We start from the raw sequence: 57,671 nt of genomic DNA on the forward strand, positions 1-57,671 counted from the left end.
GTGATAGTTACATCTTTTATCGGCGCTCCTTTTTCATCCAGCAGCCGAACACAAAAATCACTGAGCCCGGGCCCATTGATCACTGCTCCGCGTATGATATTTTTCCCTTTATTTAGTGTCAGCCGGGCCGAAACACAATCATCCATTACCATGCGCCTGTCCCCATCAAGTATCACTGCTTCTTTTCCATTTAGCCACCACATTGATCCTCCGTTTGACCCTGCCGCCAATCTTACATTTTTTATCTCCCGCGGGCTGTTTACTATAGTTACTGCCCAAAATAATACGGCATAGGTCTGTTTCTTTAACCCATAGGCAAGACGAAATAATTTGACGTTGAAATTGGGGCTTTCCAATGCATGCCATAACAATTCCTGTTCGCCGACTTTTACTTTTTCATCATTCTTTGGAATAACCGTAAACTGGTTTGGGAAATAATCGGTTTCAAATTGCGTTTTCAGGTAGTTAACGGTAAAAACAAGATTACTCCGTATGGATTTGTTAATGGGTTCTAATAGTGACCAACGCTGAATAAACCCTTCACTATTCGGGGCTTTTTTTGATACGGTAGCCGGGGTAAAGAATGGCGCGATACTTCGTACGGTATCATTTGCGGTTATAACATCTATCTTGCCTGGAGTTGCAGACTGTCCTTGTGATCTTAATCCTGACAGAATTACAAAGCCCGCCGCCAACAATAGTGCACTGCGTTTAATATTCATGGTAGATTCTTTAACTTAAATCAATTTTGGAAAATAATAAATTGTCGAAATACAAATGAGCTTTCGGCCTGTTGATGCGTTGCATAGAAACCATTTGCATGGTACATCAATAGCCTGATACCCTCACATCTCATTGATGATACTTGGGGTTAACATTAAAATGTTTCTTCAATTTTTAAAAATGGCTTATAAATTATTGTCCCAAAACTATACCTTCAGAAAAGGACATCATCACACTATTCAGCAATAAAAGTCAACTTTTGTCAATAACCGGGCATGAAATATAGGTTATGATCGGTTTTCTATCATTTATTCGGGCATGGCCTTGGTGCCTTTACCTTCTTTTAAGCAAGAAAGCCGGTTAAAATTTTCAGTCTTCATTAACCGGCTCAAATCCGTTTCCGATTAGTGCTTTTTTTACCTGGGCATTATGTTCGGCAAACAGTTGCATCAAATAATAATGGAGATGATCAAAATGATAACGACTTAGAGTCTGGAGTTTAAAGAGCATTCAAAACAAACTGTCTGGTACTGAAATAGGGTTACAGCAATATCGGGTACCCTTTACAATTCTGTTTGACGAAACACTAAAGCCTCAATACCCGAAACTGCGGCTATGTGAAGCCTGACATCATATACAGGCAAATCAACCATTTGTGTAAAAATCAACGGGGGGCTTTATTAGAAGTTACCCACCGGCAAAACCTATAACTTGCCGCCACCAATTATTAAAAGTGTGTAGTCTGCCATGCATCTTGGCAGGATGGCGTCGCCCTTTTATTAAACCTGATAATTACCCATGGGATATTTAAACAAGAAATGGAGCAAGCCGTTTTTATTGATACTGATTTGCAGCATCTGCGGCAGCGCATCCTATGACTCAAAAGCGCAAAGCAATTCGCTACCGTTTCAAAATCCAAAGCTTGGCGCTGAAGCAAGGGCGCTTGACCTGGTAAAAAGGCTCACCCTCGAAGAAAAGGTTTTGCAGATGCTCAATAAAGCGCCCGCTATTACCAGGTTAAAAATACCGGCATACGACTGGTGGAACGAGAGCCTGCATGGCGTTGCGCGCACAGAGTATAATGTTACCGTTTACCCACAGGCAATTGGCATGGCTGCCGGCTGGGACCCAGCTGCTTTTAAGCTGATGGGTACTTACATTGCCCGGGAAGGGCGCGCTATTTACAATCTATCCATTGCAAATGGCAGTACGGGCATTTACCACGGTCTTACGTATTGGACACCCAACATCAATATTTTCCGCGACCCGCGATGGGGACGGGGGCAGGAAACTTACGGCGAGGACCCCTTCCTGACCGGCCGGCTTGGAAAAGGATTTGTAACCGGCCTGCAGGGCACCAACCTGCATTACCTCACGGCTGCGGCATGTGCCAAACATTTTGCGGTACACAGCGGCCCCGAATCATCCAGGCATACGTTTAATACTACAGTTAGCAACTACGACCTTTGGGACACCTACCTGCCCGCTTTTAAAGAACTCATCGTAAATGCAAAAGTTGCAGGCGTAATGTGTGCCTACAATGCGCTTGGAGGACAGCCTTGCTGCGGAAACGATTTACTGATGACGGACATCCTCCGCAACCAATGGAAATTTAAAGGCTATGTTACCTCAGATTGCTGGGCCATTGACGATTTCTTTAAAAACCATAAAACTCATACAGGCGCTGCAAGCGCAGCCGCGGATGCCGTATTCCATGGTACCGACCTGGAATGCGGCACGGATGCTTATAAGGCCCTGGTGCAGGGAGTTAAAGATAAACTGATAGATGAAGAGCAGATAAATGTTTCGGTAAGGCGGTTATTTACTATTCGTTTCCGTTTGGGCCTGTTTGATAAGGATTGCAAATACAACCTGATAGGCAAAGAAGTATTGGAGGCAAAACCACACCAGCAGCTGGCCCTTAAAATGGCCCGGCAGTCCGTCGTATTGTTGAAAAATGAGGGGCAATTGCTTCCCCTAAAAAAAATGTATAAAAAAATTGCGGTGATTGGGCCCAATGCCGATAATGAAATTTCGGTGCTGGGTAATTACAATGGATTCCCTTCGGCAATATCCACTCCGCTTAAGGCAATAAAAGCCAAAGTTGGGGCGGGGACTAAAGTTTACTACGAAAAAGCCACCGGTTATACCGATAACCGCGTAGCGTATCCTATTAACAATGCAGCAGTGCTTAACATTGACGGACATACGGGTTTCAAGGCCGAATATTTTAAAAGCACCAATCTAAGCGGCAAGCCGGTGTACACCAGTTATGAGGAAAGCATAGCGCACAGATGGCCTGAAGGCGGCGATGTGGCTGGCGGCGTTAAAGCTAATGGCTTTTCGGCCCGGTGGTCTACGGTTTTCGTTCCGGATAGCACGGGGCTATACAGTTTTAAAATCACCGGGAGAGATGGTTATCGCTTGTTGGTTGATGGCGTACAAAAGGCTGCCGACTGGGGGCAGCACGGATCTACAACTATAGATTTTGTGCAGCAGTACACTGGCGGCAAGCAATATCAAATCGTGCTTGAATTTTACCAGAGCAGTGCCCCCGGCAGGATTGCTGCCATAAAAATGATACCCGGAAGAGTAAAAGAAAATAAGCCCGAAGATATTGCTGCGAGAGTAAGCGATGCTGATATTATTGTGTTTGTAGGCGGCATATCACCGGAACTGGAAGGAGAAGAAATGCCTGTTAGCCAACCCGGTTTTTCGGGTGGAGATCGTACATCAATTGCGCTCCCGGCTATCCAAACCGAAACATTAAAGGCCTTGTATGCTACAGGAAAACCGGTGGTGCTTGTGCTGATGACCGGAAGTGCAATTGCCATGGATTGGGAAAATAAACACGTACCGGCAATTGTGAACGGCTGGTATGGCGGACAGGCCGCAGGTACCGCAATTGCAGATGTGCTTTTTGGTGATTACAATCCATCCGGCAGGCTGCCGGTAACCTTTTATAAAAGCGACAGCGACTTGCCGCCATTTGAAAATTACGCCATGGCCGGCCGCACCTACCGGTATTTTAAAGGCGAGGTAGCTTACCCCTTTGGGTTCGGGCTTAGCTACAGCAAATTTGGCTATAGGTTTGGAAAGCAAAAAATGAAAGTTAGCGCAGGAAAAATAACAGGCATTGTTAATGTTGAAAACCAGGGGGCGAAGGCCGGTGACGAAGTTGTGCAGGTTTATATACAATATCCGGATGGGTTTAATGAAATGTTGCCACTAAAAGAATTAAGGCAATTTAACAGGATCAGCCTCGGCCCGGGTACTTCCAAAAACATCGCAGTGTCTGTACCGATTAACAGCCTCAAAAAATGGAACGAACAGGCCGGGAAATTAACCCTACGCCCCGGGAGATATAGAATATTGATTGGCCCAAATTCAAAAGACAGCTGGCTGCAGGCACAAGTTTACCTGAACTAAGTTAGTTTAACAGCTGGCCGCGCTTTACACCGCAGATGGAGGCCCCCAATCCCATTACTGGCTGTACCGCTGTTGCAGATCGGAGATAATGTCAAATTCATCTGCCACTTTTGTTATCAGGCTTTCAAACACCTTGAAGTATTGCGCGTACACCTGGTGGTTTTCTGCTTTCGGATAGTAGGTTCGATGCATGGTAACCGTTTTAGAGGCTTCTTCCAGCGAAGGATAAATACCCATCTCGGTAGCACTTAACAGGAAGGCTCCTCTGCCTATGCTGTCGCCATGGCTTAGCGTGCTTACGGGCTTGTTAAATATATCTGCAATAATTTGTGTACAAAGTGGTATCGAAGCGAAGTTGCCGTTAATGGAGAGGCCTTCAATATGACGGTGCTTTTCCAGCGTGCGGCCAATACTATACATTTCGAACAAAATCCCCTCAATCGTAGCCCTGATGAAGTGCTTGCGCTCGTGCCGTATATTTACGCCAAAATAGCAGCCCCGTGCGTTGGGGTTCCAAATAGGGGCCCGTTCGCCATGCAAAAAGGGGAGAAAAATCAATCCGCCGGAGCCAACTTCAACCGTTGCCGCTTCCTCTATCAGCGTTTCCATCGATTGGTCAATGTCAAATGCTTTCTGAAAATCGCCGAATTGTTTGGTAAACCAATTGAATATCACGCCGCCGTTGCTGGTTGGTCCACCGGTAATGATGTGCTTTTCGGTGAGCAGGTAGTTGAATATTTGTTGTTTGGGGTCTTCAATTATCCGGTCGCCAATGATGCGGAACGCCCCGCTATCTTCGATGGTTATTGTAGCCATGCCATTGCCCCAAACGCCTGCACCCAGGGTGGCAAGGCAGCCATCGCTTGATCCGATGAGGATTTTCACCGTAGGCAGCAGCTTTAAAACCCTTTGATATTCTTTTTTTAGCGCTACGCCCGAGTAGAAAACAGGGTGCAAAGCGGGTAACTCCTCCGGCGTTATGCCCGCAAAATCCAATGCTGCCACGTCCCAGGCCAAATTGTGGATATTCATCAGCCCTGTGGCAGAAGCGATGCTGTAGTCTATTACGCATGCGCCGGTAAGTTGCTGTATAATATAGCTTTTTATCGGCATGAATTTTTTTGCCTGACCAAATTTCACAGGATCATTGTTTTTCATCCAGGCAATTTTTATCAAAGACGACATAGGGTGTATCGGAGTCCCGGTGGCTTTATAAATCTCTTCGCCAAGTGGGCTGGCTTTTAATTCCGCGGCTTCTTTTTTGCCCCTGTTATCTGCCCATGTAATAGCGTTGCCTAAGGGTATGCCATCTTTATCTACCGCCAGCAGGCTATGCATCGATGAGCCGAAGCAGATACAGCTTACGGTATATTTTTTGGGGTATATTTTCTCTATAAGCAGGTTTTTTAAAATATATAACATCGTAATGAACATCTGCTCCGGGTCTTGTTCGCTATGGTCATTTTGTTCATGAAAAGTGGGGTAATGCCCCTTCGAAGAACTTATTAGATTTCCCGAAAGGTCGAAGGCAAAAACCTTAACTGCGGCTGTGCCCATTTCTATGATGATGATACAGTTCATGATGTATATTATTGATCTGTTGTTTTGTTTTTCCTGAATTCCGTTGGCGTATAGCCGGTTAGTTTCTTAAATGTTGTAGAAAAATGCTGCGATGAATAAAAACCTGTGTTGAGCGCTATATCGGTAACATTTACTTGGTTCCGCTTCAGCAGTTTGGTGGCTTCGGCTATCCTGATGTTGATCAAATAGTTCAGCGGCGAAAACCCGGAATAATTTTTTACTTTCTCGGTAAAAGCGGTGGTTCCCATACCAATCAGTGCGGCCATTTCTTCAACTGTCCATTGATGGGCAAGGTTCTGCCTTAAAGTTTGTTCAAGTTTCAGGAAGTTTTGCGGGAAGTCGCGCCTGGAATTATTTTGCCTGATGAACTGCCTGCTTATTAAAACAAAAAGCTCGTCGAGCAGCTGGTTTGCACGGGTATAAAAACCCACCTCTTCGTTTTGCAGCTCGGCCTGCAGGTTTTGCATTAACGCATGTGCCTCTTTCAATTTTAAAACATGCTGCTCTTTATTGATCAGCAAGATCTGGTTGACGGATATTTTTTCTTTTTTCGTTAAGCCGCTCCATTTACCCAGCAACAACCTGCCGTTATCTTCGGTAGATATTTTTATCCAGAACAGCGCTCCAATGTTCATTATGCTGCTTTGGCCACCAATGCGCTGGCCAGGCAATACCATGGCAAAATCTCCTGGATACAAAATGTGTTCCAGCGAATCAATTATCCAGGTGAACTTTCCTTCCAGTATATAATACAGGCAAATACAATCGGCAACATTGCTGCTAAACGAGTTGAGTTGGATGGTATTGTTCTTTTTGTGGACAAATTCAAGTATATGCGGAAAGTTCGCAAGCACCTTGGATAAGCCCTGCTGAAGTATCAGTTGATTCATTCAGGATAAATATTTGGTATGCTACTGCGGTTATCATAAACCCCGGCAAATATTGGGGTGCCGTAAACCGGCATCCGTATAAAGCAAGTTTACGCATTATCAAACCAACATTTGTATAAAAACCATCGCTGTTTTTTAATGGTATTTTACGTGTTTTATATTGCCATTCTTTGTATGTAATTATAACCAATCCCCAATTAAACCAGGCTGCTGATATGCGGGTTTGCCCCGCATATCAGTGTGCGCATCAAATTATATTATGAAAAAATGGCGTTTCCTTCTCGGCATTTTAGGCGGTGCGTTATTGCATTGCTGCGCCTGCCTCCAAACAGCATTTGCCCAACAGATTACCAGGGACGAGTTGATATTCCTTACTCCGGAATGGAAAGGCGAGCGTTTTGCTGATGGCCGCCCCAAAGTGCCTGACGCTATTTTGGCTAGGATAAAAAAAGTGAGCATCGAAGAAGCCTGGGCCGTATTGAAGAATGCCGGTTATGCCTACCAGATAGCCGAGAATTGGTTAGTGATAAACCCCGACAGCGTTTTGGTAGGGCGCGCCGTAACGGCAACATTTATGCCCGCGCGGCCCGATGTGTGGAAAGCAATTGATGACCGCGGTAAAGCGCAGGGCAAAAAAGGCCAGAATACATGGCCGGTAGACCTTTTGATTAAAGGCGACGTATATGTGGCCGACCAGTTTGGTGCGCATAAAAACGGGCCAACCATTGGCGATAACGTGGGCAACGCCATATATGCCAAAACAGGGAATGGCATTGTTTACAATGGTGCTGTAAGAGATATCCGCGGATTAAAAGAGATTGGCAGCTTTACGTCATTTGTAGAAAGCTATGACCCATCTTACCATAACCCGCCGGGCGACCTCAATACCATGATTATTGGGATAAACCAGCCCACCCGCATCAAACAGGTTACTGTAATGCCCGGGGATGTGGTACTTGGCGAAAACGGTGTGGTGATATTTATACCGCCCCACCTGGCCGGGAAAGTGGCGACGACATCTGAGATAGTGAGGCTGAGGGACATGTTTGGCCACCTGCGCTTAAAAGAAGGAAAATACACCGCCGGGCAAATAGATGCCCGCTGGAGCGATGATATCGAAAAAGATTTTTCGGCCTGGCTTAACGCCCATATCAACGAACTGCCCGTGCCAAAGGAGCAAATACAGAACATCTTAAAAAACCGTACCTGGTAAAACAACCTATCGTTAGCAATAAAAATTTATGTCAAAAAACCAAAACAGGCGTAGCTTTCTTACCAAGGCTTCGTTATTCGGTGCGGCTGCGCTGGCAGCACCGCTGAGTAAAACATTCGGGCAGGGATTAATAGATGCCCGGGAGCGTACCCCGCAAGCATCGTCTCCCTCAGACCTGAAGATAACCGAAATGAAATGCGCCTATGCCGGAGGCGGGCTATTTGTAAAGATATACACCAACCAGGGCATATGGGGCTCGGGCGAAGGGGTTGATGCCATTGCAGGCACCTATTACCTGGTTAAACGCCTGGAGTTTTTTCTGAAAGGGCGCAGCCCCTTAAACCCCAACAGGATAGCCGAAGAAATACGCAAGGCAAATTTTTTTGGCGGGGCACAGTCGGGGATGTTCGTAGCGGTATTAACGGCTATTGAAGCCGCGCTTTGGGATCTTACAGGCAAGGCTTTGGGTGTACCGGTTTACCAGCTGCTGGGCGGTAAATACCGGGATAAATGCAGGGTTTATTGCGATACCGAATTATACACAGCCACACATCCGGTGCCCCAGGATTATGCCAAAGCTGCCAGTGGTGCAATAAACCGTGGTTACACCGCCGTAAAATTTGACATTGACGACGCACGCGACCCCAATAAGTTCGACCGCTATAACTGGACGGCGAGCAACGCCGAACTGGACAGGATGTTCAATGCCATTGCTGCGGTACGGACAGAAGTTGGCCCGAATATCGATATCTGCGTAGACATGCATGGCCGCTATGACGCCACTACGGGCCGAAGGGTTGCCAAGATGATGGAACCCCTTAATTTGATGTGGCTGGAGGAGCCGGTACCCGCAGATAATATTGATGTGTATAAAACAGTAACCCAGGAAACAACCACGCCTATTTGTGCAGGAGAGAACTTTTACCTGGCGTATGGCTACACCAGGCTGCTCTCAGAAGGAGGAATAGATATCGTAATGCCCGATCTACAGAAGTGCGGCGGCCTTGGCGAGGGGCAGCGCATAGCCAACCTGGCCAATTTGTACTACGTGCCCTTTTCGCCGCATATGGTTGGCTCGTTCCTGGGGGCTATGGCCACCGCGCATGTTTGCGCATCGGTGCCCAATTTTCATATCATGGAGTGGCAAACACTTAGCGATACTGAACCTAAATGGAAGGAGATAGTAACATACGATAAGCCCTTTATTGAAAAAGGCTTCCTGGTTTTATCTGATAAACCTGGCGTAGGGGTAGAGATAAATGAAGAAGGCCTTAAAAAATACGCCGTGCCCGGTGTGCCTTTCTTTGCCTGATGGTTTGGGGTATGGGTACTTTCTACAAAGCAATCCTGGCATTAACTGTAGCCATATTTGCCACGGTTGTACTAACAGTAGTTTGCAGAGGGCCGGCCTATGCCGGCCCATATGTGCTTACATTCTTTTTACTGCTGGCCATTGGTTGCAGGGCCTTTACAAAAACCAAAAGTTTTACTTACACCATTGTAATTTTTGGCGCCGCAACCATGGCCCTTTATTACCCTGGGCCATTTATAAGCTATGGCAGCTTTAAGTATGCCAGGTTAATTATCCCGCTAATCCAGCTCATCATGTTTGGTATGGGCACCTCTATGCACTACAAAGACTTCATAGGCGTATTAAGTGCCCCAAGGGGTATATTGATAGGCGTGGCAAGCCATTTTATAATCATGCCGTTACTGGGCTTTAGCATAGCTACCCTTAGCATAAAGTTTGCTGCTATGCCCCCCCGAGGTAGCTGCGGGCATCATACTCATTGGTTGCTGCCCCAACGGTATGGCATCAAACGTAGTATCGTACCTGGCAAAGGCAAACCTGGCGCTTTCTGTTACAATTACCAGCATCTCCACGCTGCTTTCGCCAATCGTAACCCCTTTTTTGATGGATATGCTGGCAGGGCCACTCATCAAAATAAATCCCTTGCTAATGGTTGCGGACATCTTTAAAATGGTAATGATACCTATTGCCCTGGGTTTGCTTTTTTCGGCAATAGCCAAAGGGCGGGTAAACTGGCTTAAAAAGCTGATGCCTTCGGTATCAATGGGCGGTATCATCGGCATTATTATAATAATAACGGCCGCCGGCCGCGATAGCTTGCTTAAAGTTGGCCTGCTGCTTGCCGTGCTGGTATTGGTGCACAATATCAGCGGCTACTTGCTTGGCTTCTGGTCGGCAAAATTATTGGGGATGGAAGAACGCGACTGTCGCACCATTGCCATTGAAGTAGGCATGCAGAACGGCGGCATGGCGGCGGGCCTGGCAAAAGGTTTAGGCAAAATAGGCACGCTTGGCCTGGCACCTGTTATTTTCTCTACCCTAATGAATATTACAGGCTCATTATTGGCCTCTTACTGGCATAAAAAACCAACTAAAAGACATGTTGAAGATGTTGATTTAATGAAAGTTAATAATTAGCGTGAAGCTTGCCACCCAAAAGGTTTTTTGTGTAAAATTCATCGCTGTGGTTTTTTAGAAGACAGAACCATTTCAATTAGCATTCTTTGTAACGTAACCAACTGTAACCAAAACGAACGCATTTTTTATTGACCGTAATAATTAATACCGCAGGCAAAGCGGCATAATATAACAGCTATGCATATTTTTAAATCGAACGATAAAGTAATTGTTAAATATCTCGACCAGCTTTACAGTTCGACAGCGTGGACCTGGGACGGTTTTATAAACCGGGAGGGATTGCACGGGAAAGTATTACAGGACATCCTGAATCTGCCCATCCGGCCGGAGCTCTCCACCGATGTTGAACACCCCGGTGCTCCCATTGGCAGCCAGGAGATATGGGCATCGGGCGTAACTTACCTGCGTAGCATGGATGCCCGTATGGAAGAAGCCAAAAACGCAGGTGGCGGCGATTTTTACTCAAGGGTTTACAGTGCCGAGCGCCCCGAGATATTTTTTAAATCTCCCTCCTACCGTGCAGTTGGCACGCAAGGTACCGTGCGCATCCGCAAAGACTCCAAATGGAACGTTCCCGAGCCGGAACTGGTGCTCTTTATTTGCAGTATAGGTACTATCGAGGGATATATGATTGGTAACGATATGTCGTCGAGGGATATTGAGGGCGAAAACCCGCTATACCTGCCCCAGGCAAAATCATACAACGGCGCGGCAGCTGTTGGACCGTGCCTGTATGTACCGGCCGAACCTATTTCCTCCGATACCAAAATCCAAATAGAAATTTTGAGAGGCGGCGTACAAATTTTTGCTGATGAAGTGCTCATCAGCAGGATGAAACGCACACACCAGGAACTTGCCAATTACCTTTTTATGGAAATCTCGTTCCCTGTAGGTGCGTACCTCATGACCGGTACCGGCATCGTACCTCCCGATTCTTTTACGCTTAAATACCGCGATGTGGTTAATATCAGCATCAGTAATATTGGCACGCTCTCAAATATTGTGGGGGAGTAATGATGATGAACATTGAAGGCAGGCAGCTGATTGACGGGCAAAGCGTTACCACGGGAACTGATTTTTTTTATGCAGTGGACCGGGCTACAGGCAACAACCTGAACTTCCGCTTTTTTAATGCCACCGAGGGCGATATTGAAATGGCAGTGGCGGCAGCACAGCGGGCGTTTGTAATAACGCGCAAAAAAACAGGCATTGAAAAAGCGTTTTTTTTAGAGGCCATTGCGCTGGAACTGGAGAAAGCCGGCCCGCAAATAGTTGAAATGGCTTGCCTGGAAACGGCACTCACCGCCATACGCATACAGGGCGAATTGCTTCGTACTATCAACCAGGCGCGGCTTTTCGCTAAACTATTAAGGGAAGGCAACTGGGCAGATGCTAAAATAAATACCGGCGATTTGCAGCGCAAGCCTACTCCAAGGCCCGACATACGGTCGATGCAGCGGCCGATTGGCCCTGTCGCGGTATTTGGTGCAAGTAATTTCCCACTTGCTTTTTCGGCAGCTGGTGGCGACACCGTGAGCGCTATAGCTGCAGGCTGCCCTGTTATATTCAAAGCGCACCCCGGCCACCCCGCCACCTGCGAAATAGTGGCCAAGGCTATACTTGCGGCAAGTTTTGCAAACGGCATGCCCACAGGATATTTTTCGCTGCTACAAGGCGATAAGCCGGAGGTAGGCGTAGCGTTAACAAACAGCGCAGGCATTAAAGCAATAGCTTTCACCGGCTCCAGCCGGGTTGGTAGGCTAATATGCGATGCAGCAGCAACCCGCCCCGAGCCCATACCCGTTTTTGCCGAAATGGGGAGCAGTAACCCGGTGTTTATATTGCCGCAAGCTTTGGCAGAGCGACATGAGGCTATCGCCGCCGGTTATGTAAATGCGCTAACCCTTGGCGTGGGTCAGTTTTGTACCAATCCAGGGTTGCTGATACATGCATCGACCGCCGGCGAAGATGTTTTCTATCAAAGTTTAATAAATAATATAAACTCCACGCCTGATGGCGTAATGTTGACGCCTGCAATAACCGAAGCCTATCAAAAGGGCGTAGCTGGCAGGCGGCAAATAAAGAGTTGGAGTTGCTGGCCGAAGGCAATTTGCCAAACGATGCACGGCGCCAGGTGCCTGCCATTTTTAAAACAAGCCTGAAAGTATTTCAGGAGCAGCCCCAACTGGAAGAGGAACTATTCGGCCCTTCTGCTATCATCATCACCGCAACCTCTCAGGCCGAAATGGTAAGCCTTGCAGAAGATTTATCCGGTCACCTGACAGCTACTGTGCATGGCACCGAAGATGAATTACCGGTATATAAAACTCTGCTTGACGTGCTGGAAACTAAAGTTGGCCGGCTTATTATAAACGGCTACCCAACCGGCGTAGAAGTTGTAGAGGCTATGGTGCATGGTGGCCCATACCCCGCCACGTCAGATGCCCGCAGCACCTCTGTTGGTACGGGGGCAATTTACCGTTTTACCCGGCCGGTGTGTTATCAGGGAATGCCGCAGGCCTTACTGCCCGATGAATTAAAGGACAGCAATCCGCTGGCCATTTGGCGCTCTGTAAATGGTCATTTTAGCAATGCTTCAATCATAAATATATAAAACAATTAAATAATGTCACAATTCAGAAGTTCGGATTGGTTTGGTAAGTCGGGTAAAATGGGTTTCTTATACCGTAGCTGGATGAAAAACCAGGGGATGCCTTCCGACCTTTTCGACGGGAGGCCGGTAATTGGCATATGCAACACCTGGTCTGAACTTACCCCTTGCAACGCCCACCTGCGCGATTTGGCCGAGTCTGTTAAGCGTGGGGTTTACGAAGCAGGCGGTTTTCCGGTAGAATTCCCCATTATGTCATTAGGCGAAACTTTGTTGAAACCAACTGCTATGCTGTTCAGGAACCTGGCCAGTATGGATGCCGAGGAATCGATACGTGGTAACCCTATCGATGGTGTTGTACTGCTTACCGGTTGCGACAAAACCACCCCATCAACCATGATGGGCGCTGCCAGCGTAGGCTTGCCTACTATCGTGGTGCCCGGCGGGCCGATGCTTAACGGAAAGTTCCGCGGTACCGACATAGGATCGGGCACGGCAGTTTGGAAACTGACCGACGACCTTAAAACCGGCAAAATCACCAACGACGATTACCTGGCGGCAGAAAGTTGCATGTCGCGCAGCGCGGGGCACTGCATGACTATGGGGACGGCTTCTACCATGGCCTGCATGGTGGAAGCGTTGGGTATGTGCTTATCAGAGTCGGCTGCCACCCCCGCTGTCGATTCGCGCAAGAAGGTGCTGGCGCAATTATCTGGCAGGCGCATTGTAGAAATGGTTAAGGAAGGGCTTACGATATCAAAAATCCTCACCCGATCAGCTTTCGAAAACGCTATAAAGGTAAATGCAGCCATAGGCGGTTCAACTAATTTCATTATACACCTTACCGCGATAGCAGGGCGTATCGGCGTAGACTTATGCCTTGATGATTTTGACAGGCTGGGCAGTAAAATTCCGTTGCTCCTTAATTTGATGCCATCGGGCAAATTCCTGATGGAGGATTTTTATTACGCGGGTGGCCTGCCTGTGATTTTGAAAGAGTTGAGCAATGAGTTGGATATGAGCACGCTCACAGTAACCGGTAAATCGCATGCCGAAAATATAATTGATGGCGGCATTTGCTACAACAAAGAGGTTATCGCAAACTGCAGCAATCCCATTATACCAGAGGCAGGGATAGCCGTTTTAAAAGGAAACCTGGCCATTAATGGCGCAGTGATAAAACCCTCCGCAGCTACGCCGGCGCTGATGCAGCACACCGGCAGGGCGGTGGTTTTTGAAACCATAGAAGATTACCACGCCAGGGTTGATGATCCTGAATTGGATATAGATGAAACCTGTGTAATGGTATTGAAAAGCGTTGGGCCGGTAGGCTATCCAGGTATGCCCGAAGTAGGCAATATGGTGCTGCCAAAAAAGCTTTTAGATAAGGGTGTGACCGATATGGTGAGAGTTTCTGACGGGCGCATGAGCGGTACAGCTTATGGTACTGTTGTGCTGCATGTATCGCCTGAATCGGCCATTGGCGGCACCCTGGCACTTGTGGAAAACGGGGATATGATAAGCCTGGATGTACCGGCACGAAGGATTGACCTGCTGGTAGATGAGGCAGAGCTCGAAAAGCGGAGGCTACTGTGGCATAAGCCTGACTACCATACCGATCGGGGGTACGTATCAATGTACCAACGTCACGTGCAGCAGGCCGATAAAGGGGCCGACCTCGATTTCCTGGTAGGGAATTCCGGCCCGGTCGTAACGCGCGATTCTCATTAACAACCATTGAGCCGATTAGCAATGATGATATTTGTACCCATCTTCTGTATACTATTGCTTGCAACGCTCATAACCTGGGCAAAGATTAATGCGTTCCTCGCCTTCCTCATGGTTGCGGTATTGGCAGGCTGCCTGTTCGGTATGCCGTTCGCAGCAGTAATCGCCTCTATAAATAAAGGGCTGGGCGATACTTTGGGATCCGTTGCTATCATCATCGTATTAGGCGCCATGCTGGGCAAACTGGTTGCCGAAAGCGGCGCCGCCCAGCGCATAGCCAATTTTATGCATGCCCTGTTTGGCGCTAAGTATGTTACCTATGCCATGGCACTAACTGGCTTTGTTGTGGGGATCCCTTTATATTACAACGTTGGCTTCATACTATTGTTGCCTATTATTTTCTCGGTTGCTTATAGCTATCGCCTGCCCTTGCTATACGTAGGCATGCCTATGCTTACAGCCTTATCGGTAATGCATGGCTTTTTGCCCCCGCATCCGTCGCCCATGACCCTTATCAGCGTTTTTCATGCCGATATCATTAAAACGTTCGGCTACGGGTTGATAATTGCTCTACCTGCTATACTTATAGCCGGGCCAATATTTGCAAACACGCTTAAAAATATCGGGCCTGGTGGGTTGAGTTTTGCTAACGCCCCTGCCATGTTGCCTGATGAAGAATTACCCGGAATTGTTAACAGTATCCTGTCGTCGCTTTTGCCGGTAATGCTTATTTGCCTGGCCTATTTGCTGCCAGTGCTTTTGGGGCAGGCCCCGTTTATTAAAACAATATCGCAATGGCTGGGCGAACCTGTGTTTGCCATGTTATTAACCATCATCATTGCCACTTATACGCTCGGGCTAAGTAAAGGGAAACCCATTGCGCAAATTATGGGGGCCTACGGCAGCGCAGTAAAAGAAATAGCCATGGTACTGCTCATTATAGGCAGTGCCGGGGCACTAAAGCAAGTTTTTGTTGATAGCCGGTTAAACGATGCGCTTGCCCTTATGCTGGTGCACACGGCCATGCCGCCTTTATTGCTTGCCTGGCTGGCAACCGCCTGTTTACGGCTTTGCCTTGGTTCGGCCACCGTGGCGGGCGTAACGGCAGCAGGGGTTTTATTCCCCATTACCCAGCATGCTGGTATCAATACCAATTTGCTGGTGTTGTCCATCGGCGCCGGCAGCCTGTTCGGTTCGCATGTAAACGATACTGCCTTCTGGCTCTGCAAAGAATACTTTGGGTTATCGGTAAAAGAAACCTTGCGTTCATGGACAGTTATGGAAAGCCTGGTATCGGTAATTGGCCTTGCCGGCGTGTTATTGTTGAATCGATTTTCGTAAAATTAAATGGCTAACAAATGAATAGAATTAATTAAAAACCATAAACCCCTGCTTAAATTATGAAGAGAGAAATACTATAAATCAGAAAAAGGGCAGCAATCCGCCGCCCAAAAGCCAGCCGTTTCACGATCGCCAATTTTGTGAAGCGATTTAAATACAGGATATACCAATTAAACCAACCTAAAATTATGAAAAAAAAGATTCAGGCATCCGGTATGATGCTGTCCGTTTTGATAAGTGTTGTTTCGACACTCATTTTTACGATGGACGTAAAAGCGGGGGAAACCGGTAATCCCCGCTTGTTTAAAGAGATAAGCGTCCAAACCGTAACGGGTAAAGTGCTCGACGAAAAAGGAGCACCGCTTGTGGGCGTTAGCGTAAGCGAAAAAGGCACCACTATAGGCGTAATGACGGATGCCAATGGTAATTACCGCATACAAGCATCTGGCGACAATGCGGTATTGTTTTTCAGCTATATCGGCTATATCTCCAAAACCGAGCCATTGAACGGCCGAAGCGTTATCAATATTTCGCTGGAACCGAAGCCGAATGCCCTTAATGAGATTATCGTAACAGCCCTGGGTATCAAGCGCGAATCGAAGAAACTGGGTTACGCCGCAGAAAATGTGCGCGTGGGCGAGATAACCACCAACCGTAGTACAAACTTTGTAAATTCGCTTGAAGGCAAGGTGGCCGGCCTTGATATTTCACCGCCGGCAAGCGGCCCGGGCGGAAGTACAAAAATCAGGCTGCGCGGGCAATCGGCTTTCCAGGGCGATAATGCACCACTGATTGTACTAAATGGCTTGCCTTTATCGCAAAGCCCATCAAGCACCAACGGTTACACGCAATCAGTAGATTTGGGCGATAATATGCAACAGATCAACCCTGACGATATCGAATCGATGACGGTATTAAAGGGAGCCACCGCTGCGGCGCTTTATGGTTCGCGGGCCAGCAATGGCGCAATCATCATTACCACCAAAAGCGGCAATAAAAATGCAGGTATCGGCATCGAGTTTACCTCCAACTTTACCCAGAACCAGGCGCTCGATTTTACCGACTTTCAGTACGAATACGGGCAAGGCGAAAATAACGTACGTCCTAAAACACAAGGCCAGGCCCAAAGCTCGGGAGCATGGAGCTTTGGGGAGAAATTCGATGACGCACTTACCTACCAGTTTGATGGCGTGCAACGCCCCTATGCGCCGGAAAAAGACCGCATAAGCAAATTCTTCAGGCTTGCCAATGCATGGACCAATACCATCGCATTTTCGGGCGGTAACGACAAAGGGAGCTTCAGGTTCGCATATTCTAACCAGGACGCGCAGGGTATCGTACCCAACAACGATTACCACAAAAAAATATTCAACCTTGGGCTGAATTATAATTTCACCCCGAAATTATCGGCGCAGGTTTACGTGAATTACGACCACGAGAATAACAACAACCCACCCGTAATCGGAATCCAGGGTTCATCGGTCACTAACTATATGTACCGTTATTCTAACTCGGTTGGCTTGGATGTTTTGAAAGCAGCTGCGGTTGATGCCAATGGTAACGAAACGCCCACATCGCGTTTCACTACGCTTACCAACCCATACTGGATAATGGCCAAACAGTTTACCAAACAAACCCGAGACCACCTTTTGGGCACGGCAACGCTGCGCTACCAGTTTTTTGATTGGCTTTACCTTCAGGGTCGTGTAAACATGGAGTACAGCACGTCGTTCTTCGAACAAAATGCCCCTACCGGTACGTTGGCAAATGCTGCGGCACCATCCGGCCTTTACAATGGCAGTTATAACTCAAACGACAATTCTTACCGCGCACTAAACGCCGACTTCCTGCTGGGAGGCGGCCACAAATGGGGCGACTTTTCTTTTGACGCCACCGTGGGCGGGAATACTTTCCCTTCTTCTTCCAAGGGCTATAACGTAACTGCAACAAACTTTTACGTAAGGGATTTTTATACCTTGGGTAATGGAGTAACCAACACATCAACCTACGGTATTTCTAAATCAACCGTAAACTCGCTTTATGGTACTGCCGAGTTTGGCTATAAGTCTTATCTGTTTGTGAACGTAACCGGCCGAAACGACTGGTTTTCGGTATTAAGCCCAGACCATAACCACTATTTCTATCCTTCTGTAAGCGGTAGCTTCGTTTTTTCTGAAATGTTTAAAACGCCGCCTTCATGGTTGTCGTTCGGTAAGTTAAGGGCTACTTATGCCAATGTGGGCAGCGCCAATGGTATCGGTCCGTACAGCAACTCGCTTACATATGCACTTTCCCAAAATGCTTTCAACGGCATTCCGCTTGGCAGTATCAATAATACCACTACGCCAAATCAGGATATCAAGCCTTACAGCGTAAAGGAAAAAGAAATAGGCCTTGAATTGCGCATGTTCAACAGCCGCGTTAACCTTGATGTAGCCGCTTATGATAAACACACCACAAATCAAATTTTAAGCGTGGCTATTTCCAACGCATCGGGCTATACAGGCACCATCGTAAACCTTGGCGAATTGCAAAATCGGGGTTTAGAGTTCCAACTAGAGTTAATTCCTATCAAACAGAACAACTTTACCTGGCGTTCGGCCTTTAATACGGCCTTTAATACCTCTAAAGTGTTGGCGCTGGCAAACGGTCAAAATCAACTAACGTTGGGTACCGGGGAGTTCTTCGGCTCTATTGTGGATCAGGTTGGCCTTCCGCTGAACCAGATACAAGGCGCAACTTACCGCCGGGACGCCAACGGTAACATTATCCTTTCTGGCGGGAAGCCAATAGCGAGTACTTCTCAAAAGCTTTTTGGCAGTGCGTTGCCCAAAACCACCGGCGGTTGGGTAAATACTTTTACTTATAAGAAGTTTACACTGATGGCCCACATCGATTATAAATTCGGCGGGAAAATCCTGTCAAGTTCTAACCTGAATTTCCTGCGGGAAGGCTTATCGAAGGAATCGTTGATAGGCAGGGAAGGCGGTGTGAAGTTTGATGGGGTGAACGCGGATGGTTCGCCAAATACTACCGCAGTAAACGCCGAAGATTTTTATGCCAACTATCGTTCGCAGGGTATCCTGGACCCGTTTATTTATAAATCAGATTTCATCAAATTGAGGAACGTGTCGTTAAGCTACGATTTTTCTAAGATGGTGAAAACCAAATTTATCAAAGGCCTCGTAGTTTCTGCTGTATGCCATAACGTGCTTATCATCAAAAAGTACCTGGCAAACCTTGATCCGGAAGCGATATCATCAAGTGGCGATATCCTTACCGGTTACGAGCAAAGCTCAACACCTACCACAAGGACCTACGGATTCAACCTTAACGTCAAATTTTAAAAGCGTACCATCATGAAGAAGTATATAAAAATCATATTATCCGCCGCTTGCCTGTGTACTGCAGTAAGTTGCGATAAGGGGTTCAAAGAGTTGAACGTTAACCCCAACAACCCAACCAGCCTCGACCCTACGTTTTTGTTTTCCAACGCAGAGGTACTAACCTATTCCTCACTTATGGAAACGGAAGCAACCGTGGTTCAGCAATTTATCGACCCTTTCGGAGGCGTTACATCGGCGTTCAACTTTAACGTATTGAACCAAACCTATACCGTGCTACGCTGGAATAATGCTTACCCAAACAGCATAAAACTGATTGAGCAGGTATTGTTTGCTACAAAAGGCGATGCATCGAAAGCTAATTTGTATAACCAGGCCAGGATATGGCGTGCTTACAATTATATGATGCTGGTAGATACCTATGGCGATGTGCCATATGGGCAGGCAGGGCAAGCGTACCTAAATACTGTATTTTTACCTAAATACGATAAGCAGCAAGATATTTATGCCGACCTGGTTAACGAAATAACTACAGCCACCGCAGCCCTGGATCCTGCAAAGGACGTAGTAAAGGGTGACGTGTTTTATGGCGGGAACATTCCACAATGGAAACGCCTGGGTTATTCCTTGTTGTTGCGTATCGGCATGCGCTATTCTAAGGCCGACGCCGCGAAAGCAAAAACCATCGTACAGGCGGCCTTTACCGGCGGTGTTATGCAATCTAACGCCGATAACTGTTACCTTAAGTATAACAACACTTACCCAAACCCGGTTACTCAGCAAATTCAGCAGTTAACCAATACCTATTATCTTGCCGAGCCTTTCGTTACGCAGATGAAATCAACCGGCGATCCAAGGCTGAAATATATATCGGCTGTTTACGCAGATCCTGGAAAAGCCTTATCGCTGGCACCTGATACAGCATCAGCTAACCAATTTGGCATGCCAATAGGGTATGATAGCGGCACGCTGCCATCAGCACCCGGTTTTCGCGGCGGTAGTGGGTCTGGTTTTAAATATTCGCAGGTTAATTACAGCGTATTCGGCAAAATAACCGCGCCGCAGTTTTTTATTACTTATGCGCAAACGCAATTACTATTGGCCGAGGCAGCCTTTAAAGGCTACATTTCGGGCACCACAAGCACGTTTTATAACAATGGAGTTAAAGCTGCTATGGATCAGTTTGCCGCTTATGATGCTGCTGCAGTAATACCCGGCAGCACCGAAGATGCTTACCTGAATAACCCACTGAATGCATATTCTGATGCAAACGCTCTACGGCTCATCAATACCCAATATTGGATAAACTCGTTCGGTAATGGTGCAGAAGCATGGGCCAATTTCAGGCGGAGCGGATTCCCGGCACTGGCGCCAAATAGTTACCCCGGCAAGCAAATAAAAGGCAGTTTTGTGCGCAGGTACACTTATCCGCAAACGGAGTCGGCCATAAATGCCAATAACTATAGGGCTGCTGTAGCCAGCATAGGTGCAGATGACTTGGATACTCCTGTGTTTTGGGATAAATAGATACTTGTACCCCTTGATTATTGTTCTTTCTACGCCCTGGAGCCTGCTGGCTCCGGGGCCTTTTATTCTCAACTAAATTGCCGGCAAAACAGGATAATAAAACGCGGCCGCCTGTATGATCTGGTGCAGCAGTATCCCCGCAGAAAGAGAGAAGCATAAGGCAACATTTTACGCGTTGTATGAGGAGCGGTTTCGCAGGCCTACATGGATAGGCGAACATACTCGGAAGAGTTAATGTAAGAATGCAACCAATGTGTGGCGATATTACACAAAAGAGGCTGTCTCATAAGTATTAGAACAGCCTCTTTTTGTTTAATTTATTAGGGTAGGTGACGGAGAACGTTTTCATATAGGCAATTTTCGCGGCTTCCGTTTTATTTATGATACAGCCTCTTGGCGGCTGCAAAGCAAATTAACCTTTGAGCAGCAATCCCAAAAGATGCCACCCCTTAGTTTTTAAAAAGCAGTGATGCATAGCCCTTAAGGCTACGGCGCCAGGTTTGCCATTCATGCGCTGTTCCAGGCGATTCATATTGCAAATACTTGATACCCTGTTTATCCAACATAGTTCGGAACGCGCCAATAGACCCCGGGAAAGGGTTGGGCTCCTTTGAACCCCAGCTCAGCCACAACACTTTAAGCTGCTTATTTATTGCCGAACCGTCTTTAAACTTCCCATCCAGGAAAGTGTTGGGGTCAAGAACTTCTGCGCTTGGATAGTTTGGCGTACCGCTAAACCCTCCTATGGCCGAGAACTTATCCAGGTTGTTCATGATAATACGCATGGTTTGGTTTGCGCCCATAGATAGGCCGGCTATCGCCCTGTGCTCGCGGTTGGCAATCGTTCGGAATTTTGTGTCGATCATCGGGATAATTTCATTGATCATTACCTCTTCAAATATCGAAACAGGGCGGCCATTATTATCAACCGTGCCTGTTACAGGTTTATTTGCATATCCATTATCCATCACAACAATCATCGGTACTGCCTTTTTATCGGCAATCAGATTATCCAGTATCAGGTTTGCTTTTCCCTGAGTGGCCCAGCCGGTTTCATCTTCAAAACTTCCATGCTGCAGGTACAAGACCGGGTAACGGGTTTTAGTATTTTGGTTATAACCGGCTGGTGTATATACAAAACAGCGTCTCCATGTATTGGTTAGTTTGGAGAAGTAAATGTTTTCACTAACAAGCCCGTGCGGTAGGTATTTTAATGCATAAAAATCGCCGTCGCTTGCGGGAATTTCAATGCCGCTTCCCAGCCGGCCGGAACCGTAAAAGTAAAGGCTCCCCGGATCCGGAACCGAAGCACCGTCGATATTAAGCTGGTAATAATGAAAACCCTCATCCTGAGGGAGCGATTCGCCCGACCAAACGCCTTTATCATCCTTAACCAAATCGTACTTTTTACCGCCTAAATCTAACTGTACTTTTGTTGCCTGCGGGGCAGAAATGCTTGCCCGTACCCTGGCCTGGCTATTTACCTGCGGGTATTGCTTGCCCGGTTGGTTGCAGGTTGCTGGTTTAAAATCTTCAACAAGCACAGCTTTGCCTGCTTGCGCCCTACCGATGCTGCCGCGAAAGGCGGCAGCTATTAGTAGGATGGCTATTTTATAGTATAAAGGAACTTTTTTCACGTTTTTGATTTTTGTGACATTGCTGCCTTAATTTAAGTACCTTATAATAAGGCCATAGTTAATTAGTTAAATAGCATCGGTGCTAGTTCGTGCAAGCTTCGGCGCCAGGTCAAAAACTCATGTGCGGTATTTTCAGAAATAAAAGAAACTGCGTTATAGCCGGCATCTTTTAGCGCATCAGCTGCTTTTTTTACGCCGGTTGCGTTTTCCTTGCTGCCACAGCTAATGAAAATAAGTTTAGGCTTAGTTTTGCCGGCCATTTCGGTGGGCGAATAAACGCCACCGCTAAGCAACGCGTAGTAATCAAAAAAATCGGGTTTGTTTAGCGTAATGGTATGCGTTTCCATGCCTCCCATTGATAAGCCCGCCATGGCCCTGTGTGCCTTATCGGCAACTGTGCGAAAATTCGCATCTACAAACGGTATAAGCTCATCAGTCAGCACCGTTTGAAATGGATCTATCTTAAAGTTTCTCATCCCGCCGAATTTTATCTCGTTGGTCATGCCGTAGGTCATTACAATAATGAAGGGTTTTGTCTTTCCTTCAGCAATCAGGTTGTCCATAATTAAGTTAGCGTGCCCCTGATTGCTCCAGGCGGTTTCGTCTTCTCCCCAGCCATGCTGCAGGTATAGCACGGGGTAGCGCTTAGATTTATCTTTTCCGTAATCGGGAGGGGTGTAAACAAAAGCCCTGCGCGAGGTGCCGGTGCTTTTAGATGGGAAAAGTATTTGCTGCACATTGCCGTGAGGTACATCCTTAAGCGCGTAAAAATCCTTGTCGTGTGCAGGAATCTCTATACCGCTTTCCCAACGTGTAGAGCCATAAAAATTTAATGCGCCCGGATCATTGAAAACGCCGCCATCAATGGTAAGGTGATAATAGTGAAAGCCCTCGTCCATCGGCCCTTCGGTGGTACCGGTGAAAAAGCCATCCGCCCCTTTGGTAAGCCTGGTTCCACCGCGGCCGCCAAGGCCAAGGCTAACCTTTACGCTATCGGCTTGTGGAGCCGTTATGCGGAATCGGGCATAACCTTGCGAGTTTACCTGCGGGTATTCTTGCCCTGGTTGATTAACGGCAGATGGTTTAAAGTCGTCCAGTACTACAGGTTGATTAGTTTGGGCATTGCAAATGCCCGTTGCCAATGTGGCGACTAAAATGATAGCTAAACATTTCAAGTTCATGGTTTGATAATTAAGTTTATAAATTGGTGCCTGGGTGGTTTTTACCGTAAGATTACAGTAATCAATTTTACCAATTAATTGTATAAATAACAATCAATTATTGATTTTTTTCAGGACGGTAAGCATTTTGTTACGTACGCAGGAAATTTGCCCTGGATCTTCCATTCTTAGTACTTAAATCGTTCCATTTTATTGTACAATGCATTCGGCGATGTCAAATACATTGTACAATATTTAATTATGAAAATGATTTTAATGGCTATAATTGATTAAAATACCTCTTTTATTGTCATTAGTGTAAGCAATGTGTGTGTCGACTTCTTTTTCATCGTCATTTTTGTAGAGCAATATTATATAATATCTCCAACAATCGATTGCTAATTTAAAAATCAATTTAAATTTTAAGTGTATAAAAAACATTTAATAAATCAAAAAAGGCCAATTATGATAAAGCTATGCACCACTTTAATCTTATGTATATTTTATTTGCGCCCCCAATTTAGTAGCGCAAAATCTTAAATCAACGCTTAATTTAACCAGCCCCCTACGTAGCTGTTAGCAAGCGGCTGTATGGGCTGATGACCGAAGAAATCAACCATTCTCACGACGGCGGCTTATAGGGGAGTTGATCAGGAACCAGGTATTAAGGATAATCCAAATACCCTGAGGCCTGGAGCCTTGTGCAGGAAGGCGAGACCAAGGCATCAGTGCAATTGGTTGCAGCAGGCCCTCTTTGTTGTTCGACCAGCATCTCCAGTGCCAAAAAACCTATAACGCAGTCGTATATTTCTAAAATGGATATTATATCAGGTACCGGGCGAAGCTGATTGAACCTGTAATTCTTAAGTAAAAAGGAGGTGCCGGCCGGCTTAAGTTCACCGGCACCTCTTTTTTATATCGTTTTTTAACTTTCTCTTAAGTTTTAGCGTGCAGTGATGCAACGCGCGGCTAAGCTATTAATTTCAAGCCTTACAATGCAGGTTTCATAACCGCTGCAAAACCACCTCTGCGTAACATTTTTACATCAATGGAAGTTGTCTTATCTACCAATAAATGCTGGGTATAAAACTCTTTATCGTGTACGCCATCGGTAATTAATGTTAACCTATATTTTACGTTATCGGCTAAAAAGTCGAGCTTTACGCTTTTCTTTTTTTCTCGCAATTCGGCGTTTATGCCGGCTATGTACCATTCATTGCCTTTGCGGCGGGCCAGCATTACGTCTTTACCCGGATACCCGTCTAATAACTTAGTGTCGTCCCAGGAAGTAGGCAGCTCGCGCAAAAATGTCTTTGGAGCATCGGGCAATGCATAGTAACCTTCTGGCCGGTCGGCAAGGTGTTGCAATGCCGATTCAAACAATACACTTAGCGCCAGTTCATGCCCGTAAGAGGTTACGTGGGGATATTGGGAGTTTGTAAATGTAACGGGGGTATAATCCATCGAACCCACTACATTACGGGTAAAGGGTAGTATAGCGTTGTGTTCGGGTGCAGCCATAGTAAAATCAGGGGTATTGTTGTACCATTCTGCTCCGCGTACAGCTTCATAGGTCATCAGGTTGGGATAAGTTCGTGCCCATCCGCGCGGAACCAGGCAGCCATGAAAATAAACCATCATCTGGAATTGGGCGGCATCATTCAAAATATCCAGATAATACGCTATCATATTTTGCTTTTCGCTTTCAAAGAAATCTATTTTAACGCCGACTACACCTAGTTTTTTAAGTTTTGTGAATTCTACAACTCGGCTTTCATGCGTCAGCATGCGATCTTTTGGGGTAGAGGGTACATAAGTATGGTTACCCCCCGAATTATACCACATGAGCGGTTTTATACCTTTTGCATGTATATAATTTAGCGCGTCTTCCAAATTTCCGCCATTGCCCATTCCGTCCCATTCCCAATCTAATAAAGTGTATGGCCAGTTCATATCTGCGGCCAGGTCTGCAAAACGCGTTACTATTTTGTAATCCTTTGTACCATGGTTGCTTGACCAATAATTCCATGATACCGGCCCGGGTTTTATCCAATCGGTGTTCTTTATTACCGACGGGGCAGATAGATCATCTATTAGCGTTGATGCAACTATATCCTGCAATGTCCCCATGATTACTACACGCCAGGGCGATTTCCAGGGGGAATTAATGGTTGGTTCTGACGTGCCTGTCCCGCGGCCATCACGTGGGTCGGGAAATGTAAGTTTGTATTTTGTTGCATCAAGGGTGTTGCTCAATTTGGTTCCGCAATAGTTACGGTCGAGGTCGGCTTCGTGCAGTAAAAACCAACACGCCTTATTTTTTGTATTAAACAAGGCGGGGTAACTCCATTCCTGCTGTTGCACCTTATCATCACTCATAGGAGTGTAATACCCTTCGTTAGCGGCATTCCATTTTTCCATCCAGCGGCTGGTTTCCTTTGAGATTGTGAAGGCGGTTAATTCATCCTTTATGGTAACAGTATCTTGCCCATCCGGAAATTCATAGCGGAAGGCAACACCGTCATTATAGGCCCGTATAATGAGGTTTATTTTTGCCTTATTAGGATTTCGGAACGATGCAATTATTTCGTTGGCGGTATTGTTCCTTACTGACCGTTTTCCGTGCACCGACGTGTAATGTTCGTTTATTAATAATGGCCTGCTTGATTTAAGAAAAGTTAACTCTTTAGAAAACGCCTGGTCGGCCCGAACTAGCCCTAAGTCTATTCTCGATATGGATTCTGTAGTTACTGCATCTTCGGTATATAATACTTTCAAATACCATTCGCCGGCATTGCCGTTTTGCTGATTGAACAGTTCAATGGTTGTTTTTTTATTTGGTGATTGAAGCGTAAGCTTCTGGGCGTATAAGGCCTCTTTGAAAAAAGCCATGATAAGAACCCCAATGATAATGGTTTTAAGGAATTTCATTTTATATATGGATGTAAAAGGAGATTGTAAGCAGAAAAAACTTGTTGCATTTTACCCGATTATTTTACTATGAGCGTATAGGTTTTCCCTTTTTCTGTGTTAACGTCGTAAAGCGAGCTTTGGGCCAAAATAATGCTGAGATCTTTGTCCGAACGTTTGATTATAGGCTCGGGTATGGTTGTTATACAGTAAAATGGATTTGGATTTTTGCCACTCGCTTTTTTAAGCAAACTGCCTGTTGTCGTTTGATTCAGCCGCAGGCGCAAGTTTCCGCCAACCTTTGAATGAACAACCAGGCGCGTTATTTTACTTTGGGCCCAGTCCATATCCACCACGAAACCGCCCCTGGCAACCAAACCTTTTACGCTGCCTTTTTTCCATGCATCAGGCAATGCGGGCAACAGGTAAATAAAGCCATCATGGCTCTGAAGCAACATTTCGGCGATGCCCGACGTGCATCCGAAGTTACCGTCTATCTGGAAGGGAGGGTGTGCGTCAAACAGGTTGGGGTAGGTACCTCCCCCCCTGCCTGTAACCGGCGCAATTTGGTCTGTTATTAATTTGTAGGCGTGATTTCCGTCAAACAACCGCGCCCACAAATTTATTTTCCACGCCATGGACCAGCCTGTAGATACATCGCCACGATACAGCATGGAGTTTTTTGACGCAGCGAATAGCTGCGGATTACGGAACGGTGAAATCTGGTTTCCCGGAAACAGGCCGTACAGATGCGATACATGGCGATGATTATCGGTAGGCGAATCTAAATCTTCCAGCCACTCCTGTAGTTGCCCATGTTGGCCAACTTGCATGGGCGGCAGCCTCTTCTTGTAATTTAATATGCTATCGCGAAAAGCATTATCAACTTTTAGATCAGCTGCGGCGTTTGCAACTAATGTAAATAAGCCATAAACCAGTTGGTTATCCATAGTGGCACCAGCGGTTACCGATACTTGCGTTTTGCCGTTGATATATTCGTGCTCCGGTGAAACGGATGGCGACACCACCAGCCAGTTATGCTCTTTATCTTCCTGCAAAACGTCAAAAAAATACCTGGCAGCGTCCTTCATTACCGGGTAGTATTTTTTCAGGAATTCTTTGTCGCCGGTATACAGGTAATGCTCCCAAAGGTGCTGGCAAAGCCAGGCGTTACTGGTTGGCCACAGTCCCCAGAACGCTCCGTCGACCACGCCTGTTATTCGCCATATATCCGTATTATGATGCAGGGCCCAGCCACGCGCACCGTACATAATCCGTGCAGTTTCTTTGCCCGTAACAGCCAAATCCTTAACCATATTAAACAGCGGCGTGCTTAACTCTGGTAATTGGGTAACCTCGCTTGGCCAATAGTTCATCTCGGTGTTTATATTAACAGTGTACTTACTGTCCCAGGCACCTTTCAAATCCCCGTTCCAGATACCCTGCAGGTTGGCAGGTTGTGAGCCCGGTTGAGACGATGATATAAGCAGGTACCGGCCGAATTGAAAGTAAAGTTCAGCTAATTGGGGGTCGTTTCCTTGTGCAAAATTCTTTATACGGATATCAGTTGTAGCGTTCGCCGCAGGAGTAGTGCCAATGTTCAATTTTACGCGGGTATAATATTTTCGGTAAAATGCGGTATGCTTTACCAGCAACGCTGTATAATTGTTTTTGTAAGCTTTATTTAAGATTGCCCGCGCCCGCGCTAACGGGTCGGCGCTAATATCATGGTAGTTGACGAAGTTAGTGGCTATCGATAAGTAGATGACAGCAGTATCGGCATTGGTTACCTTAATGCCCGAAGTATCGACAGTAATGGAGCCGGCGACAGATTTCACTCTTGTAATTACATTGAACTTAACCCTGCCCGTTTGATTTTCGTGATCGCTGCCCATGCCGGTAAGCGTAAGGTCGCCGTTAACAACTTCTTTGCTTCTGCCTAACGGACTTTGAAAGGCGATGTTGCAGGTAATCATTTTAGGTTTGTCGGCAGTTAGCCTAACCACTAAAACGTTATCGGTAAACGAAGTGAAATATTCGCGCTTGTACTTTACGCCGTTGTAGGTGTATGCTACCGAAGCAGTGGCGTTTTCGATGTTCAGTTCGCGTTTATACTCAGCTGGATTTTGATGCCCGGGAAAATTGATATACAAATTGCCTGCCAATTGGTAAGGCATTCCGCTGTTGCCTTTTGGCCCCAGTTGATTATTCGCAGCCAATTGCGCGTCCACGTATTTTTTTTGTGCCAGCAATGTGCGCACTTCATCAATGTGGGGTCTTGCTGCCGAATCGACATTATTGTTAGGGCCTCCGGCCCAAATTGTCGATTCGTTTAGCTGCAGGCGTTCAAGCTGCGCATCGCCAAACACCATGGCTCCTATATACCCATTACCAATTGGCAATGCCTCGTTCCAGTTGGCGGCAGGTTTGTTATACCATAAAATGTTTTTGCGTTGTGCAAAAACTGTAGCGCTGCAGCATAGCAATATATACACTGTAGCAAGTTTTAGATAGTTGCTTATCATTTAGGTATTGGTTAAAATATCAGGTATGGCTTGTCATTTCCGGTTCCAATAGTTTGCAGTTGAATTTTAAACTTACCCGCATAGCAAGCCGGTTAGTGGATTGAATAATTTTAAGCAGTAAATAATTTCGCAATTAAAACTGACTTTAGGTTGTTTAATCTCACTAAGTTAACCGTTCCGGAGTAAAGCTGGTTGCCCAATTTGCATGCCTTGACATTTATGTTAAAAACATGTCAAATACTGTTATCGGGACGCTGGTGTATTATGGAATTTTATCATTGTAAACAATTACCTAATAAACAAGGTGGGCCATTGCCAATAAGAAACGCACCGGATCATATGCCTGCTTTAAGCTAAAGGCTTGCTCGGCAAAATTTGTTTGCTTGCTAATCGCCATAACGCCCATTAAGGTGGCAGTTCAAATTTTAATGGCAATATACCCCTATACAATCCCCAATACACGGAATGGACATATGGTATTGCCGCAGAAATTAAATCCGGTCTTATTTACAGTGTTACAAAACCCGAGATTGAAATATTTTCGCCGGCAGAAGGAAAATTGAACGGGGCTGCCGTTATTATTTGCCCTGGGGCAGCTACAAAGTATTGGCTTATCAGGCGGAGGGCTTTAGGCCCTTTGTTTTGAAGCCCGAAGGGGGATAATTATTAGAATCGCAGGACTTAAGGTTCAGAACTTAAGGATTTTACAGGTCATGTTTAACAATCGTGCCGATAACTTCATCATAAAGTTGTAGCATACTTTGTTGCGGATTTGCCTGCGATGTTTTTAAAATAAGGTTTGGATTTGTTGGCGGGCAGAAGGCCGCCGATATACCCGTAAACCGTTTGATCTTATTTTGTCGCGCCAGCTTATAAAGTCCCTTTACATCCCTGTCTTCGCAAACGGTAATAGGACAATCTACAAAAACTTCAAAATAGTTGGTTTTAACTATATCACGCACGGTTTGCTGGTGATTGTGCAACGGTGTTATCAGCGAGCATATGGTAACCACATTGTTTTGCGCCAGTAGTTGGGCAATACCGGCAACGCGGCGCACATTTTCCAGCCTATCTTCGGGGGTAAAGCCAAGATCTTTGCAAATGGTTTCGCGCATGGTATCACCGTCAAGTACAATAGAAAAAATGCCGTTATCGGCCAGTTCGTTTTTTAGCAATTGGGCTATGGTACTTTTGCCGGCGCCCGATAAACCCATCAACCAAATCACCATCCCGTTTTGGTATGTTAATGGTGATGCCGATAAAACTGATTCCAGTTTGCTAAATAACATATCTGTGGTATTTAAATTTCAAATCTTTTTTGCTCTTAAACAAATATAACCCATGCCAGGAACGCTTTATAGCGTCAGAATTAATTACGGACGCTATTACTCAAAATGCGGACTATAGGAAATTAATGGTTTATCCTGCCCTATACTTTTGGATTGTAATCAACTGGTTAACTGCGATTTATTTTTTATGTACTATAGTGGACCGCCAGGTTGATGTTTATAACGGGAATTTTTTATCAAAATCATATCAACTAAAACACCAAAAATCATGARAAAAATCATTCACCTGCTGGCCATTGGCCTGATGCTGGCCTCCTGCAGAAAAGACTTCAGCAAGCCGCAATCTACGGTAGCCACAACTACCGACGACAAGCTTAAAACAACCAGCACTTTATCCTTTAGCGGCTATACCTGGACAATTAAAGATTCCGGCACCGGCACGGCCGGTCCTGGCCCTAACCGCTGGAAAGGCGCCAACGCTTTTGTAGATGCCAATGGCTACCTTCACTTAAAGCTAACTAAAAACGCCACATCCGGCGTATGGGAATGTGCCGAGGTAACCAGTACTGCTAACTTTGGTTATGGCACCTATCAGTGGCAGGTAGAAGGGCCGGTAAGTTCGCTTGATAAATACATCGTGCTTGGCTTTTTCAACTACTCGGGTATTGACGGGTACGATGAAATGGATATTGAGTATGCCAAATGGGGTGTCGCTAACAACCCCTTTGTAGGGTATACTGTTTATCCGGCGCAAGGCGCTAGCGGTAACTTCCATAATGCTACATCATTCACCACATCGGGTACTTACACCACCAACAGATTCAAGCGCACAGCTACATCGGTGGTATTTAAGGCCATTAATGGGTTTTATGACGATGATACCAACCTGGCTTACACCACTACCTGCACATCGCCAGCCTATTCCATCAGTACTTTAAGTATGCCAATACATATGAATTTATGGCTGTTCCAGGGCCACGCTCCGGCAAGCAATAACACGGTCGAAATTATTGTACATAGCTTTAAGTTCACAGCGTTATAAGTAAGTATTTGCCTAAATAACAAAGGCCTGGTTGTAAAATCCGGGCCTTTGTTATTCGGTAATATTGTGAAACTGATTAGCCTGTGCTGGCCGTTTCATTTTGTTGATGTACTCTTTAGGCGGGATGCCAAATTGCTTAATGAATGATTTGGAAAAGTAGGAGGGCGTATTAAACCCAACCTCGTACGATATCTGGTTGATATTGTACTGGCCCTCTAACAATAGCTGCAATCCCTTTTTTACCCTGATACTCCTGATAAAATCATGCACACCCTGGCCGGTAAGCATTTTAAATTTGGCATAAAGCACCGTACGACTCATATTTGTTATTTCGCCAATGCGGCGGTTGTCCAACTCGGTATCGGCAAGGTTGGTTTCAATGTAGGCTATCACCTTATCTAAAAACTCCTTATCCGTTTTGTTGTAAGTAGCCTCGTCCGGGTAAACTTCATCAGAACTGGCGAATTTTGACCGCATACGGATCTGTGTCATGATGAGGTTATAAATCACCTGGAACAAAATAGGCTGGCTCAGCGGCTTCATCAAATAAGCATCAGCCCCCGCCTCGTAGCCCGACAGCTGGCTTTCAACGTTGGTTTGGCTGGTAAGTAGTATAATGGGAATATGGCTGGTGAGTTCGTTCTTTTTTAAAGCCTTGCACAGGTCGAGCCCGCTCATAACGGGCATGATCATGTCTGATATGATGAGGTCGGGTTGCGAACGGATGGCTGTTTTAATACCTTCCTCGCCATTTTCCTCCTCCAAAATATCAAAAGCAGGATCGAGCATCAACCTTAAATAAGCTCTTATTTCCTTGTTATCATCAACAAATAAAATGCGTTTACCTTTAATTTTGGCCACCTTGCTATCGGCAAACACATCCTGGAAGTAGTTTTCGGGCGTACCCGATGCTGCTCCATCCTTTACCGGCAGCGCGGGCGAAAGAGCCGGGTTACCCTTTGGCAGCCGGATAATAAATGTTGATCCCTCGTTTACCAAACTGTTTATAGTGATCGATCCGCCATTCGCCTCCACAAATTCCTTGGTGATCATGAGCCCCAAACCTGTTCCTTTTTCTCCTGCCGAGCCGACGGAGAGGATCTGTTTTTCAATACTGAAAATGTTTTCTATCTGCTCCTCCGTCATCCCCACGCCGGTATCATGAAAAATCATCTTGATCTCGTTGTCCAGTTCTTCGGCCTCTATCCATATTTGGCCGTAAGCCGGGGTAAACTTAATACAGTTGCTCAATATGTTACGGATAACTGTATCTATCATGTCCTTATCGGCATAAATAATGTGCGCGGTATCAATATCCATCTTAAAATAGATGTTTTTGTTGCGCATTTGCTGGTCCATTAGCTGCTCATTTTTTATCACCAGGTCATAAAGGCTTAAATGAGCCGGGAAACTGGTAAGGGTTTGATTTTGGGTACGGGCCCATTCCAGCAGGTTCACCAGCAGATCCAGCACCGAACTGGCGCTGGTGTTAATGTGGGTAATGTACTTGGATAACGCCGTTTTATTTAACGTTGGCAGTTGCTTTTTCAGGTTTTCGGATATGCCGGATATGGCCGCGATAGGGTTGCGCAGGTCATGCGCCAGGATGGAGAAGAACCTGTCTTTGGTTTTATTGGATACTTCCAGTTCGTTAATCGTTTTTTCCAGTTCCTGGTTTTGGTCAACAATTTGTTGTTGCTGGTTAAGGATCTGGTCGCTTTTATGCAGCACCTCTTTGGTGTATTCTTCCAGTTTTACGTTTTGCCGTTTTAACTCCAGCGTGCGTTTCTCCACCTCAGCAGCCAGGATCTTGTTACGCATGCGGATGGATGCTACCCGCCGGTAAAATATAAATACGATAGTGCCGGCCGCGGCTATAACAACAGCGGCATAAAACCACCAGGTTTTCCAAAATGGTGGGGTAACAATAATGGTAAGGGCGGCTATTTTGTTGGAATATACCCCCCCGTTATTCAGCCCTTTTATTTTAAGGGTATACGTTGCCGGATCGAGGTTGGTATAAGTAACGTTGTTTTTAAGGCCAAGGCTATGCCATTGTTTGTCAAAACCCTCTAAAATATAGCTGTATTGCTTTTTCTCCTTGTTTACATAGTTAAGCGATGCAAAATCGATGGTGATAACCGATTGCTTGTAGCTAAGCGTGATCTCGTTTTCGTAAGCAATGCTAACTTTTAAAGGCGAGTCGTTGTTTTTATCCTGTGCAACGGGTACCTCTTTGTTAAAGATCTGAAAATCTGTAAAMAGCAAGGGAGGGTCGAATGCTATGCTGCTGATATGGTCGGGATAAAATTCGTTAAACCCGTTTACGCCACCGAGATAGATCTGCCCGGTTTTACTTAAAAAATGGGCCTGTTTAAACTCGTTAGATTGCAGGCCATCGGCAATGGTGTAGTTTTTAAATAAACCGGTTTTCAGGTTTAACCTGCTTAACCCACGGGTAGTGGCTATCCAAAGGTTATGGTTATGGTCGCCGGTAATGCTGGTTATTAAATTACTTGGCAGGCCGTTGGTGGTATAATATTTTTGGATGCTGTTGTTTTTCCTGTTCAGTTTGTTAAGTCCGTCGTTGGTGCCTATCCACAGGTTGTGATCTTCATCCTCAAAAACAGATGATGCACTGTTATTGCTCAGGCTATTATTAATACCCTGATTTTTATAAATGGCGAACTTGCCTGTTACAGGATCCAAAATATCGAAGCCGCCACCATCGGTACAAACCAGAATGTGCCCTTCCTGATCCTGATTGATAGACAGTATATTATTATTGCTGATGCTTTGCGCATCGGCATCGTTGTGTACATAATGTTTAAATGTATCKGATTGATAGTTGTATATATCCAGACCGCCGCCATAGTTACCAACCCAAATGCGTTTTTGGCTGTCGGTAAAAACATAAAAAGCATAATTGGTATTTAAGCTGGCTGGGGTTGAAGCTTCGTGCTTGTAGGTTTTAAACTGTTTTGATGCGGGGTTGTAAACACTTACACCGCCGCCCCAGGTGCCCGCCCAAATAAAACCGCGGGCATCTTCGGTTACCGATATCACATAATCGTTAGAAAGGCCGCTATTGCCTGCGGTCCAATTCGTAAAACTTCCGTTTTTACGGTCGAACAGGTTAAGGCCGCCGCCATCGGTCCCTATCCAAAGGTTGCCCTTGCTGTCTTCATAAAAACTGTTCACCGTGTTATGGCTTAAGCTATTTTTGCTTGGCTCGTGTTTATAATAGGCAAAATTATCGGCATCGCGTTTTATCAGGTTAATGCCCCCGTTTGATGTGCCTATCCAAATATTGCCTTTTAAATCCTTTAATATGGCGTTGATGGTATTGCTGCTTATACTGGTGGCATTGTTATCGGTATGGGTGTACTGGATAAATTTTTCAGTTGCAGGGTCAAAAATATTAAGGCCACCATTTTCGGTACCTATCCATAAATTATTACGGCTATCCTGGCCCATGGCAAGCAGGGCGTTGCTGCTTATGGTACTGCTGCCCCCGGTGTTGTAAACCTTAAATTTGCCCGTTGCCCTGTCAAGCTTATTAAGGCCGCCGTTGTATGTGCCCACCCAAATAATATGCTTATCATCCTCAAAAATAAATTTAATGTTATTGTCAGATACAGAAGTGGCATCGCCTGCCTGGTGAATGAGCCGCCTAAAGGTGCCCGATTTTTTATCAAGCATATTGAGGCCGCTGGTGGTGCCTACCCATATGTTTTTGCGGCTATCTTCAAAAATGGCCGATATGCTGTTGCCCGTAAGCGTTTTGCTATCGCCTGGCCTGTTGCTGTAGTGTTTAAATATATTGGTTTTGCGGTTTAACACGTCAAGGCCCTGATCGGCGGTGCCTATCCATATCTCATCATTGCTGTCGCGGCAAATGGCCTCTATAAAATTGCTGCTGATGCTGTTGTCCTGGTTAGCCTGTTGCTGGTAGCGGGTAAATTTGTCGAGCCGGGGATCGTACAAATTAAGGCCGCCTTCCCAGGTGGCTATCCAAAGGTTGCCGTCCTTATCGTCGGTAATGGCTTTGATATCATTTGAGCCGAGGCTGTTTTGATTGCCGGGATTTTTTTTGAAAACGATGAACTTATAACCATCATACCGGTTAAGCCCATCCTTGGTACCAAACCACATAAAACCCTTATCGTCCTGGAAAATGCAACGTACCGTGCTTTGCGACAGGCCCTCATTAATGCCTATCTGTTCCGACTTTAAATCCTGCTTTTGGGCCGATGCAGCCGTGGCGCAACAAATGAATATCAGCAGTAAATTAAAGTACCGGGTTATCATATTACAAGTTAGGATTTTAGCGCAACATGTGTATGCTATTTTCAATTTAATATAAATGGCTAAACATTTAATTATAAATTGTATTTAAATTTAGTGTTAATGTTGCAATTTTCTAAAAATTTAAATTGTTTTTTTGAAATACAGTCAATTTGGGACTACAGTGCATAAATTCAGGACTATAGGAATGAACCGGGTTGCCGCGGAAACTAATTTTATGGAATCAATAAATAATGTTTCCGTTATATGAATTTAAAACTACTTTTTTTTACAACAATTGCTTGTTTACTGCTTTACATCCCCGCGCAATGCCAGGTGTTTTTTGACGATTTTAAGTCGTCGTACATTGATAGCGCTGTATGGTATAAGCACGATACCAAATGGGGCGAAAATCCTAAAAAGGGCACGCATGGCGGCGTAGTGCCGGCAAACTTATACGCACGTAAAGGCAACCTTATAGTACGCGCTCTTGGCGATAATTACAAAGGCAATATACAAGGCCATGGCCAAAATACTAAAGTGGGCGGTGCTATGCGTACCGTTAAAATGTACGCTTCCGGATCGTACGAGGTGAGGGCGAAGATTTGCCCGCAGATGGGGGCGTTATCTGCCTTCTGGAGTTTTTATTACGAGAACGACAACTACAACCACGAAATTGATTTTGAGTTTCCAGGCCATAACCAGCCTCCCAATAATCCCGATAGCACCAATTTAAACTGGGGATTAATGACCAACTGGACGGGTGTTGCCGAAACGCAATACAAAACCACCGATGCTTATTTTGGCAATCAAACCGATGGGCAGTACCATTTATATCGTTACGAATGGCATACCGGCGGCAACGGCCAAACCCCCAGGGTTGAGTATTACTACGATAATAAACTGTTGCACACCGCCTATGAGCACGTACCCTTTCACGCGGCCAACTTTACGGTAGGCATCTGGTTTCCTAACTGGATAGGGAAGGCCAATTTTGATACCGACTATATGTATATAGACTGGGTTAAAATAACCCCCTTTAATGAACCTAATGATGTTAAATAAATTTAATACCCCCGCAATTTGATAACAAAACCCTGTACCAAACAAAGCGGCGGATAAGCCGCGCCAATAAATGCCCAAACAATTTCTCTCTGATAAATGAACTATTAAACTATTACACATGCAAAAATTTACCCAACAAATTAAACTGGCATACAAGGTGCTTATGTGCGTTTTGCTCATAACTGCCGGTATCACATCCCATGCTTTGGCATCGGGCCTTACTGCTGAAAATACAATTCAGAAAGTTTTGGTATCCGGTGTGGTTAAAGCCCAAAACGGCGACCTGATGCCCGGCGTATACGTACAGGAAAAAGGCACCACTAACGGTACCATAACCGATGTGAACGGCAAATACCAGATAACCGTTGACGATAAAGCTACCCTAACCTTTAAAATGCTTGGTTTTGTAACTGCCGAGGTACCGGTAGCCGGCAAAACCAGTATCAACGTTGATTTGGTTACCGACCAAAAAGCGCTGAACGAAGTAATGGTGGTTGGTTATGGCAGCAAAAACAAAAGCACCTTTGCAGGTTCGGCTGTAACGCTTAGTGCCGAGGATTTAAACAAAGCATCATTATCTGTTGCCAACCTTTTACAGGGTAGAGCGGCAGGTGTGCAGGTGCAGCAAAACAACGGTACGCCGGGTGCATCATTATCTGTACGGATACGGGGTACAAACTCCATTAATGCCGATAGCGAGCCGCTTTATGTTATTGATGGCTTCCCTACCAATAACGGGGTAGGTTTTAGTATCAATCCGGAGGATATCGCTTCTATATCTATTCTGAAGGATGCGGCATCGACATCAATATATGGTGCACGTGGTGCCAATGGCGTTGTGTTAATAAGCACCAAAAGCGGCCGAAACAAAAAGAGCAACGTTAGCGTGGTAAGTACTTTAGGTTACCAAAAAGTGGTAGATAGGTTTGACCTGGCCGGGCCGTATGATTTTGCCGTGCGCCTGAACGCTTTATACGTAGCGCAAGGTACAACAGCGCCGTATAAACAAACCAGGCTTGATTCATTAAAGGCAGGCTTAATTGGTACCGATTGGCAAAGTCAGTTGTTCCGCACCGCGCGGGTTCAAAACCATACCATCGCGTTTTCTGGCGGTACCGATAAAACATCGGTTTACTCCAGCTTTGATTACCTCGATCAGCAAGGCGTGGTTATCGATTCGCGCTACCGCAGGGTAGGCGGCAGGGTGAATATCGATCATGCCGTAACCGATAAGTTTAAAATGACCGCCAGGGTATTTGGCAACTATGGCGTTCAAAACGATTTGCCATTGGCGCCATCATCTATCAACGGTTTTATTAAGCAGGTTATCAGGGCAAACCCGGCATCAACGTTCGATTCGGGCGTGAGCGCTGTGTTGGATGCGCAAAACCCGCTTCACTTTATAGCAGCTACCGATAGGCAAAACTCGGTGTTCCGTACAAACGGATACTTCTCTTTAAAATATGAGCCGATTAAAAACCTAATATTTCAGTCGGATCTGGGTGCCGATATTAACCAGAGCAAGGTGCTTTATTTTGCTCCTTCAACCGTTCCTGCCGGTGTGGCATCAAAAGGATTGGCAACCATTACCGACATAACCGAAAGTGACCTGATCTTTAACCCAACTGTTAACTACAGCATCCGCAAAAGCGGCAACAACATAAAATTGTTATTAGGTTATAACCAGCAGCAATACATATACAAAGAAAACGGCACCACAGCAACCAACTTTAGCAGCGACGATTTAGGGTACAATAATTTAGGTATCGCCCAAACTTTTTCGGCCTACTCTGGCAAAAGCCAGATAAAACGCCGCAGCTGGTTTGGTCGTATTGATTATGATTATCAAAACAAATACATTTTTACCGGTACCTACCGTATTGACGGTTCGTCGGTATTTGGCGATAACAATAAATTAGGCTACTTCCCATCGGCAGCATTGGCCTGGAGGTATAACGAAGAAACCCTTATTAAAGACCTTAACATCTTTTCATCAGGTAAGGCACGTGTAAGCTACGGTATTACCGGTAACGACAGGATCTCGTCCGGTTTATCGCTGGCTACCTTTGCCGGTAACAACACTACCAAATATACTTTTGATGGTGTATCAACAGTGAGCGGTATTGCCGTTACCAAACTATCAAACCCCGATTTAAAATGGGAGCAAACAGGCGCGCTTGACGTAGGCGTGGACTTTGGCTTTTTTGGCGACAGGATTATCCTGGAGGCCGATTACTACAACAAGCAAACCCGCGATTTGCTGCTTGACAGGAGCATAGCCCCATCCACCGGTTTTACAAGCCAATACGGCAACGCCGGTAAGGTAGAGAACAAAGGTTTGGAGTTTTCATTACAAACGGTAAACGTAACCTCAAAAAGCTTTAAATGGAGTAGCACGCTAACGTTTGCCTATAACAAAAACAAGGTAAAATCATTAGGTTCAAACAACTCCGATATTTATGTGGGCAGCATTAAGCCCGATGGAGCGGCTGATTTCGAGACACCATTCATCATTAGGGTAGGGCAGCCAATAGGCGCTATTTACGGCTATGTTTACCAGGGTATTATCCAGGCCGGCGACCCGATTTTAAAAACCACGCAACCCAACTCGGTTGCAGGCGAACCTAAATATGCCGATTTAAATGGCGACGGGATTGTAAACGCGCTTGACCGTAAGGTATTAGGCACAGGCGTTCCAAAAATGTTCTTCGGTTTCACCAACAACATCACTTTTAAAAGCTTCCAACTTGATATTGTTACGCAGGGGCAAGCAGGGGGCAAATTGCTTAACGTGCAAAAAGAGGATATGCTGAACCCGCTGGGCCAGGGCAATACCTTGCAAGAGGTAATCACCAATACATGGTCGCCAACCAATACAAGCGGTACCGTGCCGGTAAACGGTTTTTATGGTACGCCGCATGGTGGCTGGGTTAACTCCAGGTTTGTGGAGAGTTCAAATTATATCCGCATTAAAAACATTACGCTGGGCTACAACTTTCCGCCTGCTTTGCTAAAAAGTATCGGTATAGCGCAGTTGAATATTTATTTGAACGCGCAAAACCTGTTCACTTTTACCAAATACACCGGGCTTGACCCCGAAGTTGGTAACCTGATTGATAACGCGCAGCAAAACCAAAATGCCGGCCGCGGTATAGATTTTAATGCCTACCCGGTTAATAAAATGTATCTGGTTGGTTTACGTGTCACTTTATAACTAATTTTAAAAGATAAGAGATGAAAAATATATTCAAAATATTTACCGTGACCTGCATTTTGGGTGCATTGGTAATTATATCATGTAAAAAAGGACTGAAGGACGAAACCTTTTCGGTATACGATGCCAGCAAGTTAACCAACCCCGAAAACGGTAACCAGGCTGTTGTTGGCGCTTACGCGGCGCTTAAGGATAATGGCGGTTACGGTTACTACGCCGGCTTTTTATATTGGTTGTATGAATACCCGGTTGATGTGGTAACCACCACCATTACCTCAAGACAAGGCGTGCAGCTGGATCAGCTTACTTACGATGCTTCAAACTCGGTTATCAACGATGTTTGGGTAAGTATATTTAAAATGATATCGCGCACTAATGAAGCCGAAGAATTGATAAACGGTATCGATTACGCTTCAAAGGGGTCGACAGATAAAATAAAGCTGCAAAATTTAGGCGAAGTACGTTTTTTACGTGCCCTGGCTTATTATGATGCTACTTCGCTATGGGGCGATGTGCCGTTGATCCTGAAATCATCATCGCACTTTACCGCCGAAGATCAAAACCCTAAACTGGCCAAACAAGCCGATGTGGAAGCAGCCATGATAACCGATTTGGAATACGCCGCTGCAAACCTGCCCGACTCCTATGCAGGCAATGAAGTCGCCCGCGCTACCAACGGTGCTGCCAAAGCTTTGCTTACCCGCTTATACATGCGCCAGGGACAATGGCAAAAAGCGGCCGATATGGCCACTCAGGTAATGGGCAAAGGTTATGACCTGCGCACCAAGGCCGAAGGTGGTTTGGCATCGATGTTTAATACCGATAACCGCAGCGATAACGAATTTATATTTGTGTTGAAATCATCGAACGAGGCAGGTGCCTATGGTATTAATTCAAACAGCTTTGGTATCAACTCAACCCCATGGGATTTAAACAGGGGATACGGTAATTTCCCGTTGCATTTGGAGTTTTACGCGCAATTTGACAAAACCGACGACCGCCGTAACACCCTGCTAACTGGCAGCTACAAAACGCTGTACGGCCAGATTGTAGATGTACCTAAAGAATACGGTGGTCTTGGTGGCTCGGCACCCGATACTATTTTGGCCAAATATGTTTACAATTTAAAATATCCGGCAGTAAACAACTATAACTACGCGGGCTTTAACAACGTTACCATTTTACGTTATGCCGATGTGTTGATGATGCGTGCTGAAGCATTGAATGAGCTTAACGGCCCGAATGCTGAAAGCATCAATTTAATTAACCAGGTACGTAACCGCAGCAGCCTGGGTAGTCTGTATGTAGCCAGCTACACCAAAGAAACCCTGCGTAATGCCATATTTGACGAGCGCAACAAGGAGTTTTTTATGGAAGGCCGTCGTAGGGAAGATTTGATCCGTTGGGGTAAAAGCGCTTCAAATGGTGCTACGCCGCTGTTGAAATTTAAACAAAAGGTAGTTCCTTTGTTAAGGGACCAAACTACTTATTCGGATGCGGTTAACTACCAGTTTTATCCTTATCCGCAAAACGAGATCCAGAGCAACACCTCGTTAACGCCGGCTATTAACGCGGGGCGTGTAAAATAATATCATCATGCAGTGGCCCGTACCCTGGGGGTCACTGCATTTTTAAACTAATAAATGCATAAAATTTACAAAATTGTACTTGGTTGTGTAGCGGCACTTATTTTGCTGACGTTTTTTTTGTTAAAGAACGATACTATCAGCAGCTACATATACCCCGTAAAAATTAAAGATATTCAGCTGATAAACCTGCCCGATAACAGGCTTAGGCTAAAAGTAAGGGTAACGGCCAACAAAAAATGTTCGATGTATTTAAAGTACTGGACACGCGGCAGCAAGGATACCCTGTACTCCGATTTAAGCACCGATAGCGTAACTCATACGCTTAACGTAATGTGCACCATTGCCAAAACCGATTATACTTTTGTGGTAATGGCCGGCAATGGCGTTGATACCACCAGTAGCCGCCCACATAATTTTTCGACCAAATCTATTTACCAGGCTACGCCATATTTTGATATGCAAAGCGTTGATACCGCTATTGAAAAAGATATGAAGCGAAAATACTTTTTAACGCAGATATTGACGCAGCCCGGTTCAATGGTGATCATTAACTACAAAGGCGATATTGTTTGGTACCAGCCCTTTAAAAAGGGCGTAAAAGTTACCAACTGGACACCTCACCATACCATTTTAGCTATTGTAGGCGCCGAAAAGATCCCCTCATCGGGCGGTGATGAATTGGTGGAGACCAACCTGGCCGGTAAAGAAGTTTTACACTGGAAGGTAGGCAAGGGGGAAATGGACAAAATGATCCACCACGAGGTGCGATATGACGACAGTAGCAATATTTACGCGCTTACTTTTGATAAACGTGTTTGGGATTTAACCAAAGCAGGCGGTGCCCTTAAGGATACGGTGCATGCGGATGGTATTGTGGTTTATAGCAAAAGAGGGCATAAGCTATGGGAATGGTCGGTACTTGACCATCTCGATCCTCTGAAAGATCCCTTGATACTGAAGCATAAAAAGGATTGGGTGCACGCCAATTCTTTGTTTAAGGATGAAGATGGTAATTTTATCATATCATACCGCGACCTGAACCAGGTTTGGAAGGTTGAATACAAAACAGGTAAAGTGCTCTGGAAATTTGGCGAAGGCGGAGATTTCCCTTTGCAAAAAAATGAATACTTTGCATCGCAGCATGCCGTACACCGCAAGGCCGATGGCGAACTCATGTTGCTGGATAACGGGACCAAAACAGGTATTACCCGGGCCATGTCATTTATAATGGACGAGGCCAAAAAGACAGTTAAATCAACTTTGATAGTACCCTTGCCGCATGATTATTATTCGACCGCAAAAGGCGACACGCACATGATGCTGGGTGATAAAATCCTGTTTTGCTTAACAGATCCCCGTGCATTCCTGGTAACAGATAAAGCCGGCAAAATACTTTGGGAGATAAAAGTAGGTGGCGACCCTTACCGGCTGGAAGAAGCCCCTGGGTTTTTAATGCCCAAACCCCTGATGAAATGAAAAACTTGGCGGAAATAAATATAGAAAAGAAAAACACCATAGTAGTTAATCTGCGTTACCTGTTTTTAACTTTTTTTAAAATAGGCATGGTCTCTTTTGGTGGCCACATGGCTTTGATATCCGTTATTCAGCGCGAAATGGTGGATAAGGATAAAACCGTTGATGCCGATGTAATAATTGATGGCATCAGCATAGCCAGCCTACTGCCCGGGCCTGTGGCTGTAAATGTGGTTGCTTATGTTGGGCATCACCTGCAAGGCAAAAAGGGTGCGGCTATAAGTATGCTGGGCATTTTGTTTCCTGCCTGCACCTTAATGTTTGTAATATCCTGGTGTTATTTCAATTTCGCGTATAAAATTCACCTGGCCTATATTATGCTGTACACTGCCGGCGCGGTGAGTGCCATTATATTATCAACAGGGGCAAACATCTACAAAAAAGAGATCCACGGTAAGGTCATTAAAACAGCCATCTGTTTGGTGGCAGCGATAATAACAGTATTTGCCAAAGGTTATTTTGTGACATTGGGTTTAATGACCACCGGGGGGATATTAGGCTATTTTTTAAATCCGGATAACAAAAGTAAATTAATCGTTGTTGATGGCGCATCGCCAGCGGGCGGTTTTAACCTAAGCTGGTTAAACAGGGGCTTGCTTGCCGTTTTAGGGATAATTGAGATAGGCTTTTTTACCAACGTGGCGACCTTACTCAATAACATTTATTTAAAGCTTGTGCTCGTTTTCGCTGGCATTAGCTTATCGTTGTTTGGTGGTGGGTATGTGATTGTACCGATAATGCAATCGTTAATTGTAGGCGATTTAAAATGGCTCAGCAACCAGCAGTTTGTTGATAGCATCACCTTTAGCCAGGTAACGCCGGGGCCTATTTTAATAAGCGCTTTGTTTGTGGGCTACAAACTTGCCGGTTTTTTGGGCGGACTTATAGCCATAGCCGCCATATTTGTACCATCGGCAACTTTGATGCTTATTGTATCTAATATATTTAAGCGCAATAAGCAGCACCACACCATGCAGTGTATCCTGGCGGGTATTAAGCCTGTTGTTGTAGGGATGATCATTGCATCGGCAATAATTTTATTGCGGTCGCTGGCGTTGGATAAGGCAATTATAGCGGTCACTATAGTGGCATTTGTTTTAAGTTTCAGGTTTAAGGTAAGCCCGGTTTATTTAATATTGGGCACCATATTTTTAGGTTTTATATTTAGTTGAGCATGAAGGCAGCAGGAATACAAATTATAGGCACACAAAGGTCTGGATCGAATTTATTGAGGGTGATATTGGACCAGTCGCCGGAGATAGCGTCGCCGCATCCGCCGCATATATTGGTGACCTTTGTGCCCTTGTTGAATATCTACGGGCCGCTTGATATCGATAGCAACTACAGAAAACTGGTTGATGACGTTGTGGAATATGTAAATGTAAACCCCGTGCCCTGGGAAGGCGTAGTGCTTAATGCCGATGAAATTTACGGGCAATTGGAAACTAACTCCCTGTTTGAACTGAATAGGCTCATTTATGAAAAGGCCGCCGAAAGTAAACAAGCCAAATATTGGTGCTGTAAAAGCATGAACAACGTATACTTTGCCGATGACCTGGAAGCCCAAAAAGATAAACTGAAATATATTTACCTGTACCGAGATGGAAGGGATGTGGCCCTGTCGTTCCAGAAGGCGGTTGTTGGTGATAAGCATATTTACCACATAGCCAAACAATGGAAAAAGGACCAGGACGCCTGCCTTGCCCTTGCTAAACAGGTACCTGCCGACAGGTTTTTCTCCCTCAATTACGAAAACCTGATCAGTAAACCCGAGGAAACAGTACGCAAGCTATGCGCCTTTTTAGATATTGCTTACACCGATAGCATGCTGCAATATTATACCTCCAACACCTCTAAAATAACCGCAGCATCCGGCGAAATGTGGAGCAACCTGAACAAACCAATCATGACCAATAACTCCAACAAGTTTTTAAAAGAATTTAAGCCCGATGAACTGGAAATATTTGAATTGGTGGCCGGCGATACTTTGACAGCGCTTGGTTATAAACTATATGCGCCGGAATTGAAGGCCGAACTCCTTTCGCGTCGATTATTGGAAGAATACACTATAGCAAACGGCGAAAAGAAAAAAGAAGTGGTAAAGAACACACGCCCGTCTGATCTTGATAAAAGATCGGCACAGGAAACTATGATAAAACGAATCAAAGAAAATAGCGGGCTTAAGTCTCTTTGAGAAATGTACCCAATCCATAAATTGCATTGAGGGCCTCAATAAAAAGGGGATTATAAAATAAACTGTCATAAGAGGAGAGGCGTTCCTCGCTCTTAAGCAATTCAAATATAACACCAGGTTTCACGACATCAGTTATCGCTTGCCTGTCATGATGTTTGAAATTGCAACGTCACTCATTATAATTTTAGCTCACAAGCTAATTGAAATTGGCATAACTTTCAAAGCTTTCAATTTTATCGGAATGTTGTTTTATTAAAGCTTTAAGGCTTACTTGCATAAAATATATCGTTATATCCTTCTCCAGGCTTCTCTATAACGACTTCGCCTCAACTCGCTTTCTTGTGAGTTGTTAACTGTCTATGAAATAAACTAAGAATTTTACCCTTTTTGATGATGGGTAAGTTGATTGATCAAATCGCATTTGTCAACATTAAAATCAATCTTTTTAAGTGTTCGGTTGTTCGATGGCTTATTTTGATGATGATATTATTAACGTAAAATATCATCGTTTCGGCGTCATTTAGTGTCATTCAGCTTCAAATAAATTTTACCTATTGCGCGCCCCATTAAGCAAAAAACGCCGATCTCTTATATGAAATCAGCGTTTTTAGTAGCCCGTAGGGGAATCGAACCCCTGTTTCTAGAATGAAAATCTAACGTCCTAACCCCTAGACGAACGGGCCTTTTTTTATTTTTATTTCCCTTATTTTGGGAATGCAAAGATATAGCTTAATTGATAAATTAAAAATAAATTTTAAACTTTTTTTATTTGGTGCTGATTATGAATGCTATATATTTAATTAACAAACAAAATAAGTCAATTGCATTGTAAATCTGCACGGGTTAAGGCTATCTTTATCGTAAAATCTATTCATATTATGAAAGCCACCTGGAACGACCAGGTCATTGCCGAAAGCAATGACACTATTGTTGTCGAAAATAATCATTATTTCCCTATTGAAAGTGTAAAAGGCGAATACCTGGAAACTACCGATACACATACAACCTGCCCTTGGAAAGGCCTTGCATCTTATTACACACTCAACGTTGATGGGAAAAAAAACCAGGACGCCGCATGGTATTATCCGCAGCCAAAAGATGCCGCGGCAAACATTACCAACTATGTAGCGTTTTGGAAAGGTGTTAAAGTAACTCCATAAGGATGAAAAAGTTTGATGCCATTGTTATAGGTGCCGGCCAGGCGGGGGCTCCGCTTGCCAAAAAGCTGGCACTGGCCGGATTAAAAACGGTGATTATTGAAAAACGTTTTTATGGCGGCACCTGTGTTAACGATGGCTGTACCCCAACCAAAACCTGGGTGGCATCGGCTAAGGCAGCTTATATGGCCGGCAAAAGTGCCGATTTGGGTGTACCGGTAAAGAAATTTGCCGTAAACATGCCCGGCATAAAAAAGCGCAAAGACGATATCGTAATGCAATCGCGCATTGGAGGGCAGCATGCGGCCGAAAAGATAAAAGGGCTTGATGTTGTTTTTGGCGAGGCAACATTTACCGGCGATAAAACCATTTCGGTGAAACTTAAAAATGGCAAAAAGCAAAATATCCAGGCCGATCAGATATTTTTAAATGTAGGCGCCAGACCGTTTATTCCCGAAATTGAAGGGTTGGCCGAAATCAAATATCTTACGTCAACAACCATCCTTGACCTGGATTATGTGCCGGAGCATTTATTGGTGCTTGGTGGTAATTATATCGGCCTGGAGTTTGGCCAGATGTTTCGCCGGTTTGGCAGCATGGTTACCATTTTAGAGAAATCAGGCAGAATAGTTTCGCGCGAGGACGAAGACGTATCTGCCGAAATGCAAAAGATACTGGAGGCCGAAAAGATTAATGTAATCACCAATGCGCATGCTACAAAATTTAAGCAGAAAACCGGCGGTAAAATAACCGTTACTGTAACCAGCAATGGAGAAGAAAAAAAGATAAGATGCAGCCACGTATTGGTAGCAGTTGGCCGTACACCGCAAACTGAAACGCTTGGATTGGATAAGGCTGGGGTAGAAACGGATGAAAAAGGCAACATCAAAGTAAACAGCAAACTGGAAACAAATGTACAAGGCATTTACGCCCTTGGCGATGTAAAAGGCGGGCCTGCTTTTACGCACATTTCGTATAACGATTATACCATAGTTTATCGCAACCTTATCGAAAAGCAAAACCTGAGCATTACCGACAGGTTGGTGCCTTATTGTATGTTTACCGATCCGCAACTTGGGCGGGTAGGGATTGACGAGGCTGAAGCCAGGAAACAAGGATTGACCTATAAAGTAGCCAAACTGCCTATGGCACATGTGGCCCGCGCCATTGAAACCGGCGATACCCGTGGTTTTATGAAGGCTATAGTTGATGTTGAAACCAGGAAGATATTAGGGGCAACGGTTTTAGGGCCCGAAGGCGGCGAAATTATGACCGTGCTGCAAATGGCTATGGAGGGTGGAATTACCTACGACACGATTCGCTATTTTATTTTTGCCCACCCCTTATATGCAGAATCATTAAATAACTTATTCCTGGGACTTGAAGATTAGTTTTACCGCATGATTAAAGTTGACGGCATAAGCAAACAGTTTGGGAAGGTTAAAGCCGTTGATGACATCTCGTTTGAGGTGCAGCCCGGGGAAAATTTGATTTTGCTGGGTACCAGCGGCTGCGGGAAAACTACAACGCTTAAAATGATTAACCGGTTAATTGATCCTACCGGCGGCAGCATATACATTAACAATCAAAATATATTTGAGCAGCAGCCCGAAGTTTTAAGGCGCGGCATTGGCTACGTGTTGCAAAACAATGGCTTGTTTCCGCACAATACCGTGGCCGAAAATATTGCCATAGTGCCGCAGCTACTAAAATGGGATAAGAAGAAAACGGAAAACAGGACTGTAGAATTGATGGAGAAATTACACCTGGACAAACGTTATCTGCATGTTTATCCCAACGAGTTAAGTGGTGGCCAACAACAGCGTGTGGGGCTGGCCAGGGCCCTGGTGTCAGATCCTCCGGTTTTGCTGATGGATGAGCCCTTTGGCGCGCTGGACAATGTTACCCGGTCAACCATTCATAAAGAATTTAAAGCCCTTGATGAATTGAAGCGTAAAACCATCATCATGGTTACACATGACGTGCAGGAGGCTTTTGAACTTGGCGACACGATTTGCCTGATGGATAAAGGCAAAATTGTTCAATCGGGCACACCTGCCGAGTTACTATTTAGTCCGGCAAATGAATTTGTAGAGAGTTTTCTGAAAGATCAACGCCTGCAGCTGGAGTTCAGGGCCGTGCGTTTAAGTAATATTTGGGATTTGCTACCCAGTTCGCACAAAAAGGCAGATGGTTTGTCATTAGCCGCTAATATTGATGTGTGGTCGGCGCTCGAGGGGTTTAAGTTTAATGATCACGAAACCATTAGCATAAGTAACGGTACCAGCGAGCATAAACATATAAGCTTTGAGCAGTTGATGGCCGCCTTTTATCAGTATAAAAACAACCAGGGGCATGAATGAGCATCAGCAAACCTTATTTGAGTTTATGAGCCAGCAGGCCGATAAGCTTGCTGCGCAAACTCTGCAGCACATTGGCCTAACTTTCATCTCGCTTTTTATTGCCGTAATTATTAGTTTGCCATTGGGTATTTTTATTACCCGCAAAATAAAATTATCCGGCCCTGTGCTGGGCATAGCGGGGATATTGCAAACCATTCCAAGCATCGCCCTGTTGGGGTTTATGATTCCTGTGCTGGGTATTGGCGCCAAACCGGCTATTGTAGCCTTGTTGCTTTACGCGCTGCTGCCAATCATTCGTAATACCTATACGGGCATTACCGGGGTTGATGCCTCTGTAAAGGAGGCGGCCGTAGCCATGGGGATGAATAAGTGGCAGGTTTTGTTTAAAGTGGAGCTACCTCTTGCCATGCCCGTTATTTTGGCCGGAATCCGCACCGCTACGGTGATAAATGTAGGCGTGGCAACATTGGCTTCATATATTGCCGCGGGTGGCTTAGGCGAGTTTATTTTCGGCGGCATTTCGCTCAACAATACCAATATGATATTAGCGGGCGCTATACCGGCAGCCTTGCTGGCCATCGTATTTGATTTCCTGCTGTCGCGGCTGCAGAAACTCAATTTTAAAAAGATAAAGAAAAGCACTTACGCATTGCCGGTTTTGCTGGCGGTGCTATCATCGTTGTATTTTATTCCATCGGCTTACGGCGGTAAGCTTACAGCGGGTTTTACGCCCGAGTTTATGGGCAGGCAGGATGGCAACCTGGGGCTTCAAAGTAAATACGGCTTAAAAATCCACACCGTGGTTATCAGCGATGCGGTGATGTACAAGGCGGCGTTTGAAAAACAATTGGATGTAATTAGCGGCTACTCTACCGATGGCCGGTTAAAGGCTTATGACCTGGTAGTTTTAGATGATGATAAAAATATTTTTCCTCCGTATTATGCTGCCCCCATTGTGCGCGATGAATCCCTGAAAAAATATCCTGACCTGGAAAAGACATTAAACCTGCTTTCGGGCAAAATAAATGATTCCATTATGACGGAATTAAACTATCGTACCGACTATCTTCACCAAAGCCCCGAAAGGGTTGCGAGGGATTTCCTGGAGGCAAATAAACTGTATAAACCATCCCGCGAGGGGGCTGCCGGCATCATTCGTATAGGTTCAAAAATATTTGGCGAGCAATATATCCTGGCCAACATGTACAGCATGCTGATAAAGGGTTATACCAATTATGATGTGGCTACCAAAACCGGCCTGGGGGGTACAAAAATTTGTTTTGATGCCTTAACTAATGACCAGATAGACTTTTACCCGGAATACACAGGTACGGGCTTACTGGCCATTTTGCAGGCATCACCAAAAACGGTTGCCGAAGTATCAAAAAGTAAGGATAGCACTTATGATTATGTGCAGCAGGAGTTTGAAAAACGATACCAGGTAAAATGGCTCAAGCCTATTGGCTTTAATAATGCCTACGCATTAATGATGCGCAGGCAGCAAGCAAAAGGGTTAAATATTAAAACAATTTCAAACCTTAAACGATATTTGAATAGGAAGTAATTAGATGGATTTAGCTGATTGTTATAAAAAAGTCAGGCTGCGAACGGAGCAGATTTGCAGCCCGCTGCAAACTGAAGATTACGTGGTGCAGCCTGTGGTTGATGTTAGTCCGCCTAAATGGCATATCGGGCACGTTACCTGGTTTTTTGAAACCTTTATCCTGAAGCCGTATTTCATGGGCTACCAGGAATTTAACCCAAACTACAATTACGTTTTCAATAGCTACTATGAAACGGTAGGCAACCGCGTTATTCGTACCGACAGGGGTAATTTAAGCCGCCCTACAGTTGCCGATATTTACCGGTACCGGGCATACGTAGATGAAGCCATGGCCAAATTTCTGTGCCAGGAACCATCCGCAGAAGTGAAGGAATTGCTCGTCCTCGGTTTCAACCACGAGGAACAGCACCAGGAGCTTTTATTAACAGATATTAAATACATCTTGGGCCATAACCCATTGTTTCCGGCTTATGACGATAGTTATGTATCGCCCAAAATCTCAACGGCTGAAAGCGCCGGTTTTATTAAAATGGATGAAGGGGTTTATGAGATAGGCTACAATGGCGAAGGCTTTTGTTTTGACAATGAGCTAAACCGGCATAAGGTTTATTTAAATGCATACGAAATTAGCCCCAATTTGGTAACTAATGCCGAATACCTGGATTTTATTGGCAGCGGCGGATATCACGATTTTCGCCACTGGCATGCCGAGGGTTGGGATTGGGTGAATACCCATAAGGTTGAAGCTCCGCTTTACTGGCACCTGATTGACGGCGAATGGCACAATTATACTTACCATGGCTTACAACCACTTAGCTTAACGGGCCCGGTTTGTCATATCAGCTATTTTGAAGCGTATGCTTACGCCTCGTGGAAAGGACTAAGGCTGCCTACAGAATTTGAGTGGGAGGCCGCGGCAACAAAATTTAGCTGGGGCAAAAGTTGGGAGTGGACAGAAAGCGCATACCTCCCCTATCCAGGATTTGCAAAGGCGCCGGGGGCAATTGGCGAGTATAACGGCAAGTTTATGGTAAACCAAAAAGTATTGCGTGGCGCATCAGAAGCAACATCGCCGGGCCACAGCAGGATAACTTACCGCAATTTTTTTCAAACACATTTACGTTGGCAGTTTACCGGCATCAGGCTTGCAAGGTAACCGCACAAAACAGGAAGATATGGACTCAACCTTTGCACAAACAAATTTAACGGCGGCATCAAACCCAAAAACAAATTCGTTTTATAATGATGTTATAACCGGCTTGCGCGGAACACCCAAGCGTTTAAATTCAAAGTATTTTTATGATGCCAATGGCGATAAGCTTTTTCAGGAACTGATGAACTGCGAAGAGTATTATCCAACCAATTGCGAGATGGAAATATTTTCGGAAAAGACAGACGAGATTACCAGCGCCCTTATTGCCGATGGTGATGCTTTTGACCTGATTGAACTGGGCGCCGGCGACGCCACGAAATCAACCTACCTGCTGAAAGATTTGCTGGATAAAAAGGCAGAGTTTACTTACCTGCCTATTGATATATCGGATAATGTAATCTCGTACCTCAATATTACTTTGCCTGTTACTTTACCCGGCTTAAATATAAAAGGGCTTAACGGCGAGTATTTTGATATGCTTAAAAAGGCAGCTTCCATATCATCAAGACGAAAAGTGGTGCTTTTTTTAGGGTCGAACATTGGCAATATGCCCGTGCCCGAAGCTATTGAGTTTTGCAGGGAATTGCGCAATCACCTTTCTGAAGGGGATATGGTACTGATTGGGATGGACCTTAAAAAAGATCCTAAAGTGGTACTGGCCGCTTATAATGATAAAGATGGCATCACCAAAAGATTTAACCTTAACCTGCTGGAACGTATTAACCGCGAATTAGAGGGCAATTTTGATGTTGCCAAATTCGATCATTATCCAACCTACGATCCGGATTCAGGCGCCTGCAAAAGCTACCTTATAAGCCTGGAAGATCAACTGGTAACCATCGGCGGTAAAGAAACAATCTCTTTTCAAAAAGATGAATACATCTATATGGAGATTTCTCAGAAATTCACCATCATGCAAACAGATCAGATTGCTATTAACGCAGGCTTTGTGCCCTTGACCCAATTTTTTGACGGTAAAAAGTGGTTTGTGGATGCTATTTGGGTGGCAAATACCATATAAACACGATTTACAGGATTAGGCAGGATGGGCAGGATTCTGATTGTTCAATTGGTCTGAATCGAGATTCGTCGGATTTACCAGATTATACATGATTTCTGCAAATAAAAAAATCTGATAAATCTGCTTAATCCGAGTTCAGAAAAAAATCCTGTAAATCGTGTCAAAGTAATTTTGGGTTCAGTTCAGAATCTATCAGTTCGCCAATGGGTTTGCCCATAAGCCATTTGTGATGATCGTTTTTTTGCCACTCGTTTTTATAAGGTGTAATACGGGCACCATCGGCAATGTAAATTACGGTCATTACCTCGCGCATTTTACCGGAGTTGTTGCCTGGCGCATTGTGGATGGTAAAACCGCGGTGCCAGGTGGCATCGCCGGCTTTCATGGTTTGAGCCCTGCTAATCGGGAAGCCTTTCTCCTTTACATAATCATCAAATGCAGATTCCGACTCGTCAGATATTTCATGATTAAATACTGCACCGTTAGTATAAGAGTTTGATGCAAAGGTAAGCATGCCCATATCTACATCAATATCAACCAGTGGCATCCACATGGTTACCGTGTTGTTGGTATCTATAGGCCAGTAATATTGGTCCTGGTGCCATGGGGTCGGCCCTCCGCCGGCTTCTTTAAACAAGGCCTGGTCATGGTATAACCGTACATTTTCAACTCCCATCAGGTCGGCGGCAATTTTGGCCATCCGTTTGGCAAAAACAAAGCGTTTTACGTTGGCATCTACCTGCCATAAGTTCATAATCTGCAAAAATGCCTTGCCGTAGGTATCCCGGTCTTCCAGTTTGCGTTTTTCGGTATTGTATCGCTCAACAGCGTCAACAATAACCGGGCGGTAAGCTGCTGTTTCTTCTTTTGAGAGTATATTTTGAATTAAGGTATGCCCCTTTTCACGGAACTCCATAATGCTCTCTTCCGGTAATTTTATAAAATCATCCAGCGCTAACAGATCAGAAACCTTTGTATTCATATTTTTTTTAGTTTATATTCAAAGTAAGTTTAACTTTAGCTGACAAAAAATGAAATGAATGGTGTAATTATGGATTATTTTATCCATAAGCTAACTTTTTAATAAATTCTACGTTAAAATATGCAATGATAAAAGCCTCGTTCGAAGTTCTTCAGCCCTCCATTAGTCAATCGTTCCTTGTCAAAAAATTTGATAAGCTGGCATTTGACGCGCCGTACCATTTTCATCCTGAATATGAGTTAACTTGTATTTTAAAAGGAAGCGGCAAACGGTATGTGGGCAGTCATATGGAAGATTTTGTAACCGGCGATCTGGTGTTGCTTGGCCCCAATTTGCCCCACTGCTGGAAACTGGATATAACCACTGTGTTGCCCGAGGATGCAAGCGCCATTGTGATTCAGTTTAATGACGCGTTTTTGGGCGACGACTTTTTTAACAAATTTGAATTACTGCACATTAAAAAGCTTTTTCAGAAAAGCGGTTGCGGGATATCATTCCATTCAGAAACGCAGCAGGATGTAAAGCAAATGCTGCAAAGCCTGGTTGAAGAAAAAAGCAATTTCAGGGTATTGATAGGCTTGCTAGAGATATTGCAGCGCCTGGCATCATCTGACGAATATATTTTGCTTGATCAGCACCGCATTATAGCCGAGCGCTCAACAGCCGAGCAGGAACGCATTAATCCCGTATTTGCTTACCTGGTAGAAAATTTCAGAAAACAGGTATCATTAGATGCCGCAGCAAGTATTGCCAACATGACCACCAATGCTTTTTGCAAGTACTTTAAAAAAGTAACCCGCAAAACGTTTATGGAAACTATAATTGAGTACCGGCTTAATTATGCTATACAACAATTGGTACAAACCGATAAGCCGATATCAGAAATATCCTACGAAAGCGGTTTTGGCGATGTATCCCATTTTTATAAAATGTTTAAGGCCAAAATGAATTTAAGCCCGCTTAATTATCGTAAAAGGTTTATGCGTAACCTTGCCAGCAGCRCCAAAAAACTATCGGCCTAAAATCAGGTTACATTAATTATACCGCGTTTTATTGCGTATATAACCAGGCCCACCAGGTTTTTTGATCCCGTTTTTTCAAATAAACGCGCCCGGTAACCTTCAACAGTACGTACACTCAGAAAAATTTTATCGGCTATCTCCTGGTTGGAGTATTCCTGGCAAACCAGTTTTAGTACCTCAACCTCGCGTTCGTTTAAGTCGGCTTTGTTTGCGGCAATACTTTCGGAGTGATCGTTGCCTACCAGCTGCTTAATAAGGGTGATGGACAGGTGCTCGTTAAAATAGAAACCTTTGTTATGCACCGTTGATACAGCCTCGATAATTTCTTCCGGTTCGGCATTTTTTAGCAGGTAGCCAGATGCCCCGGCTTTCATCATATCAACAATATACTTGTCTTCGTTAAACATCGATAGCGCAAGTATTTTGATGGTTTTATGATGCTGATGTACCAAAGCCGCCGTTTGGATACCGTCCATTTCGGGCATTTTAATATCCATTAAAAGCACATCGGGAGTTTGGGTTGTTAATAAACCCATCAATTCTTTACCGTTTGAAGCTTCAAGTATTAAGTCAAAATCTTCACAATCTTCAAGGGTGGCTTTTAAACCGTTCCTGAAAATTTTATGATCATCTACTATACCTAATTTAATTGTACCCATTGATTAACAAATAGTTGGCTAAAGATAGATTAAAGATACAAAACTAAACTATTTTTAATTTAATAGTGGTAAGGCTGCCACTTAATGGCTTGCTATAAATGTTAATTTCGCCGTTGATGAGCTGTACCCGGCTCTCGAGGTTTTTAATACCAAAGCCTCTTTTTACTTCGGGAAGGTTAAAACCAACGCCATTGTCTTTAAATTCCATCACCATAAAATTGCCTTCGCGGTTAATGGAAAGGTGGATAACCGATGCATCGGAGTGTTTAATAGCGTTGCCAAAAAGCTCCTGTGCTATGCGGTAAAGCGTAAGCTCAATCTCTTGCGGGAAGCGCTGATCGGGCATGTTTTTGCTGAACTTTACCTTGATGTGGGTGGTTTGCTCCACCTTGCTTGCCAGGGCTTCAACAGCCACCAGCAGGCCATAATCGGTAAGTACAGGTGGCAAAACGTTGTGAATAATATTGCGTATCTCCTGTATGCATTCGTCGGTAAGCCTGCGGGTATCAGCCAGTAATGGCTGGGTGGTATCGGTGGTACAGTTTTTATCCAGCCGGTGCAGGTTAAGCTTTATAGCCGATAACACCTGGCCTACGCTATCGTGTAAATCTTCGGCCAGGCGTTTCCGTTCGCTTTCCTGGGTTTCAAAAACGGCAGCCATCAGGTCGCTTTGGCGCGCGTCATGCAAGGCCCGCAATTCAACCTGGTTTTTGATCATTTTACGCTGGTAAATAATCACGAAAAAAAATAAGCAGGTGATTAATACAACCACCACAAGGGTACCGATTATTAATATCGGAATTAAACCGTTTTCTGTAGTTGGCAAAGTAACCTTACTGATTTTTAATATTAAGCTCAAGTTGTTTTTTGTGGCTTGCAAAGTAATCCTATTGAGTATATAATGTTGGCAATAATATTGGTTATGCTGAATATAACATAATAGTCAGCCTTGTCTTTATCGGGTATCTGGCTAAAAAGCATAAATAGAAATATATTCACAGAGGAATAAACCAACACTCCTGCATTGACCCAAAATAAACCTTGTTTTTCTATTTGAATAAATTTTTGCGGATTTAGCAATTGGTAAAAATAGACTAAAGACAAAATAATCAGCAAAATACTGGATGCAGTATTTGATACTGATGGATAGTCAAAAATGTTCCTGGCGTTATAAAGCACTATCAGCATTACAATTGTCGAAAGAACTAATGTAATTTTCTTAAGTGCCGATTTTAAAAATAGGTTATAATATATGACCCCAAAAAACACAATACTTGTAGCTACGCTAATGTGAAGTAATGGTATTGTGTTTAGTGGGGTCTTGCTATTTTGACCCAAATTGTACGCTAACCACATAGTAAAATCAAAAGCTCCAGATATCAATAAGTATAGAGCTAATATTTTCATGAGCTTATCTAAATGCTTATAGTTATAAATAGCAGCAAGTAAGGGAAATACCGCTGATAAAACAGAAATATTACTTAATAGCAAACTTATAAGCATTGTAAGCGCGATTATAAATTAAGATTGGGTTAATACATTTTGAGGGCATCCTGCTGTGCCAGGGCATGGCATAGCTTGTTCGCCAACTAAATAGGTTGAGGAGGATGCCGCGGCTAACTTTAAAGATTTTAATTCGACATGACCAGATGGTGTTGATATTTTTCCGCTTTTCATATCCGGTAATTGATCCTCGCCGTCGGCTGTAACTCCAGTGATAATGAAATGTTTTTGACCTTTAACATTAGCAAAAACGGATAAAATAAAATTACTTACTGATACCCAGAACTTTTGCCATCCGCTAAGTTTTTCATCATTAGCATAGTAGATGCGTATGCCCATACAACCATCCTGTTGCAGGATATGGTTAAGGATTTTGTTACCGAAAAATTGTGAAACGGTATCATTAGGATGTCTGTGCCTGTGATTTCGTGTCCATTGAGCTGCAAGTTCAAGATCGATGGCGGCGCCTTCATCGCCGGTAATTGGGTTGGTGTCTCTTGTTGGTTTGGTTTCCATTGTTGATTTAGTATAGAGGGTTAGGAATTAGTTTGGCTAAAACTAAGATTAATAAGTTGTTATTTCAACAGGGCCACGGATTTTGGCGGTTGTCTCGTTATTTGACATGTTTTTGTAAGCTATTCATTTACAGCCAATAGCGAATTTATCTGTTTTTTACACCGGGTGGATATTACGTATTTCTACGCAGCAAAAACTGTAGTACTACGTGGGCATGATATGAACTTATGATAAAATTGAAATGGCAGCCAGGGGATTGGCGTTTAACAAATATTAACAACTTTATTACGGGATAAATATATTTATTATAATAAATATATTTTATATTGCATTTGTATTAATACAACAATAAGTAATTAATCAAATCTTAAACCATAAACCAATTAACATGAAAACAGAAATGTTGAGTACCGTACTTGACCCTACCACTGTAGGCGAATTCATTACCGA

The 57,671-nt window shown here is 44.6% G+C and carries 40 protein-coding genes, 1 tRNA gene and 1 pseudogene (2 of these 42 cut by a window edge); 27 read left to right on the forward strand and 15 right to left on the reverse strand.

From position 1 onward, the window contains the following. Positions 1-722 carry the 5' portion of a hypothetical protein gene (locus AC1DV1_RS14430; protein WP_477360313.1) on the reverse strand. It extends 10 nt beyond the left edge of the window, so only the first 722 of its 732 coding nucleotides appear in the window; its start codon is at positions 720-722; the stop codon falls past the left edge of the window. 799 nt (positions 723-1,521) lie between these two features. Between AC1DV1_RS14430 and AC1DV1_RS14435 the strand changes: the two genes are divergently transcribed. Beyond that, a complete protein-coding gene (locus AC1DV1_RS14435; RefSeq protein ID WP_477360315.1) occupies positions 1,522-4,152 on the forward strand; it encodes a glycoside hydrolase family 3 C-terminal domain-containing protein in 2,631 nt (876 codons plus the stop codon). Between the two features lie 54 nt (positions 4,153-4,206). Here AC1DV1_RS14435 and AC1DV1_RS14440 read toward each other — a convergent pair whose 3' ends face one another. After that, entirely contained in the window at positions 4,207-5,733 is a 1,527-nt protein-coding gene (locus AC1DV1_RS14440; RefSeq protein WP_477360317.1) for a gluconokinase, read from the reverse strand. Between the two features lie 8 nt (positions 5,734-5,741). Continuing rightward, on the reverse strand, positions 5,742-6,623 hold the full coding sequence (locus AC1DV1_RS14445; protein WP_477360319.1) for a helix-turn-helix transcriptional regulator: 882 nt from the start codon (positions 6,621-6,623) through the stop codon (positions 5,742-5,744). Positions 6,624-6,882: 259 nt separating this feature from the next. Between AC1DV1_RS14445 and AC1DV1_RS14450 the strand changes: the two genes are divergently transcribed. The 11 genes and pseudogenes from AC1DV1_RS14450 to AC1DV1_RS14500 all read left to right on the forward strand — a co-directional run bounded on the left by AC1DV1_RS14450 (position 6,883) and on the right by AC1DV1_RS14500 (position 20,836). After that, positions 6,883-7,836, forward strand: a complete 954-nt coding sequence (locus tag AC1DV1_RS14450) for an RraA family protein (RefSeq protein ID WP_477360321.1) — start codon at positions 6,883-6,885, stop codon at positions 7,834-7,836. A gap of 28 nt (positions 7,837-7,864) precedes the next feature. Further along, positions 7,865-9,148 carry a mandelate racemase/muconate lactonizing enzyme family protein gene (locus AC1DV1_RS14455; protein WP_477360323.1) on the forward strand — a complete coding sequence of 428 codons (1,284 nt, stop codon included), beginning with the start codon at positions 7,865-7,867 and terminating at the stop codon, positions 9,146-9,148. 314 nt (positions 9,149-9,462) lie between these two features. Then, positions 9,463-9,531, forward strand: a pseudogene (locus AC1DV1_RS14460) (hypothetical protein); the annotation flags it as partial. A 115-nt stretch (positions 9,532-9,646) separates the two neighbouring features. Continuing rightward, entirely contained in the window at positions 9,647-10,285 is a 639-nt protein-coding gene (locus tag AC1DV1_RS14465; protein ID WP_477360455.1) for a bile acid:sodium symporter family protein, read from the forward strand. 177 nt (positions 10,286-10,462) lie between these two features. Further along, positions 10,463-11,299, forward strand: coding sequence for a fumarylacetoacetate hydrolase family protein (locus AC1DV1_RS14470; protein WP_477360325.1), 837 nt, complete (start codon positions 10,463-10,465; stop codon positions 11,297-11,299). Further along, entirely contained in the window at positions 11,299-12,447 is a 1,149-nt protein-coding gene (locus AC1DV1_RS14475; protein ID WP_477360327.1) for an aldehyde dehydrogenase family protein, read from the forward strand. The genes AC1DV1_RS14470 and AC1DV1_RS14475 overlap by 1 nt, the downstream gene beginning before the upstream one ends. Continuing rightward, entirely contained in the window at positions 12,396-12,899 is a 504-nt protein-coding gene (locus tag AC1DV1_RS14480) for a hypothetical protein (protein WP_477360457.1), read from the forward strand. Before AC1DV1_RS14475 ends, AC1DV1_RS14480 begins: the two co-directional genes overlap by 52 nt. A gap of 12 nt (positions 12,900-12,911) precedes the next feature. Then, positions 12,912-14,627, forward strand: a complete 1,716-nt coding sequence (locus tag AC1DV1_RS14485) for an IlvD/Edd family dehydratase (protein WP_477360329.1) — start codon at positions 12,912-12,914, stop codon at positions 14,625-14,627. A gap of 21 nt (positions 14,628-14,648) precedes the next feature. Next, positions 14,649-15,965, forward strand: a complete 1,317-nt coding sequence (locus AC1DV1_RS14490) for a gluconate:H+ symporter (protein ID WP_477360331.1) — start codon at positions 14,649-14,651, stop codon at positions 15,963-15,965. A 188-nt stretch (positions 15,966-16,153) separates the two neighbouring features. Beyond that, on the forward strand, positions 16,154-19,312 hold the full coding sequence (locus tag AC1DV1_RS14495; RefSeq protein ID WP_477360333.1) for a SusC/RagA family TonB-linked outer membrane protein: 3,159 nt from the start codon (positions 16,154-16,156) through the stop codon (positions 19,310-19,312). Between the two features lie 12 nt (positions 19,313-19,324). Next, positions 19,325-20,836, forward strand: coding sequence for a SusD/RagB family nutrient-binding outer membrane lipoprotein (locus tag AC1DV1_RS14500; protein ID WP_477360335.1), 1,512 nt, complete (start codon positions 19,325-19,327; stop codon positions 20,834-20,836). Positions 20,837-21,285: 449 nt separating this feature from the next. Here the strand turns inward: AC1DV1_RS14500 and AC1DV1_RS14505 are convergent, their stop codons facing one another. From AC1DV1_RS14505 to cysC, 5 genes are all read right to left on the reverse strand, one after another. After that, positions 21,286-22,473 (reverse strand): alpha/beta hydrolase-fold protein, encoded by a 1,188-nt coding sequence (locus AC1DV1_RS14505; protein ID WP_477360337.1) that lies wholly within the window; start codon positions 22,471-22,473, stop codon positions 21,286-21,288. Between the two features lie 62 nt (positions 22,474-22,535). Then, complete coding sequence (locus AC1DV1_RS14510) at positions 22,536-23,654, reverse strand: alpha/beta hydrolase-fold protein (RefSeq protein WP_477360339.1); 1,119 nt, start codon at positions 23,652-23,654, stop codon at positions 22,536-22,538. A gap of 969 nt (positions 23,655-24,623) precedes the next feature. Then, positions 24,624-26,564, reverse strand: coding sequence for a glycoside hydrolase family 97 protein (locus tag AC1DV1_RS14515; RefSeq protein ID WP_477360341.1), 1,941 nt, complete (start codon positions 26,562-26,564; stop codon positions 24,624-24,626). Between the two features lie 59 nt (positions 26,565-26,623). Next, positions 26,624-29,068: a glycoside hydrolase family 95 protein gene (locus AC1DV1_RS14520; protein WP_477360343.1), complete on the reverse strand. Its 2,445-nt coding sequence runs from the start codon at positions 29,066-29,068 to the stop codon at positions 26,624-26,626. A gap of 704 nt (positions 29,069-29,772) precedes the next feature. Next, positions 29,773-30,357: an adenylyl-sulfate kinase gene (gene cysC, locus AC1DV1_RS14525; RefSeq protein WP_477360345.1), complete on the reverse strand. Its 585-nt coding sequence runs from the start codon at positions 30,355-30,357 to the stop codon at positions 29,773-29,775. 268 nt (positions 30,358-30,625) lie between these two features. Here cysC and AC1DV1_RS14530 point away from each other — a divergent pair, with 268 nt between their 5' ends. Beyond that, a complete protein-coding gene (locus AC1DV1_RS14530; RefSeq protein ID WP_477360347.1) occupies positions 30,626-31,399 on the forward strand; it encodes a glycoside hydrolase family 16 protein in 774 nt (257 codons plus the stop codon). A gap of 51 nt (positions 31,400-31,450) precedes the next feature. Here AC1DV1_RS14530 and AC1DV1_RS14535 read toward each other — a convergent pair whose 3' ends face one another. Further along, on the reverse strand, positions 31,451-35,710 hold the full coding sequence (locus AC1DV1_RS14535) for a hybrid sensor histidine kinase/response regulator transcription factor (RefSeq protein ID WP_477360349.1): 4,260 nt from the start codon (positions 35,708-35,710) through the stop codon (positions 31,451-31,453). 243 nt (positions 35,711-35,953) lie between these two features. On the opposite strand from AC1DV1_RS14535, the gene AC1DV1_RS14540 reads away from it, so the two are divergent. The 6 genes from AC1DV1_RS14540 (at position 35,954) to AC1DV1_RS14565 (ending at position 45,281) form a co-directional block, all read left to right on the forward strand. After that, positions 35,954-36,751 carry a glycoside hydrolase family 16 protein gene (locus AC1DV1_RS14540; protein WP_477360352.1) on the forward strand — a complete coding sequence of 266 codons (798 nt, stop codon included), beginning with the start codon at positions 35,954-35,956 and terminating at the stop codon, positions 36,749-36,751. Positions 36,752-36,869: 118 nt separating this feature from the next. Next, a complete protein-coding gene (locus AC1DV1_RS14545; protein ID WP_477360354.1) occupies positions 36,870-39,965 on the forward strand; it encodes a SusC/RagA family TonB-linked outer membrane protein in 3,096 nt (1,031 codons plus the stop codon). A 20-nt stretch (positions 39,966-39,985) separates the two neighbouring features. Further along, complete coding sequence (locus AC1DV1_RS14550; RefSeq protein ID WP_477360356.1) at positions 39,986-41,554, forward strand: RagB/SusD family nutrient uptake outer membrane protein; 1,569 nt, start codon at positions 39,986-39,988, stop codon at positions 41,552-41,554. A gap of 54 nt (positions 41,555-41,608) precedes the next feature. After that, on the forward strand, positions 41,609-43,030 hold the full coding sequence (locus AC1DV1_RS14555) for an aryl-sulfate sulfotransferase (protein ID WP_477360359.1): 1,422 nt from the start codon (positions 41,609-41,611) through the stop codon (positions 43,028-43,030). Further along, positions 43,027-44,259, forward strand: coding sequence for a chromate efflux transporter (gene chrA, locus AC1DV1_RS14560; protein WP_477360361.1), 1,233 nt, complete (start codon positions 43,027-43,029; stop codon positions 44,257-44,259). Before AC1DV1_RS14555 ends, chrA begins: the two co-directional genes overlap by 4 nt. A 2-nt stretch (positions 44,260-44,261) precedes the next feature. Continuing rightward, complete coding sequence (locus AC1DV1_RS14565; protein ID WP_477360363.1) at positions 44,262-45,281, forward strand: sulfotransferase family protein; 1,020 nt, start codon at positions 44,262-44,264, stop codon at positions 45,279-45,281. Between the two features lie 611 nt (positions 45,282-45,892). Here AC1DV1_RS14565 and AC1DV1_RS14570 read toward each other — a convergent pair. Further along, positions 45,893-45,964: transfer RNA gene (locus AC1DV1_RS14570), tRNA-Glu, on the reverse strand. A gap of 195 nt (positions 45,965-46,159) precedes the next feature. Here AC1DV1_RS14570 and AC1DV1_RS14575 point away from each other — a divergent pair. Genes AC1DV1_RS14575 through AC1DV1_RS14600 form a run of 6 tightly spaced genes read left to right on the forward strand, consistent with a single transcriptional unit; the run spans position 46,160 to position 52,539 of the window. Continuing rightward, positions 46,160-46,441 carry a DUF427 domain-containing protein gene (locus tag AC1DV1_RS14575; protein WP_477360365.1) on the forward strand — a complete coding sequence of 94 codons (282 nt, stop codon included), beginning with the start codon at positions 46,160-46,162 and terminating at the stop codon, positions 46,439-46,441. 2 nt (positions 46,442-46,443) lie between these two features. Next, positions 46,444-47,829, forward strand: coding sequence for a mercuric reductase (locus tag AC1DV1_RS14580; protein ID WP_477360367.1), 1,386 nt, complete (start codon positions 46,444-46,446; stop codon positions 47,827-47,829). A gap of 9 nt (positions 47,830-47,838) precedes the next feature. Then, positions 47,839-48,801, forward strand: coding sequence for an ABC transporter ATP-binding protein (locus AC1DV1_RS14585; RefSeq protein WP_477360369.1), 963 nt, complete (start codon positions 47,839-47,841; stop codon positions 48,799-48,801). Next, on the forward strand, positions 48,794-50,365 hold the full coding sequence (locus tag AC1DV1_RS14590) for an ABC transporter permease/substrate-binding protein (RefSeq protein ID WP_477360371.1): 1,572 nt from the start codon (positions 48,794-48,796) through the stop codon (positions 50,363-50,365). The genes AC1DV1_RS14585 and AC1DV1_RS14590 overlap by 8 nt, the downstream gene beginning before the upstream one ends. Positions 50,366-50,369: 4 nt before the next feature. Further along, a complete protein-coding gene (gene egtB / locus AC1DV1_RS14595) occupies positions 50,370-51,521 on the forward strand; it encodes an ergothioneine biosynthesis protein EgtB (protein ID WP_477360373.1) in 1,152 nt (383 codons plus the stop codon). Between the two features lie 19 nt (positions 51,522-51,540). Beyond that, the gene (locus AC1DV1_RS14600) at positions 51,541-52,539 is read left to right on the forward strand and encodes an L-histidine N(alpha)-methyltransferase (protein ID WP_477360375.1); all 999 of its coding nucleotides are present in this window, start codon (positions 51,541-51,543) and stop codon (positions 52,537-52,539) included. 160 nt (positions 52,540-52,699) lie between these two features. Here the strand turns inward: AC1DV1_RS14600 and AC1DV1_RS14605 are convergent, their stop codons facing one another. Next, positions 52,700-53,521, reverse strand: coding sequence for a phytanoyl-CoA dioxygenase family protein (locus AC1DV1_RS14605; RefSeq protein ID WP_477360377.1), 822 nt, complete (start codon positions 53,519-53,521; stop codon positions 52,700-52,702). A 125-nt stretch (positions 53,522-53,646) separates the two neighbouring features. Between AC1DV1_RS14605 and AC1DV1_RS14610 the strand changes: the two genes are divergently transcribed. Then, positions 53,647-54,543: an AraC family transcriptional regulator gene (locus AC1DV1_RS14610; protein ID WP_477360379.1), complete on the forward strand. Its 897-nt coding sequence runs from the start codon at positions 53,647-53,649 to the stop codon at positions 54,541-54,543. Positions 54,544-54,545: 2 nt separating this feature from the next. Here the strand turns inward: AC1DV1_RS14610 and AC1DV1_RS14615 are convergent, their stop codons facing one another. The 4 genes from AC1DV1_RS14615 to AC1DV1_RS14630 all read right to left on the reverse strand — a co-directional run bounded on the left by AC1DV1_RS14615 (position 54,546) and on the right by AC1DV1_RS14630 (position 57,221). Then, positions 54,546-55,202 carry a response regulator transcription factor gene (locus AC1DV1_RS14615; protein WP_477360381.1) on the reverse strand — a complete coding sequence of 219 codons (657 nt, stop codon included), beginning with the start codon at positions 55,200-55,202 and terminating at the stop codon, positions 54,546-54,548. Positions 55,203-55,245: 43 nt separating this feature from the next. Continuing rightward, positions 55,246-55,920 carry a sensor histidine kinase gene (locus AC1DV1_RS14620; protein ID WP_477360383.1) on the reverse strand — a complete coding sequence of 225 codons (675 nt, stop codon included), beginning with the start codon at positions 55,918-55,920 and terminating at the stop codon, positions 55,246-55,248. A 137-nt stretch (positions 55,921-56,057) separates the two neighbouring features. Then, complete coding sequence (locus AC1DV1_RS14625) at positions 56,058-56,705, reverse strand: hypothetical protein (protein WP_477360385.1); 648 nt, start codon at positions 56,703-56,705, stop codon at positions 56,058-56,060. Between the two features lie 18 nt (positions 56,706-56,723). Beyond that, positions 56,724-57,221 carry a hypothetical protein gene (locus AC1DV1_RS14630; protein ID WP_477360387.1) on the reverse strand — a complete coding sequence of 166 codons (498 nt, stop codon included), beginning with the start codon at positions 57,219-57,221 and terminating at the stop codon, positions 56,724-56,726. A gap of 388 nt (positions 57,222-57,609) precedes the next feature. Between AC1DV1_RS14630 and AC1DV1_RS14635 the strand changes: the two genes are divergently transcribed. After that, a protein-coding gene (locus tag AC1DV1_RS14635; RefSeq protein ID WP_477360389.1) for a hypothetical protein crosses the window boundary here: on the forward strand, positions 57,610-57,671 show its beginning. Its footprint extends 874 nt past the window's final position; 62 of the gene's 936 nt are visible here — the first part of the coding sequence; it begins with the start codon at positions 57,610-57,612; its stop codon lies off the right edge, out of view.

The sequence above is a fragment of the Mucilaginibacter sp. P4_D1 genome (assembly GCF_056401935.1).

Coding starts and splice junctions, on each gene's coding strand:
- AC1DV1_RS14455 (WP_477360323.1), top strand. CDS start 7,865: ATGTCAAAAAACCAAAACAGGCGTAGCTTTCTTACCAAGGCTTCGTTA.
- AC1DV1_RS14435 (WP_477360315.1), top strand. CDS start 1,522: ATGGGATATTTAAACAAGAAATGGAGCAAGCCGTTTTTATTGATACTG.
- AC1DV1_RS14585 (WP_477360369.1), top strand. CDS start 47,839: ATGATTAAAGTTGACGGCATAAGCAAACAGTTTGGGAAGGTTAAAGCC.
- AC1DV1_RS14495 (WP_477360333.1), top strand. CDS start 16,154: ATGAAAAAAAAGATTCAGGCATCCGGTATGATGCTGTCCGTTTTGATA.
- AC1DV1_RS14625 (WP_477360385.1), bottom strand. CDS start 56,705: ATGCTTATAAGTTTGCTATTAAGTAATATTTCTGTTTTATCAGCGGTA.
- AC1DV1_RS14470 (WP_477360325.1), top strand. CDS start 10,463: ATGCATATTTTTAAATCGAACGATAAAGTAATTGTTAAATATCTCGAC.
- AC1DV1_RS14450 (WP_477360321.1), top strand. CDS start 6,883: ATGAAAAAATGGCGTTTCCTTCTCGGCATTTTAGGCGGTGCGTTATTG.
- AC1DV1_RS14630 (WP_477360387.1), bottom strand. CDS start 57,221: ATGGAAACCAAACCAACAAGAGACACCAACCCAATTACCGGCGATGAA.
- AC1DV1_RS14550 (WP_477360356.1), top strand. CDS start 39,986: ATGAAAAATATATTCAAAATATTTACCGTGACCTGCATTTTGGGTGCA.
- AC1DV1_RS14590 (WP_477360371.1), top strand. CDS start 48,794: ATGAATGAGCATCAGCAAACCTTATTTGAGTTTATGAGCCAGCAGGCC.
- chrA (WP_477360361.1), top strand. CDS start 43,027: ATGAAAAACTTGGCGGAAATAAATATAGAAAAGAAAAACACCATAGTA.
- AC1DV1_RS14490 (WP_477360331.1), top strand. CDS start 14,649: ATGATGATATTTGTACCCATCTTCTGTATACTATTGCTTGCAACGCTC.
- AC1DV1_RS14580 (WP_477360367.1), top strand. CDS start 46,444: ATGAAAAAGTTTGATGCCATTGTTATAGGTGCCGGCCAGGCGGGGGCT.
- AC1DV1_RS14545 (WP_477360354.1), top strand. CDS start 36,870: ATGCAAAAATTTACCCAACAAATTAAACTGGCATACAAGGTGCTTATG.
- AC1DV1_RS14500 (WP_477360335.1), top strand. CDS start 19,325: ATGAAGAAGTATATAAAAATCATATTATCCGCCGCTTGCCTGTGTACT.
- AC1DV1_RS14485 (WP_477360329.1), top strand. CDS start 12,912: ATGTCACAATTCAGAAGTTCGGATTGGTTTGGTAAGTCGGGTAAAATG.
- AC1DV1_RS14540 (WP_477360352.1), top strand. CDS start 35,954: ATGAATTTAAAACTACTTTTTTTTACAACAATTGCTTGTTTACTGCTT.
- AC1DV1_RS14445 (WP_477360319.1), bottom strand. CDS start 6,623: ATGAATCAACTGATACTTCAGCAGGGCTTATCCAAGGTGCTTGCGAAC.
- AC1DV1_RS14510 (WP_477360339.1), bottom strand. CDS start 23,654: ATGAACTTGAAATGTTTAGCTATCATTTTAGTCGCCACATTGGCAACG.
- AC1DV1_RS14605 (WP_477360377.1), bottom strand. CDS start 53,521: ATGAATACAAAGGTTTCTGATCTGTTAGCGCTGGATGATTTTATAAAA.
- egtB (WP_477360373.1), top strand. CDS start 50,370: ATGGATTTAGCTGATTGTTATAAAAAAGTCAGGCTGCGAACGGAGCAG.
- AC1DV1_RS14615 (WP_477360381.1), bottom strand. CDS start 55,202: ATGGGTACAATTAAATTAGGTATAGTAGATGATCATAAAATTTTCAGG.
- AC1DV1_RS14475 (WP_477360327.1), top strand. CDS start 11,299: ATGATGATGAACATTGAAGGCAGGCAGCTGATTGACGGGCAAAGCGTT.
- AC1DV1_RS14575 (WP_477360365.1), top strand. CDS start 46,160: ATGAAAGCCACCTGGAACGACCAGGTCATTGCCGAAAGCAATGACACT.
- AC1DV1_RS14565 (WP_477360363.1), top strand. CDS start 44,262: ATGAAGGCAGCAGGAATACAAATTATAGGCACACAAAGGTCTGGATCG.
- AC1DV1_RS14520 (WP_477360343.1), bottom strand. CDS start 29,068: ATGATAAGCAACTATCTAAAACTTGCTACAGTGTATATATTGCTATGC.
- AC1DV1_RS14440 (WP_477360317.1), bottom strand. CDS start 5,733: ATGAACTGTATCATCATCATAGAAATGGGCACAGCCGCAGTTAAGGTT.
- AC1DV1_RS14600 (WP_477360375.1), top strand. CDS start 51,541: ATGGACTCAACCTTTGCACAAACAAATTTAACGGCGGCATCAAACCCA.
- cysC (WP_477360345.1), bottom strand. CDS start 30,357: ATGTTATTTAGCAAACTGGAATCAGTTTTATCGGCATCACCATTAACA.
- AC1DV1_RS14555 (WP_477360359.1), top strand. CDS start 41,609: ATGCATAAAATTTACAAAATTGTACTTGGTTGTGTAGCGGCACTTATT.
- AC1DV1_RS14465 (WP_477360455.1), top strand. CDS start 9,647: ATGGCATCAAACGTAGTATCGTACCTGGCAAAGGCAAACCTGGCGCTT.
- AC1DV1_RS14620 (WP_477360383.1), bottom strand. CDS start 55,920: ATGATCAAAAACCAGGTTGAATTGCGGGCCTTGCATGACGCGCGCCAA.
- AC1DV1_RS14515 (WP_477360341.1), bottom strand. CDS start 26,564: ATGAAATTCCTTAAAACCATTATCATTGGGGTTCTTATCATGGCTTTT.